This window comes from Candidatus Zixiibacteriota bacterium (assembly GCA_019038695.1).
In the GTDB taxonomy this organism is placed as follows: domain Bacteria; phylum Zixibacteria; class MSB-5A5; order GN15; family FEB-12; genus B120-G9.
The window spans coordinates 1-57,671 of the sequence record JAHOYZ010000008.1 but is presented as its reverse complement, the minus strand read 5'-3'; the positions used below and the strand labels follow the sequence as shown (position 1 = coordinate 57,671).

General features: G+C 50.4%; 55 protein-coding genes and 1 tRNA gene. 38 read left to right on the top strand and 18 right to left on the bottom strand.

The features are described from left to right. Positions 1-53 precede the first annotated feature (53 nt). The 19 genes from rpsE to KOO62_03610 all read left to right on the top strand — a co-directional run bounded on the left by rpsE (position 54) and on the right by KOO62_03610 (position 11,089). On the top strand, positions 54-521 hold the full coding sequence (gene rpsE, locus KOO62_03700) for a 30S ribosomal protein S5 (GenBank protein MBU8933091.1): 468 nt from the start codon (positions 54-56) through the stop codon (positions 519-521). Between the two features lie 26 nt (positions 522-547). Then, positions 548-733: a 50S ribosomal protein L30 gene (gene rpmD, locus KOO62_03695; GenBank protein MBU8933090.1), complete on the top strand. Its 186-nt coding sequence runs from the start codon at positions 548-550 to the stop codon at positions 731-733. A gap of 18 nt (positions 734-751) precedes the next feature. Next, positions 752-1,192, top strand: a complete 441-nt coding sequence (gene rplO / locus KOO62_03690; protein ID MBU8933089.1) for a 50S ribosomal protein L15 — start codon at positions 752-754, stop codon at positions 1,190-1,192. Then, positions 1,192-2,502 (top strand): preprotein translocase subunit SecY, encoded by a 1,311-nt coding sequence (gene secY, locus KOO62_03685; protein ID MBU8933088.1) that lies wholly within the window; start codon positions 1,192-1,194, stop codon positions 2,500-2,502. Before rplO ends, secY begins: the two co-directional genes overlap by 1 nt. Then, complete coding sequence (locus KOO62_03680; protein ID MBU8933087.1) at positions 2,499-3,149, top strand: adenylate kinase; 651 nt, start codon at positions 2,499-2,501, stop codon at positions 3,147-3,149. The genes secY and KOO62_03680 overlap by 4 nt, the downstream gene beginning before the upstream one ends. Positions 3,150-3,172: 23 nt before the next feature. Continuing rightward, positions 3,173-3,922 (top strand): type I methionyl aminopeptidase, encoded by a 750-nt coding sequence (gene map, locus KOO62_03675; protein MBU8933086.1) that lies wholly within the window; start codon positions 3,173-3,175, stop codon positions 3,920-3,922. Positions 3,923-3,930: 8 nt separating this feature from the next. Then, positions 3,931-4,149 carry a translation initiation factor IF-1 gene (gene infA, locus KOO62_03670; GenBank protein MBU8933085.1) on the top strand — a complete coding sequence of 73 codons (219 nt, stop codon included), beginning with the start codon at positions 3,931-3,933 and terminating at the stop codon, positions 4,147-4,149. Between the two features lie 31 nt (positions 4,150-4,180). Further along, positions 4,181-4,297, top strand: coding sequence for a 50S ribosomal protein L36 (gene rpmJ / locus KOO62_03665; protein MBU8933084.1), 117 nt, complete (start codon positions 4,181-4,183; stop codon positions 4,295-4,297). Between the two features lie 37 nt (positions 4,298-4,334). Beyond that, positions 4,335-4,721 (top strand): 30S ribosomal protein S13, encoded by a 387-nt coding sequence (gene rpsM, locus KOO62_03660; protein MBU8933083.1) that lies wholly within the window; start codon positions 4,335-4,337, stop codon positions 4,719-4,721. A 25-nt stretch (positions 4,722-4,746) separates the two neighbouring features. Beyond that, on the top strand, positions 4,747-5,142 hold the full coding sequence (rpsK, locus tag KOO62_03655; GenBank protein MBU8933082.1) for a 30S ribosomal protein S11: 396 nt from the start codon (positions 4,747-4,749) through the stop codon (positions 5,140-5,142). A gap of 41 nt (positions 5,143-5,183) precedes the next feature. Then, a complete protein-coding gene (gene rpsD, locus KOO62_03650; protein ID MBU8933081.1) occupies positions 5,184-5,813 on the top strand; it encodes a 30S ribosomal protein S4 in 630 nt (209 codons plus the stop codon). Positions 5,814-5,845: 32 nt separating this feature from the next. Beyond that, positions 5,846-6,826: a DNA-directed RNA polymerase subunit alpha gene (locus KOO62_03645; protein ID MBU8933080.1), complete on the top strand. Its 981-nt coding sequence runs from the start codon at positions 5,846-5,848 to the stop codon at positions 6,824-6,826. Positions 6,827-6,842: 16 nt separating this feature from the next. Beyond that, complete coding sequence (gene rplQ / locus KOO62_03640) at positions 6,843-7,262, top strand: 50S ribosomal protein L17 (protein ID MBU8933079.1); 420 nt, start codon at positions 6,843-6,845, stop codon at positions 7,260-7,262. Between the two features lie 379 nt (positions 7,263-7,641). Then, positions 7,642-8,106, top strand: coding sequence for a hypothetical protein (locus KOO62_03635; GenBank protein ID MBU8933078.1), 465 nt, complete (start codon positions 7,642-7,644; stop codon positions 8,104-8,106). 100 nt (positions 8,107-8,206) lie between these two features. Beyond that, positions 8,207-8,866, top strand: a complete 660-nt coding sequence (gene plsY / locus KOO62_03630; GenBank protein MBU8933077.1) for a glycerol-3-phosphate 1-O-acyltransferase PlsY — start codon at positions 8,207-8,209, stop codon at positions 8,864-8,866. Beyond that, positions 8,859-9,866, top strand: a complete 1,008-nt coding sequence (locus KOO62_03625; protein ID MBU8933076.1) for an NAD(P)-dependent glycerol-3-phosphate dehydrogenase — start codon at positions 8,859-8,861, stop codon at positions 9,864-9,866. The genes plsY and KOO62_03625 overlap by 8 nt, the downstream gene beginning before the upstream one ends. A gap of 24 nt (positions 9,867-9,890) precedes the next feature. Next, complete coding sequence (locus tag KOO62_03620; GenBank protein MBU8933075.1) at positions 9,891-10,244, top strand: MerR family transcriptional regulator; 354 nt, start codon at positions 9,891-9,893, stop codon at positions 10,242-10,244. A gap of 40 nt (positions 10,245-10,284) precedes the next feature. Further along, positions 10,285-10,362 (top strand) — tRNA-Pro (locus KOO62_03615). Between the two features lie 46 nt (positions 10,363-10,408). Beyond that, positions 10,409-11,089 (top strand): glycosyltransferase family 2 protein, encoded by a 681-nt coding sequence (locus KOO62_03610; protein MBU8933074.1) that lies wholly within the window; start codon positions 10,409-10,411, stop codon positions 11,087-11,089. Positions 11,090-11,141: 52 nt separating this feature from the next. Here the strand turns inward: KOO62_03610 and glgP (KOO62_03605) are convergent, their stop codons facing one another. Both glgP (KOO62_03605) and KOO62_03600 read right to left on the bottom strand, forming a co-directional pair. Beyond that, entirely contained in the window at positions 11,142-13,763 is a 2,622-nt protein-coding gene (gene glgP / locus KOO62_03605; GenBank protein MBU8933073.1) for an alpha-glucan family phosphorylase, read from the bottom strand. Positions 13,764-13,812: 49 nt separating this feature from the next. Further along, on the bottom strand, positions 13,813-14,097 hold the full coding sequence (locus KOO62_03600) for a phosphoenolpyruvate carboxykinase (ATP) (protein ID MBU8933072.1): 285 nt from the start codon (positions 14,095-14,097) through the stop codon (positions 13,813-13,815). A 274-nt stretch (positions 14,098-14,371) separates the two neighbouring features. Between KOO62_03600 and fba the strand changes: the two genes are divergently transcribed. Next, positions 14,372-15,346: a class II fructose-1,6-bisphosphate aldolase gene (fba, locus tag KOO62_03595; protein MBU8933071.1), complete on the top strand. Its 975-nt coding sequence runs from the start codon at positions 14,372-14,374 to the stop codon at positions 15,344-15,346. Positions 15,347-15,363: 17 nt separating this feature from the next. Here fba and KOO62_03590 read toward each other — a convergent pair whose 3' ends face one another. The 6 genes from KOO62_03590 to KOO62_03565 form a co-directional block, all read right to left on the bottom strand. Further along, positions 15,364-15,864 carry a PTS sugar transporter subunit IIA gene (locus KOO62_03590; GenBank protein MBU8933070.1) on the bottom strand — a complete coding sequence of 167 codons (501 nt, stop codon included), beginning with the start codon at positions 15,862-15,864 and terminating at the stop codon, positions 15,364-15,366. A gap of 216 nt (positions 15,865-16,080) precedes the next feature. Next, positions 16,081-16,992 (bottom strand): tetratricopeptide repeat protein, encoded by a 912-nt coding sequence (locus tag KOO62_03585; protein ID MBU8933069.1) that lies wholly within the window; start codon positions 16,990-16,992, stop codon positions 16,081-16,083. A gap of 61 nt (positions 16,993-17,053) precedes the next feature. Continuing rightward, on the bottom strand, positions 17,054-17,500 hold the full coding sequence (gene purE, locus KOO62_03580) for a 5-(carboxyamino)imidazole ribonucleotide mutase (GenBank protein MBU8933068.1): 447 nt from the start codon (positions 17,498-17,500) through the stop codon (positions 17,054-17,056). A 3-nt stretch (positions 17,501-17,503) separates the two neighbouring features. Further along, on the bottom strand, positions 17,504-18,790 hold the full coding sequence (purD, locus tag KOO62_03575; GenBank protein ID MBU8933067.1) for a phosphoribosylamine--glycine ligase: 1,287 nt from the start codon (positions 18,788-18,790) through the stop codon (positions 17,504-17,506). Positions 18,791-18,976: 186 nt separating this feature from the next. Continuing rightward, positions 18,977-21,112 carry an insulinase family protein gene (locus KOO62_03570; protein MBU8933066.1) on the bottom strand — a complete coding sequence of 712 codons (2,136 nt, stop codon included), beginning with the start codon at positions 21,110-21,112 and terminating at the stop codon, positions 18,977-18,979. Positions 21,113-21,128: 16 nt separating this feature from the next. Then, positions 21,129-22,634, bottom strand: a complete 1,506-nt coding sequence (locus KOO62_03565; protein MBU8933065.1) for an insulinase family protein — start codon at positions 22,632-22,634, stop codon at positions 21,129-21,131. 100 nt (positions 22,635-22,734) lie between these two features. Here KOO62_03565 and KOO62_03560 point away from each other — a divergent pair, with 100 nt between their 5' ends. Further along, complete coding sequence (locus KOO62_03560) at positions 22,735-22,899, top strand: hypothetical protein (GenBank protein MBU8933064.1); 165 nt, start codon at positions 22,735-22,737, stop codon at positions 22,897-22,899. Between the two features lie 4 nt (positions 22,900-22,903). Here KOO62_03560 and glgP (KOO62_03555) read toward each other — a convergent pair whose 3' ends face one another. Further along, positions 22,904-25,534: an alpha-glucan family phosphorylase gene (gene glgP / locus KOO62_03555; protein MBU8933063.1), complete on the bottom strand. Its 2,631-nt coding sequence runs from the start codon at positions 25,532-25,534 to the stop codon at positions 22,904-22,906. Between the two features lie 171 nt (positions 25,535-25,705). Here glgP (KOO62_03555) and KOO62_03550 point away from each other — a divergent pair, with 171 nt between their 5' ends. The 3 genes from KOO62_03550 (at position 25,706) to KOO62_03540 (ending at position 29,177) form a co-directional block, all read left to right on the top strand. Next, positions 25,706-26,848 carry a 6-phosphofructokinase gene (locus KOO62_03550; protein MBU8933062.1) on the top strand — a complete coding sequence of 381 codons (1,143 nt, stop codon included), beginning with the start codon at positions 25,706-25,708 and terminating at the stop codon, positions 26,846-26,848. Between the two features lie 76 nt (positions 26,849-26,924). Further along, positions 26,925-28,310 (top strand): MBL fold metallo-hydrolase, encoded by a 1,386-nt coding sequence (locus KOO62_03545; GenBank protein ID MBU8933061.1) that lies wholly within the window; start codon positions 26,925-26,927, stop codon positions 28,308-28,310. Positions 28,311-28,331: 21 nt separating this feature from the next. Beyond that, positions 28,332-29,177, top strand: coding sequence for an LOG family protein (locus KOO62_03540; protein MBU8933060.1), 846 nt, complete (start codon positions 28,332-28,334; stop codon positions 29,175-29,177). A gap of 244 nt (positions 29,178-29,421) precedes the next feature. Here the strand turns inward: KOO62_03540 and KOO62_03535 are convergent, their stop codons facing one another. Together KOO62_03535 and KOO62_03530 are read right to left on the bottom strand one after the other, a co-directional pair. Next, on the bottom strand, positions 29,422-32,076 hold the full coding sequence (locus tag KOO62_03535) for a zinc-dependent metalloprotease (protein ID MBU8933059.1): 2,655 nt from the start codon (positions 32,074-32,076) through the stop codon (positions 29,422-29,424). A gap of 459 nt (positions 32,077-32,535) precedes the next feature. Next, positions 32,536-33,042: a DUF2250 domain-containing protein gene (locus KOO62_03530; protein MBU8933058.1), complete on the bottom strand. Its 507-nt coding sequence runs from the start codon at positions 33,040-33,042 to the stop codon at positions 32,536-32,538. Between the two features lie 100 nt (positions 33,043-33,142). Here KOO62_03530 and KOO62_03525 point away from each other — a divergent pair, with 100 nt between their 5' ends. Continuing rightward, entirely contained in the window at positions 33,143-34,318 is a 1,176-nt protein-coding gene (locus KOO62_03525) for a DUF819 family protein (protein ID MBU8933057.1), read from the top strand. A gap of 96 nt (positions 34,319-34,414) precedes the next feature. Here the strand turns inward: KOO62_03525 and KOO62_03520 are convergent, their stop codons facing one another. Next, the gene (locus KOO62_03520; GenBank protein ID MBU8933056.1) at positions 34,415-35,110 is read right to left on the bottom strand and encodes a DUF1573 domain-containing protein; all 696 of its coding nucleotides are present in this window, start codon (positions 35,108-35,110) and stop codon (positions 34,415-34,417) included. Beyond that, positions 35,107-36,102, bottom strand: a complete 996-nt coding sequence (locus KOO62_03515) for a cysteine synthase family protein (GenBank protein ID MBU8933055.1) — start codon at positions 36,100-36,102, stop codon at positions 35,107-35,109. The genes KOO62_03520 and KOO62_03515 overlap by 4 nt, the downstream gene beginning before the upstream one ends. Before the next feature lie 185 nt (positions 36,103-36,287). Here KOO62_03515 and KOO62_03510 point away from each other — a divergent pair, with 185 nt between their 5' ends. The 3 genes from KOO62_03510 (at position 36,288) to KOO62_03500 (ending at position 38,150) form a co-directional block, all read left to right on the top strand. Next, positions 36,288-36,770, top strand: a complete 483-nt coding sequence (locus KOO62_03510) for an SPOR domain-containing protein (protein MBU8933054.1) — start codon at positions 36,288-36,290, stop codon at positions 36,768-36,770. Between the two features lie 85 nt (positions 36,771-36,855). Beyond that, positions 36,856-37,269, top strand: coding sequence for a secondary thiamine-phosphate synthase enzyme YjbQ (locus KOO62_03505; GenBank protein MBU8933053.1), 414 nt, complete (start codon positions 36,856-36,858; stop codon positions 37,267-37,269). A gap of 236 nt (positions 37,270-37,505) precedes the next feature. After that, a complete protein-coding gene (locus tag KOO62_03500) occupies positions 37,506-38,150 on the top strand; it encodes a hypothetical protein (protein MBU8933052.1) in 645 nt (214 codons plus the stop codon). A 176-nt stretch (positions 38,151-38,326) separates the two neighbouring features. Here KOO62_03500 and KOO62_03495 read toward each other — a convergent pair whose 3' ends face one another. From KOO62_03495 to KOO62_03475, 5 genes are all read right to left on the bottom strand, one after another. After that, positions 38,327-38,830, bottom strand: coding sequence for an IPTL-CTERM sorting domain-containing protein (locus KOO62_03495; protein MBU8933051.1), 504 nt, complete (start codon positions 38,828-38,830; stop codon positions 38,327-38,329). Between the two features lie 64 nt (positions 38,831-38,894). After that, positions 38,895-39,578: a hypothetical protein gene (locus KOO62_03490; protein MBU8933050.1), complete on the bottom strand. Its 684-nt coding sequence runs from the start codon at positions 39,576-39,578 to the stop codon at positions 38,895-38,897. A 443-nt stretch (positions 39,579-40,021) separates the two neighbouring features. After that, positions 40,022-41,971 carry a S9 family peptidase gene (locus KOO62_03485; GenBank protein MBU8933049.1) on the bottom strand — a complete coding sequence of 650 codons (1,950 nt, stop codon included), beginning with the start codon at positions 41,969-41,971 and terminating at the stop codon, positions 40,022-40,024. 204 nt (positions 41,972-42,175) lie between these two features. Further along, the gene (locus KOO62_03480; protein ID MBU8933048.1) at positions 42,176-42,475 is read right to left on the bottom strand and encodes a hypothetical protein; all 300 of its coding nucleotides are present in this window, start codon (positions 42,473-42,475) and stop codon (positions 42,176-42,178) included. 11 nt (positions 42,476-42,486) lie between these two features. Next, a complete protein-coding gene (locus KOO62_03475; protein ID MBU8933047.1) occupies positions 42,487-44,598 on the bottom strand; it encodes a tetratricopeptide repeat protein in 2,112 nt (703 codons plus the stop codon). A gap of 302 nt (positions 44,599-44,900) precedes the next feature. Here KOO62_03475 and KOO62_03470 point away from each other — a divergent pair, with 302 nt between their 5' ends. From KOO62_03470 to deoC, 10 genes are all read left to right on the top strand, one after another. Further along, positions 44,901-46,316: a hypothetical protein gene (locus KOO62_03470; GenBank protein MBU8933046.1), complete on the top strand. Its 1,416-nt coding sequence runs from the start codon at positions 44,901-44,903 to the stop codon at positions 46,314-46,316. 205 nt (positions 46,317-46,521) lie between these two features. Next, positions 46,522-48,537: a sodium-translocating pyrophosphatase gene (locus tag KOO62_03465; GenBank protein MBU8933045.1), complete on the top strand. Its 2,016-nt coding sequence runs from the start codon at positions 46,522-46,524 to the stop codon at positions 48,535-48,537. Between the two features lie 204 nt (positions 48,538-48,741). Next, on the top strand, positions 48,742-49,461 hold the full coding sequence (locus KOO62_03460; GenBank protein ID MBU8933044.1) for a YIP1 family protein: 720 nt from the start codon (positions 48,742-48,744) through the stop codon (positions 49,459-49,461). A gap of 12 nt (positions 49,462-49,473) precedes the next feature. Next, positions 49,474-50,859, top strand: a complete 1,386-nt coding sequence (locus KOO62_03455; GenBank protein ID MBU8933043.1) for a TolC family protein — start codon at positions 49,474-49,476, stop codon at positions 50,857-50,859. A 35-nt stretch (positions 50,860-50,894) separates the two neighbouring features. Beyond that, positions 50,895-52,223, top strand: a complete 1,329-nt coding sequence (locus KOO62_03450) for an efflux RND transporter periplasmic adaptor subunit (GenBank protein MBU8933042.1) — start codon at positions 50,895-50,897, stop codon at positions 52,221-52,223. Positions 52,224-52,231: 8 nt separating this feature from the next. Next, positions 52,232-52,936 (top strand): ABC transporter ATP-binding protein, encoded by a 705-nt coding sequence (locus KOO62_03445; protein MBU8933041.1) that lies wholly within the window; start codon positions 52,232-52,234, stop codon positions 52,934-52,936. Beyond that, positions 52,933-54,153 (top strand): ABC transporter permease, encoded by a 1,221-nt coding sequence (locus KOO62_03440; GenBank protein MBU8933040.1) that lies wholly within the window; start codon positions 52,933-52,935, stop codon positions 54,151-54,153. Before KOO62_03445 ends, KOO62_03440 begins: the two co-directional genes overlap by 4 nt. A gap of 9 nt (positions 54,154-54,162) precedes the next feature. Beyond that, on the top strand, positions 54,163-55,413 hold the full coding sequence (locus KOO62_03435) for an ABC transporter permease (GenBank protein ID MBU8933039.1): 1,251 nt from the start codon (positions 54,163-54,165) through the stop codon (positions 55,411-55,413). Positions 55,414-55,529: 116 nt separating this feature from the next. After that, positions 55,530-56,720: a phosphopentomutase gene (locus tag KOO62_03430; GenBank protein MBU8933038.1), complete on the top strand. Its 1,191-nt coding sequence runs from the start codon at positions 55,530-55,532 to the stop codon at positions 56,718-56,720. Continuing rightward, the gene (deoC, locus tag KOO62_03425; protein MBU8933037.1) at positions 56,717-57,391 is read left to right on the top strand and encodes a deoxyribose-phosphate aldolase; all 675 of its coding nucleotides are present in this window, start codon (positions 56,717-56,719) and stop codon (positions 57,389-57,391) included. Before KOO62_03430 ends, deoC begins: the two co-directional genes overlap by 4 nt. The last annotated feature ends 280 nt before the right edge of the window (positions 57,392-57,671 follow it).

Here is a 57,671-nt window from a genome sequence, read left to right as displayed (position 1 = left end):
AAGTAAGTGGTCTGTTAGACATATTAATGAGGTAAAGATTGGCACGTTTTGACATGGACAACCTCGAGTTCGAGGAAAAGGTCATAACTATTAAGCGCGTGGCTAAAGTAGTCAAAGGTGGACGAAGGTTCAGCTTCACTGCTCTGGTTGCTGTCGGCGACAAAAAAGGTAAAGTCGGAGTCGGTCATGGCAAGGCTCCGGAAGTAGCTGATGCGATCCGTAAGGGTTCCGAGACAGCTCGCCGAAGTATGACCAATATCAGCCTTATCAAGGGTACGATCCCACATCGGATCGATGGCGTTTTTGGCGCCACAACGGTGGTTATGCGACCTGCTTCACCAGGTACCGGTGTTATTGCTGGTGGTCCGGTGCGTGCGGTCCTTGAATCACTGGGGGTTCAGGATATCCTTGCCAAGGTGCTGGGCAGTCGTAACCCACACAATGTAGTCAAGGCTGTATTGAATGGCTTGGGACGACTGAGAACACGAGAACAGGAACTCAAAGAGCGAACTGAAGCCTAAGGGCGACGCTCGTTAGAGGATAGTTACTGATGGCCAAATTGAAGATAACACAAATTCGAAGCACCATCGATCGCATCGAACCTCAAAAGCGCACTATCAAGGCGCTGGGATTGGGCAAGTTGCATCGTACTGTAGTACACAACGACACACCGCAGATTCGCGGTATGGTTCAGGCTGTGCTGCATTTGGTGACAGTAGAAGAGATAGACTAAGCTGGGTGAGAGGCTAATATGGATCTTCACACGCTAAAACCACCCGAGGGTTCCAAGAAAAACCGTCGACGTCTGGGACGCGGTACCGGCAGTGGCCGGGGAAAAACCTCGGGACGTGGTCATGGGGGAGCCGGCTCTCGGAGCGGTTTCAAAAAGTATGCTGGACACGAAGGCGGACAGATGCCGCTGCATCGTCGGCTGCCAAAGTTTGGGTTTACTAATATCTTCCGCAAGGAATACCAGATTGTGAACCTCGACGAACTCAACAAACGATGTGAGCCGGGCGAAGTAACGATCGAGACACTCAAGGCGGCCGGGCTGATTAGAAAGCCTAATATCCCCGTCAAGATTCTTGGCAATGGGAATGTCGATAAGGCATTTACAGTCAAGGCGGCCCGTTTCAGTAAGTCGGCGAAGGCCAAACTGGAAGAGGCTGGCGGAAAGGCCGAGGTGGTCTAGTGCTTGAAACCTTCAGGTCGATATTCAGGGTCGAAGAACTAAGGAAAAGGATTTTCTACACCCTTGCCCTGCTGGTTGTCTATCGGATTGGCGGTCATATTCCAACTCCCGGTGTTGACGGGAATATCCTGGCCTCTGTCCTGGCAAACAACACCATCTTTGGACTTTTTGATCTGTTCGTGGGCGGAGCATTCGCCAAGGCGGCTATTTTTGCCCTTGGTATTATGCCCTATATCAGTGCTTCCATTATGTTGCAGCTGATGGGTGCGGTAGTTCCGTATCTGCAGCGCTTGCAACGTGAGGGTGAAGAAGGTCGTCGTAAGATCACGCAGTATACGCGTTATCTTACGGTTCTGATCGCTGCGCTTCAAGCGTGGGGAACAGCCAGCTACCTGTCTACGGTCAAAGCCAGCTCCGGTATCTCCGCTGTCCATATGGATACGGCGGCCTTTATCCCGCTGACTATTCTGACCTTTACCTGTGGCACGATTTTTATCATGTGGCTGGGTGAACAGATCACTGAGCGAGGCATCGGCAACGGTATTTCGCTCATCATCTTTATTGGTATCATTGCTCGTTTCCCAGACGCTGTTGTTCAAGAGACGATGCTGGTCTGGCACGGCAGCCGCGACTTCATCGTTGCCATAGCTATGTTGGCTATGATGCTTCTGGTGATCTCTGCGGTTATTCTGGTAACCCGTGCGCAACGTCGAATACCGGTCCAGTATCCTCGCAAAGTCGTGGGCCGCAAAGTGTTCGGAGGTGCTGCAACTCACCTGCCGCTGTCTGTTAACTCAGCTGGTGTTATCCCGATCATCTTTGCCCAGTCGATTATGTTTCTGCCATCCACGGTAGCTCAGTTGTTTCCTACTACTGATTGGGTACAGAACCTGGTGGCAGTCTGGTTGGCACCCGGAGGTCTGTGGTATTCGATTATCTATGGTTTGATTATCGTTTTCTTTGCTTACTTCTATACGGCGATTGTATTCAACCCGATGGAAATCGCCAATAATATGCGCAAGAACGGTGGGTATATCCCGGGTATTCGTCCGGGTAAGAACACCTCTGTGTATATCGAAAGAATCCTGACCCGAATCACTCTTCCCGGGGCAATCTTCTTTGCTTCGATTGCTGTACTGCCATGGGTGTTAATCGGGAGATTCAATGTGAACTTCTTCTTTGGTGGCACTGGTCTTCTAATCGTTGTCGGTGTGGCGCTTGATACTCTGCAACAGATCGAGTCGCATCTAATGATGCGTCACTACGATGGGTTTATGAAGAAGGGCAAGATCAGAGGAAGGTCGATGTGATGAAGAATATGATTTTTCTTGGCCCTCCAGGGTCGGGCAAAGGTACTCAGGCGGTGAAACTAGCTGCCGAGTTAGGAATCCTGCATCTATCTACCGGTGACCTGTTGCGCAATGCAGTAAAGGCAGGTACCGATCTGGGCAAACAAGCCAAGGAGTTTATGGAACGTGGCGAGTTGGTGCCGGATCACCTCCTGATTGGTCTGATTGAATCGAAGGTCGCAGATGGAACGCTGAGCAACGGGTTTATCCTTGATGGTTTCCCGCGCACCGTTCCCCAGGCTGAGAGCCTCAAGGAGATGTTCGCTAAGAACAGTATGACAATGGAAGGTGCTGTTTTACTGCAGGTTTCGGACGAAGAAGTTGTCCGTAGACTTTCCGGCCGATGGTTCTGCCCAACCTGTCAGCGTACATACAACCATCCGTCGAATATGCCAAAGGCTGAAGGTGTTTGTGATGACGATGGTGCCAAGTTGCAGCGTCGCCCTGATGACGAGGAATCGGTAGTGCGAAACCGCCTCGAGGTTTACAAGAAGCAGACTCAGCCCATTGAAGATTTTTACCGCCAGGAATCAATCCTTATCGAAGTGACTGGCGAACAAGCGCCGGTGAGTGTCTTCGAGGATTTGCTCAAGGTGGTGAAGGGTTAGCGAGATAGTTGGTGGCAACAGCCGTGATCAATTTGAAGAGTAAGGAAGAGATTGAAATAATGCGCCGAGCAGGCAAAGTGGTCGCCCGGGTTCTTGATTTAGTCGGTGAGACTGATCTTGAGGGAATGACTACATCTGAACTGGATCGTCTCATTGAGGAGTGCATCCGCTCTCAAGGCTCTGTACCAGGTTTCAAGGGTTATCAGGGTTTTCCTGCCGCCTCTTGTATTTCAATTAACGAAGAGGTTGTTCACGGCATCCCCGGCAAGCGAGTAATGAAGTCTGGCGATATTGTGTCGGTTGATGTTGGTTCTATCGTAGATGGCTACTATGGCGATTCCGCGCGCACCTTTGCTGTGGGCGAGATTTCTGATGAGAAAGCCAAATTGATGGAATGGACCAAAAAATCTCTGATGGCGGGAGTTGACAAAGCTCGAAAAGATGATAAATTAGGCGCCATATCATCGGCCGTCCAGCAGGTTGCTGAAGGCCAGGGGTATGGTGTTGTCCGTCGTCTGGTTGGTCACGGTATCGGCCGCCAATTGCACGAGGATCCCCAGGTACCCAATTTTGGGTTACCCAATGACGGTCCAGTATTGCAGGCGGGTATGGTACTGGCCATTGAGCCGATGATCAACATGGGTACCGCCGACGTTAAGACGATGCCCGACGGATGGACGGAAGTAACTGCTGATGGACAGCCGTCAGCACATTTTGAACATACGGTTGTCATCACTGCTGGTGGTGACGCAGACATTTTGACAATAGCATAACGGAGCTTATGGCCAAAGAAGAGACCATCCAAGTTGAAGGTAAGGTGATCGAAACACTGCCCAACGCCATGTTCAAAGTGGAGTTGGACAATGGCCATGTAGTTCTGGCGCACATCTCTGGCAAGATGAGGATGCACTTCATCAAAATCCTGCCGGGTGACAAAGTCACTATGGAGTTGTCGCCGTATGATTTGAGTCGAGGACGTATAACATACCGTTACAAGTAGGCCTTCCTGCTGCGGTTGATTGGTGGAAGTTATGAAAGTTCGTTCGGCGATTAAGAAGCGTTGCTTGTACTGCAAGATTGTCAAGCGCAAAGGTGTTCTGCGAGTAATTTGCTCCAGGAACCCCAGCCACAAGCAGCGACAAGGTTGAGAAAAGAAGTGTTAGTGAATAGAGCAAGGAGAGTGGTTTGGCCAGAATAGCTGGTGTTGACCTACCCAAAGACAAGCGTATTCAGATTGGGCTGCGGTACATTTTCGGTATCGGACCTTTTGCGGCCGATGCGATTCTGGAGAAAACCGGAATCTCCCCCGATCTGCGGGTTAACAAGCTTACGGACGAAGACGTTACCAAGCTGCGTAAAGTCATCGAGAATGACTACAACGTGGAAGGTGAGCTTCGCAGTGAGATACAGATGAACATTAAGCGCCTGGTGGATATCGGTAGTTATCGTGGACTCCGTCACAGGCGTGGTCTGCCGGTTCGCGGTCAGCGAACAAAGACCAATGCCCGTACCCGTAAGGGACCAAGTCGAGCTATTGGTGGTTTGAAGAGAAAGCCGGTGGGCAAGAAGTAGTTCCTTTATTCGTTTGAGGTGATAAGTGGCTGACGCTAAGAAAAAAGGTAAATCACGTAAGAAATCACGCAAGGTTGATGCCAATGGCGTGGTGCATGTGAAGGCTACCTTTAACAATACGATTATTACATTAGCCGACAACACCGGCAAAACTATTGCCTGGGGCAGTGCCGGTCGAGTAGGATTCAAGGGGTCAAAAAAATCGACTCCATTTGCCGCCCAGCAGGCCTCGACCGCGGCCGCGAAAGAGGCTATGGACATGGGACTACGACGGGTTGAAGTGTGGGTTAAAGGACCCGGATCTGGCCGTGAGGCAGCGATCCGTTCTTTGTCCGCCGCGGGCCTGGACATCTCGATTATCAAAGATGTCACGCCCATCCCGCACAATGGTTGTCGCCCGCCCAAGCGCCGGCGTGTATGATTGATTTGGAATAACGGATTTGATTTTGTATAGGAGACTTAATGGCTCGTTATCGTGAAGCCAACTGCAAGCTCTGTCGTCGTGAGGGAGAGAAGCTCTTTTTGAAGGGCACTCGCTGTCTCAGCGATAAGTGTGCTGTTGAGCGGCGTCAGTATGCACCCGGCCAGCACGGCCGGAATCTTCGCCGGAAGATATCACCTTACGGTGTGCAGTTGAGAGAAAAACAGAAGATTCGCCGTATCTATGGCGTTCTGGAAAAGCAGTTCAGGAATTACTTCAAGAAGGCTGACCGCAGGAGTGGTGTCACCGGTGAAATCCTGCTACAGTTGCTCGAGGCACGGCTGGATAACGTTGTTTATCGGCTTGGTTTTGCACCTTCCCGCAAGTCTGCTCGCCAGTTGGTGCGCCATCGTCATGTGACTGTTGGCGGTCGTATCGTAGATATTCCGGCGTACAGCATCAAACCGGGTGAGGTTATCAAGATCAAGGATAAGTCCAAGAATCTTGACCTGATCCATGCTGCCCTCAAGGATGTGGGACGGGGAGATCAATATCCCTGGTTACGGCTCAACAAAGCCGGACTTGAAGGCGAGCTGATTGAAGTTCCTAAGAGAATGGACATCCCGCTAACAGTTAACGAACAGTTGGTTGTGGAGTTGTACTCCAAGTAAGGAAGCATCCCTTTGGGAGGATTTGTCGCAGTATGAAGTGGAAACCGCTTACAATGCCGAAAGAAGTCGTCAACGATCAATCGTCGTCGACAGAAAACTATTCCAGGTTCATAATTGAACCCCTCGAGAGAGGTTATGGTACGACCCTGGGTAATGGGTTACGCCGTGTTCTCCTGTCTTCTATTCAGGGAGCGGCCGTTGTTTCGATGCGCATCAAGGGATGTTTGCATGAGTTCTCATCAGTACCGGGCATCTATGAGGATGTTACTGAGATCGTACTCAATGTGAAGAAGCTTCGGATTCGGATGCACTGTGATGACATGCGCACTCTGACGCTGAAGACGAATTCCAAGGGTAAGCTCACCGCTGGAGACATTGAAGTTAACCCCGAAATCGACATTCTCAATCCTGAGCAGCACATTTGCGAATTGACTGAAGATGTTGAGTTCGAGTTGGAACTTGATATCGATGCCGGGCGCAGCTATTTCGTGGCCGAACAGAATAAACGCCCCGACGCCCCGGCCGGGACGATCTTTGTTGATTCGCTATTCTCACCGGTTACCAAGATTGCTTATCACGTCGAGAGCACCAGGGTAGGGCAGAAGACCGACTACGATAGCTTGGTCATGGAGGTCACTACCGATAGCTCAGTAACTCCAGAGGATGCTCTGAGTTACGGTGCCAAGCTGCTCAAGGACCATCTGCAATTGTTCATCCATATGGATGAGGAAGTGTTGGTCGAGGAAGAAGTTGAAGAGGATGAGGAGACCTTACGAGTTCGCAATCTTCTCAATACGCGCGTTGACGAATTGGAATTGTCGGTGCGTTCGTCGAACTGCCTGCGAGCGGCCAATATTCAGACTATTCAGGATTTGGTCATCAGGACCGAATCAGAGATGCTTAAGTACCGAAACTTTGGACGGAAATCCCTTAACGAGATTAGCACTATCCTTGATGAGATGGGGCTTTCGTTCGGTATTGATGTGTCCAAGTACGTTGAACCACAAACCTGAGATTGCGTGACTAGAAATGGGACATCGAGATAAAATAAAGAAACTCGGACGTACCAAGTCGCATCGGGAAGCAATGCTGTCTAATATGGCCATGTCATTGTTCCTACACCGTGTTATCAAGACTACGGATGCGAAAGCCAAGGCGCTGCGACCGATCGTGGATAGGATTATTTCCACCGCGAAGAAGGATACGCTTACATCCAAGCGGATGGTTGCACGGACTATTCGCCAGAAGGCTGTTTTCAAAAAGCTGTTTGCCGAAATCGTACCCCATTTCAAGGATCGTGATTCCGGTTTCACGCGCGTGGTGAAACTGGGGGTCCGGCGTGGTGATGGCGCATCGATGTCGGTCGTTGAGCTGTTGACTCCTCCGCCCAAGGTAGAGGTCGATAAGAAGGACAAAAAAGCCAAGAAAGCTGCAGCGGCTAAGAAATAGACCTCTGAGGTTACACGAATATCCAGAAGGCTCGCCCTACCGGCGGGCCTTTTGTTGTGAAATCACCGCTCACACCGGCGAGCGGGTTTGTTGATAAGGTCATTGCTGTGAGGCGTGAAGACCGAGAGGTCGGAATGACGTGGCAATCTCGATTGCTAGGAATAGGGGGTGCATGAGATCGCCACGTCCACCAAGGGCGGGCTCGCGATGACGTGTATTCTCGCTTGGCTTCGGACTTTCTTTCCCTTGCGAAGCTCACCGGAGCTTGTTATACTTAATTAAACTCGGATGTTAGCCATTTGCGAGAAGTAGTTGCATTGGTATGAATTAGCATAACAGGATAAGAGATCTTAACTCACAAAACGGAAAGTGAGGGGATATGACGGAACAGGTTGAGAGGAAAGGGATGTCCAAGGGTTGCCTGGTGGCTCTTATCATCGCAGGCGTACTGGTCGTGTTGGTTGCAATCGCCGGAGTGACTTGCTACATGAATCGTGATGCCTTGGCTCGCTATGGGGCTGTGACCATGATCAGCGGTGTCAGGACAATGATTGCTGAAAATCCTGCCGATGGTGTCGATACTATCGCAGTGTTCGCTGTTACGGATGCGTTCATTGAGAAGTTGCAAGCGGACGAGGAGATTGCAACTGAGGAAGTAGGATTGTTCATGCAGTCTCTGCAGCCTCTAGTCTCAGACGAAAACATCGATGCGGACGAAGTGGACGAGTATATCGAGATGTTGGTTGGTCTGTATCCTGAATTGGGCGACATGGTACTCGAAACGCAGGAAGTTGTACAGCCGGATTCCGGCCTGGTGCCGGACGACTCTATCGCTACTGAGTGAAGGCTGTTACCAAAGACTACCAGGTTCTTGTGACCCCAGCGAAAGCTGGGGTCCAGTCCCGCTGTCAGGTTGCAAGCAACCTGACCTACGAAAGAACCAAATGTTAACACTATTACCCATAACCGCCTCCTACCTGCTGGGAGCCATTCCATTCGGTCTATTGGTTCCTCGGCTTTTTGGTGTCGCGGATATTCGTGCTCATGGCTCGGGTAACATAGGTGCTACCAATGTTGGGCGCATTGTCGGCTACAAGGCAGCAGTATGGGTTTATATCGGTGATGTTTCCAAGGGACTGGCTGCGGTATTCCTGGCTCGCCAGTTTCTCGGGCACTACGAAGTGGAGTTGGTATCGGGAGATGCCTTTCTTTTGATATGTGTGTTGGCCGCTGTGTTGGGGCATGTATTCCCGGTCTATCTGGGCTTCAAGGGCGGCAAAGGGGTCAACACGGCCCTGGGCGGGATGCTTGCACTCCTACCGTTTGAGACGCTTCTTAGTCTGGCTGTTTTTGGAATCGTAGTGGTGATAACAAAGTATGTTTCTCTGAGTTCAATGGCTGCGGCCCTGTCGTTTTTCCTGATAGTGACCGCAGAGAAGTACCTTTTGGGTCGCGATATTGTTGCCGTTTATGTTTGGATGGCTGGTATTGTGGTGTTGCTGATTTTCATCACTCATCGTCAGAACATAGTGCGACTGATAGCCGGGACCGAGAGCAAAATCACTCGTTCGGTACGATCGAGGGAGGCTCATTCAGATGGCTGAGAAAGTAGCGATACTGGGAGCCGGGTCTTGGGGATTGGCTATCGCCGGATTGCTTCATGGCAATGATCATAGTGTTACTTTATGGGAATTCAACCGTACCGATTACGATCTATTGTTGCAGCATCGTACTCATCCTGACAAGCTCCCCGGGTGTCATCTCTCCGATGATATCGGGATCACCAACGACATCGACGAGGCAGTCAAAGGATGTAGCCTTCTCGTACTGGCTGTGCCGTCACAATATCTTCGATCAGCTCTTGAGCGACTTGGATCTCCCCATCCGGACATTATGGGAGTAGTGAATCTGGCCAAGGGGATAGAAACAGGATCCCTCAAGAGGATGTCACAGGTAGTGTCTGATGTTCTTGATTTCCCGGCTGACAAGATCGCCACTATTTCCGGCCCGTCTCATGCCGAGGAAGTGACCCTCGACCTGCCGACTGCGGTGGTGGCGGCTGGAACCGGTGCCGAACTGGTAAGACGACTGCAGTCTGTATTCTCCAATTCCAGTTTCAGAGTCTACGAAAGTAGTGACCTGATCGGAGTTGAGTTGGGAGGATCGCTCAAGAATATAATAGCCATTGCTGTCGGCATAGCTGCTGGACTCGGTATGGGCGACAATACTCTTGGGGCTTTGATTACCCGAGGTCTGGCAGAGATAGGTCGCCTTGGTGCGACCATGAGTGCCGAGCCGTTGACTTTCTCCGGTCTTTCAGGTGTTGGTGATCTGGTAACGACCTGTGCCTCGAAACACAGTCGTAATCGGTATGTGGGGGATCAGATTGGTCGTGGCAAGACGCTTGATGATATTCTGGCTGGGATGTCTATGGTGGCCGAAGGTGTGCAGACAACTCGTTCGGGTCGAGAGTTAGCCCGACTGCACCAGGTTGAGATGCCTATAACAGAGGCAGTGTATCAGGTTCTATTTGAAAACAAACCACCGTCTGATGCGGTGGGGGAACTCATGGGGCGACAACTGAAGTCGGAAATTTGGCGATGAAGTCGTGAGTGAAGGGAGAACAGCATGAGCCCAAAAAAGAATGCCAATGAAAAACTGTACTACTCCATCAGCGAGGTGGCACGGATGACCGCGCTGGAGCCGTATGTGCTTCGCTATTGGGAGAAAGAGTTCCCGACTCTGAAACCGAAGAAGGGGAGGGGTGGAAATCGAACATACACCCGCAAGGATATTGAGATCATCAATCGGATCAAGTATTTACGTACCAAGGAAAAACTGACGATTGCCGGTACTCGAAACAAACTGACTATGAGACGCAACAGTGAGCAGAAAAAATCGGTCTTTCAATCGGCGCGGGCCAAAACTCTTATTGGCCAGATACGACGGGAAGTTGAGGGGATCCTCAAAGATTTCTCTTGAATTTCGAGCATAATTGGCTAACTTACGCCCGCTAATGTGTCGGAGCGTGGCGCAGTTTGGTTAGCGCACTCGCTTGGGGTGCGAGAGGTCGGCCGTTCAAATCGGCTCGCTCCGACCATTTTTTCAATCTTGTCTCGATCGGCAATAACCACATATTTTGATCTATGTCCAGCTTCAATCGACACAGTATTCTGGTTCTGATTCCCGCTTACAACGCCGAGAAATATCTTGATGAACTCGTCCCCCGATGTTTGAAATACGTTTGTGATTCCAATCTGCTGCTGGTTAATGACGGTTCCACTGATGACACTCTCGAAGTTCTTCGCCGTCTCGGAGTGAAGTACATTTCGTTTTCTGAGAATCGAGGGAAAGGGGCCGCTCTAATGGCCGGGTTTGAATATGCGATAAAGGAAGGTTATCGGTCGGTTCTTACGATCGATGCTGATCTGCAGCATCTGCCCGAAGAAATTCCAAGATTCTTCGCGCTTGATAACGGGCGGAGATTGATCGTTGGTACGCGCCATATGACACTCAAAATCATGCCCCTTGCCCGTTGGTTGACCAACAACCTTACGTCTATGATTATCTCGATTTTCTCAACGCAGCGAGTGCGGGACAGTCAATCAGGATTTCGACTAATTCCGACGGATGTACTTCGGTCAATACCGCTAGGCTCGGTGCGCTATGACTTCGAGTCGGAGATGCTCTTCAGTGCGGGGGCGGCCGGGGTGACAATGGCCGAAGTACCGATCTCTACCGTGTACGAAGGCTCCCATTCGTACATCAATCCGTTCGTAGATACGGGGCGATTCGTACGTCAAATCTGGAAACGTATCTGGGCGTGATATTGATGGAGCCGTATTATGGGTCTCTTTCGTTTCAGTGATCAATCGTCTCCTAGATAGAACCCACTTCTTCAGTCACCTTCTCAGTTTCTATCGTTGGTTGTTTGATGACATCATCTACCCAGCGCATCATCTGAAGACCAAAATTGTCCACTAGATCCGGATGGTTTGGTATCACTCTTATTGAGTATCCGAACAGGCCACTCTCATCGCAGGCCAGGTAGCTTTCATAAGTGTGGCAACCGGCCGTTGAGGACTTGATATGCTTGAGATTTTCAATCGTCGGGTCTACAATATCGCCATCCACTCCCGTAGGACCGCTGTAAATCTGCACCTGTACGTCCTCCGGAGACAAATTTCCCAGGCAGACTTCGGTTTCGATTTTGAGAGCCACTCCAACTACGGCGTCATCGCTGTGCATTTGGGTGCGTTCAATGCTGACCCCATTCCAGTTGCTGGTGATATGCTCTTTCCACTTTACCAATTCTCTGGTCCGGGCATATTCATCGTCCGACAATCGGTCCCAGTTGTGGTGGGCCTGCATGTAAAACCTCTCGGCATACTCACGGACCATTCGGTTAGAGCTGAATGTGGGGCCGAGCTTCATCATGGAGCTCTTCATCATGGCAATCCATTTGCGAGGAGCAGTGTCGCTCCCGTTGCGGTCGTAGAAAAGAGGTACTACTTCGTTCTCCAGCACATCATATAGTCCCTTACTTTCGACCTCGTCCTGGAACTGCGGATCGTCATAATCTTCGCCGGCGCCAATAGCCCAGCCGGTGTCGGTGTCGAAACCCTCGACCCACCAACCGTCAAGCACGCTAAGGTTAAGTCCACCATTGGGTATTACTTTCATACCGCTGGTGCCGCTGGCTTCCATAGGACGCCGAGGAGTATTCATCCATACATCGACACCTTCCACAAGGTAGCGGGCGACATTAATATCGTAGTTCTCAAGGAAAACGATATGGTTGCGTACTCCGGCATCGCGTGAGAAGTGAACCAATTGTTTGATTAGTTCCTTGCCTTCGTTATCGCGTGGGTGAGCTTTGCCGGCAAAAATAAATTGCACCGGCCGGTCTGGATTGCTCAGAAGTCGTTTCAATCTTTCCGGATCGCGAAGCAGGAGAGAAGCACGTTTGTAAGTAGCGAAGCGTCGAGCAAATCCGATGGTTAAGGCCTCCGGGTTCAGCACCTCATGGGCGCGATCGATATCTGCAGCGTTTGCTCCACGTCGCTTGAATTGCTCCCCAAGTCGTTGACGTGTGAAAGCAACCAGTCGCTCCCGGCGACGTTCGTGGACTCGCCACAGTTCTACCTCGGGAATCCTTTCCACTCTTTTCCATATCGATTCATCAGCCGGTTTCTTGAGCCAGTTTGGACCAAGATATCGGTGAAGAAGCTCGGTCATCTCAGGTGATGTCCACGAACGGGTGTGAATACCGTTCGTAACATGGCCGATGGGGATTTCATCCTCGGGAACGCCAGGCCAGATATCATGCCACATTTGTCGTGACACTTGTCCGTGAAGACGACTGACGCCGTTGGCCGAGGCCGTTGTTCTCAGAGCGAGCAACGCCATATTCAACGGCTCCTGGCGGTCTCGCGGATTCCTTCGACCCAAAGCCATGAATTCAGAATGATTCATACCGGTACTGTCAAGGATTGGTCCCATATACTTCTCGACCAGTGCCGGTTGGAATTCATCAATGCCTGCCGGAACCGGCGTGTGCGTGGTGAAGAATGTACCCCCGCGGATAACCTCCAGTGCTTCTATCGTTGATAAACCATCTTTTTCCTTGCGGTGCCTGAGTCTCTCCAGAGCCATAAAGGCCGCATGCCCTTCATTCATATGGCAAACATGAACGTGAATTCCCATTTGCCTCAGAGCTCTCATGCCCCCAATACCCAGCACCATTTCCTGTTGGATACGAATTTCCTGATCACCACCATATAGTTGGCAAGTAATACTGCGATCCTTGGGTTGGTTCTGCGAGATATTGGTGTCCAGCAGGTAGAGTGGTATGCGTCCAACCTGTGCCCGCCAGACTCGGGCGTATACCAGTCGATCAGGGAATGGAACATCGATCACAATCGGTGCGCCGCTGGTATCGGTCTCCATTTGGATAGGGAGATTGTAGAAATCATTGTCAGGATATGTTTCTTGTTGCCACCCATCGGCATTGAGGTACTGTTGAAAATACCCCTGCTGATAGAGCAATCCCACTCCAGCCAATGGCAGTCCAAGCTCACTCGCTGATTTTAGATGATCGCCAGCCAAGATGCCCAAACCCCCGGAATAGATGGGGAGACATTCAGTCAGGCCGAACTCCATCGAGAAATAGGCGATACTGGTAGAATCACTACGGCCGTATTTTTCTTCAAACCAGGTCTTACCCGTGATGTGCTCCTGAAGAACACGATGCACACGGTGCAGTTGGTCCATAAAACCATCATCGGTGACTGCCTGTGCCAGGCGATCTTGTTTGATGGTTCCCAGCATCTTGACCGGATTGTGACCAGACGAGTTCCAAAGGTCTCGATCCAGACGACGAAAGAGATCGACTGCCTGATGGTTCCACGTCCAGTGGAGGTTGTAGGCTATGTCATTTATCTCCGGCAGTTCGTCCGGCAGAGAAGGCTTGACTCGAAAAGTGTCGTGTGCTTTGGGCATTAATTACTCCTGGTTGTATAGTAATTTGGATTTCAGTAGGAGATACAAGCTATACCATTTCCGGGGTTTTCGGCCCAGCTGCGATAACTTCTTTTGGTGTTTGCTCCTCAAACTGGCGGAAGTTCTCGCGAAATAGTCCAGCCAGATAATTGGCTTTTTTGTCATAAGCTTCTTTGTTCGCCCAGGTGTTTCTCGGATTGAGAATCTCCTCGGGAACGCCGGGACATGAGGTCGGAACCTGGACGCCAAAGAAGGGATCCTCTTTGTATTCTACTTTGTCCAGCGATCCGTCGAGAGCGGCGTTGAGAAGTGCTCGCGTGTACTCGATTTTCATGCGTGATCCTTCGCCGCTTGGTAGTCATATCCTGTCTCCTTTGGTTTTTCCCCGAGACGGATTATTCTTGCTTATATTGCTACTTGTCGGCACTTCGTGGGAGTTATTCAGTTCTGGCGGCAGGCAAGTATATCTGAATCTGAGCAAACCAAGGAGCTGTGCCGCCGCATCTTATGAAATCAGCGCTCCCTGCCGATAACTAATAATAATAATACAAGACACGGACTGACGCCAGTGGGTAAAGTCCACCTCACCTGTGACCACGGGGGGTAGTATGCCTTTAGTTTCTCTGAGCGATTTGTACGCTGATGCCAACAAGAACCGTTATGCCATCGGCCAGTTCAATGTAAGTAACCTTGAGTTCACGCAGGCCGTACTGGAAGCAGCCGAAGAGATGAACTCGCCGGTAATTATTGGTGCTTCCAAAGACGGAGTCGCCTATGCCGGCGCACACAACCTTGTAGCTATGGTTAGAGCCGAGGCGGAGCGAATTTCGGTGCCGGTAGTGTTACATCTTGATCACGGCCCCTCGATGGAACTGGTGACTGAGTGTGTCGAAGCTGGATTCACATCGGTGATGATTGACGGTTCTCACTGTTCGCTTGAAGAGAACATAGAGATGACGCGCGAAGCTGTTGACTATGCTCACCAGCGCGGAGTTACGGTCGAGGCCGAACTCGGACGACTGGGGGGTATCGAGGACAATATCAAAGTCGATGCCAAGGATGCTTGTCTAACTGATCCCGATGAAGCCATGCGTTTCGTCGAAGAAACCGGCGTCGATGCTCTGGCGGTGGCAGTGGGAACCAGCCATGGTGCGTACAAGTTCAAAGAGGAAGCCAAACTGGATTTCAATCGCATTGCGATCATTAAGAAGCTTCTGGATATACCCTTAGTGTTGCACGGAGCCAGTGGTGTTCCTGCGGAACTTACTGAGAAGCTGACTCGCTACGGGGGGGAGATATCCGATGCCAAGGGTGTTCCTGACGAGGCCTATCGGAAGGCTATCGAAAACGGTATCAACAAGATCAATATCGATACGGACCTCCGGCTTGCCTTCACATCTACCGTTAGACAGATGCTCGCAGAGAATCCGGGATTGTTTGATCCGCGAAAGATTCTTGCCCCGACACGGCAGGCTGTCAAAGCTGTTGTGATGGATAAGATGCGTGTGTTTGGCAGTGCGTCCCGCGCAGGTTGGCAACCACGTCCCCATGAGAACCAAAGTTATACGGGAGTATTCTGCTGAGGGGATGGTTAGGCTGTTTATTCCATTGACCTGATGGCGCGGATGATTTCGCCGGGGGACTCGACCGACATCAGTTCCTCGCGGAAAGACTCGTACTGGAGCATCTCCGCCAGCGATTTGAAGACTTTCAGGTAGAGCGAGTCATCGTAGGGTGGGGCTGCCATGACAAAAAAGAGGTGAACCAACTCACCGTCGGGGGCGTCAAAATCGTACCCTTTAGCTGATCGGGCGAAACCGATCATGAATTCTTTGGCGTGTTTGGATCGAATGTGCGGCAAGGCTACTCCGCAGCCAATCGCAGTGCTGGCTTGTTTTTCGCGATTGGTGAAATCAAGTAGCAACTTGTTTCGATTCCCTATGCGGGAGTTTTCATCGAGGATGTCAACCAGTTCAAACAGCACCAGCGCTTTGCACTGTTCGCGCCATTTGTCTTTCGACTGATCCTCTTCGAGTGGTAACACTTCCGTAACCATCTTCAATCGTACGGTAGCTTCACTCATGTAACGCGAAATATTCATTATCAATCCTATCGACCGCAATCGCTTACGACTTGACATGATATGTCGGATAGTGGCGGCTGTCAATAGATAGGGGAGGACCTTTTCGCATCACATTCGGAATTTGGAACAGTTCAGCGACGAGTGCGGGTCCGTCCTCGAACCCGCCTTCTGTTGAACAAAGATGTCAGCTGTGTGGAGCAAGGCGGTAGGTTTGAAGACAAGCCTACCCTTGTATTACTGCAGGTCGACAGCCTCCTTGGCTTCTTTGAGACCGTTGATTGTCTCATTGGCTGTCGAGATCATTGTCTTCTTAACCCGGGGGTTGTTCTTGGCAATTTTCAGGAAGTTGTTCCAGTTGGTGATATTGGTATTGTATTCATCAGGACTCTCTGACTGAATAGCAATAGCATAGTTGTAGGCAGCGCGGTAATCCTTAGGCTTGATCTTCAGGGCTTTCTTAAATTCGCCAGCGGCACTTATGTATTTCTCCTGGCCCAGATATATCCCACCTAGCAGCGAATGGGGATAGACATAGTCGTTCTTGAGCTCAATTGATTTCTTGCAGGCTGCCACAGCCTCAGTCAGCTTGCTGACTTTTTTGTAGTCCTTGCCCAGCAGATACCAGGAAGCATAGTCCCCTCCTGCCAGTTCGTGGTATTTCTCAAACGTGGCAATCGCGTCGGCATATTTCTTCTGCTTATCGTAGACTTTGCCCAATGCTTTATAGAGGTCAGACTGAGTCGAATCCAATTTCAAGGAGGTCAAGAACGAAGAACCTGCTTCGGTATATTGTTTAAGCTGGTATTCGACTCGTCCGAGATTGGCAAACGCTTCGGCGTGAGACTTGTCGCGTTGGGTGGCTTCCTTGAACATCTCAAGGGCTTGGTCGTACTTCTTCTGTTCAAAATAGATTGCACCCAGATTGACGCATGGGTCAGCGTAGGTTTTGTCCAATGCCAGAGCACCCTTGTATGCAAGAATCGCATCCTCAAGATTTCCGGCTTGTTTGGCCTTAATGCCAGAGTTGTACATTTCTTTGGCTTCGTCAGAGACTGCGCTGGCCGTTGGAGTCAGCATAGTGTTCAGGGCGAAAGCAACTGCCAGGGTCAGGATAACGAACGCTTTTGATTGATTCATCTTACTCATAAAATTTCCTTTCAATAATCTGAATATTCTACACATTTGTCTATCTGATGGTTCGCGCTGATTACAACGTTTGTCGATGTCTCTCCACTGCTGTTTTAACTTCGGGGTATTTCAGGGCGAGGATGCGTGCTGCAAGAGCCGCGGCGTTTTTGGCTCCGGGACCACCAATAGCCACTGTTGCCACAGGAATACCCGGTGGCATCTGAACGATAGCCAGCAGGGAATCCATTCCTCCCAGGGCAGCCGGCAATGGTACTCCAATAACGGGCAGAAGCGAATGGGCAGCTGCTACGCCCGGAAGGGCGGCAGCCAGACCTGCCATCGCAATGATAGCATCGAAGCCATTTGCTTCGGCTTCACTGGCCAGCTGGGCAGTTTTCTCGGGATGACGATGCGCCGAAGAAATCTCTGTTTGGGCATCAATGCCAAATATCTTTAGTTGTTCCCGGCATTTTTGTGCGTACTCACTATCTGATTTCGAACCTATGATTATCAATGCTTTTGGCATATGTTATACCTGTTCTCTGGTTTTATTAAGTGCTCTGAAACCGATATCACGTCGATATATAGCTCCCTCAAACCGAATCTTGTTTATCGCCCGATAGGCGCGATTAAGAGCCTGTTGCAGGTTTTTGTCAATTCCAACAACACCCAGCACCCGACCACCATTAGTCATCAGATGATTCCCCTTAGGGACGGTTCCAGCGTGGAATATGTGACAATTATTGTCGCCGATGTTATGCAGGCCGGTGATTTTCAGACCGGTACGATACTTGCCGGGGTAGCCTTTAGAGGCCATTACGACACAGGCTGCCTCTTTCTGGCTCCATTCTATCTTGCGGCCCGAACCGAGTTTCTGATTAACTGAGGCCAGCATCAGGTCAAGCAAGTCAGTCTTCAGAAGTGGCAGTACGGCCTGGGTCTCAGGATCGCCGAATCGGCAATTGAATTCGAGTACCTTGGGACCGCTTTCTGTTATCATCAAACCAACGTATAGGACACCTTTGTATGTGATGCTCTCTTTGTGCAATCCAGTCATCGTTGGCTGAAGAATATAGTCGCGAATCTGGTCCACCAGGTAGTCATCGAGAATTCTTGTGGGGCAGTAGGCTCCCATGCCACCAGTATTTGGACCGCGGTCACCATCATAGGCTTGCTTGTGATCTTGGCTGGATAGAAACGGTATGATAGCCTTGCCGTCAGTAATAGCCATAACCGAAACTTCTTCACCCTTTAGGAACGATTCGATCACGATCTTGTTGCCTGCGCGACCGAATCGGTGCCTGATCATCATTTCTTCGATTGTGGTGGTGGCTTGTTTAAGATTTTTTGCTACCACTACACCTTTGCCAGCCGCTAAACCGTCAGCCTTGATTATGACCGGAAAATCCACAGAGTGGCAGAAGCCAATTGCCTCGGCCGCAACTGTAAAGACCTTGAATGCGGCGGTCGGAATGTGATATTTGCGCATGAACTCCTTGGCGAAGACCTTACTGCCTTCAAGCTGCGATGCCTGCTTGTTAGGGCCGAATATTTTCAATCGCCGTCGCTGGAATTCGTCAACGATCCCTTTGGTAAGAGGAACCTCCGGACCAACCACAGTCAGACCGATTTTGTTGCGATTGGCGAAATCTCCCAGGGCCTTGATATTATCCGCCTGGATGTTAACACACTTAGCAATCTGTCCGATTCCGGCGTTTCCGGGAGCACAGAAAATCTTATCGACCTTCTTCGATCTCTTCAATTTCCAGACAAGGGCGTGTTCGCGTCCACCGGAGCCTATCACAAATACTTTCATAGTCTTCCCAAGAGTTTTGCAGACCTCCAATAAAGCTTATAATTAACCAGTTTTTGCGCTGATTTCAAGCGGTTTTTTGGTCCCATCATGGAGATCCGTGGGTTTGATGTGGAGGTAAATATGGAAAAGGAAGCCGATCCAAACGGATCGGCTTCCAGTAAAAGCTCTAGTAACAGTGCCTTCTGGCTATTCCGGCTTCGAAAAAGCATCGGCTGGAATGTCGCCATTGATGGTGTACGTAGAGATATCAAATGTCATTGCCTTCTGGCCGTTAACGTTGCGTACCGACTTGAAGGGTACCTTGATACCTTCAACAACGGTGAGATTGGAATAAATCTCCTCCACCGATCCATCTTCATCAGCATAGCTCTTGCACACCAGCTCGTTACTAGTGGTAGTGAAAGCGAATCGACAGATCACGTCCCCATCGTTACCGACCACGGCGACCCAGTTTATGTCTGTACCTTCCACTGTACCAGCTCCGTCAAATACGGCCTGATAGTACGGTTCGTCCAGACTTGAGAAAATACGCAGTGTGTTTCGGTTACGCTGCTTGTCATGATCCAGGATGTCCTCCTCGGTCATTGGCGCCAACTGCATGGTGGCTTGGTCAGTCTTCCAGCCGGTGTTGCCGTCACGAATGGAAGAATAGATCTTCTGCCCCATGACATTAATAAGTCCCATACTCTGGTCTGGGAAAACGTCGATCCCTTCAGATTGTACAGGAAATTCACCGTTGGGAGTTACCAGCGTCAATGTAGCCTTGCGCCAAACAGATTTGACGTTCTTGTAGGCTGCCAGACCACCGTGAGCTTCGATAGCCGCACTGAGAATCTCAGTTCCTTTGGCGATGGTTTCGTCGTTGATTACCAACTCTTTTTCTTCAACTCCACTGGGGATAGTGATGTCGATCTCAACAACATTGCCAAGGCCAAGCTGATCAAGGGGCATCTCAAAATCTTCGCCCTTGCCAACGACAACGATGCGAAGCGCATCCGGTCGTAGATTGGCTTTGGCGGCGGTCATGACATCTTCAGGGGAAACCTTCTCTACCTTTTCCTTCTCCAGGAATAGGAAGTCATCGGGAAGGTTATAGAAGTCGTAGGTCATCAGACGACGGACAACTTCACCCTTGGAATCGAAGTTGAATACGAATGAATTTAGATAGCCGTCCTTGCCGGCTCGCATCTCGTTCTCTGTAGGTGGGTCGGTATGCATCTGCTCAATGACTTTGATCATCTCGCGCACGCACTTCGCAGTGGTTTCGGATTTGGTCGAAGCAAAGGCATAGAACATGCCGGGATACGAGATGTTGGCAGTATACACGCCGAAAGCAGCATAGGCCAGACCTTCACGGGAACGGACGGCATTGAACATCCGCGAACCAAACGAGCCACCGAAGATATTGTTCATGACGATCCGGGACGGGTAGTCCTCGTCGGTCGTAAGGCCGCCGATATGGCCCAGGATGATATTGGTCTGGTTAACGTCAGCTTTGTTGACGTAGTACACTTCATTCTCAAACTTGTAGTCCACTTCGGGGAGTGGAGGAACCGGGTCACCCTCGCGAACCCAGTCGTCGAAATGAGCCTTGATCTTCTCAACCAGTTCCTTGGAATCGAAGTCACCCCAGAAAGCCAACTGCACGTTCTGTGGTTTGAAATAGGCGGCATGAAAGTCGACCAGATCCTGTCGCTCGATAGCGTTGATGGTGGTGTATTCAACGTGACGAGCAAATGGAGATTCCGATCCGTAGAGGACTTTTCTATACTCGCGGATTGCAATTTGCATCGGGTCGTCATTCCGGCGCGAGATGCCTGAACGCATCTGCACCTTGGCCAGATCGATCTTGTCTTGATCAAATACTGGGCTACGAAGAACTTCGGTCAGCACTTCCAGACCCAGATCAGTGTACTCACTAAGAACATTGATATTAGCCCCACCAGAGGTATTGCCAATGAATGTCTCGACATAACCACCGATGGCTTCCAGTTGCTCGTCTATTTCGTCACCGGTCCACTTGGCTGTACCTCCGGTACGAAGGACAGTACCGCAAACGGACGCCAGACCGATCTTCTCGGCCGGGTCGAGGTGACCGCCACAATTGATGCGGGCGGAGCTTCTGAAGATAGGCATACTGCGATCAGGAAGCAGATAAAGTCGGAGGCCATTCTCGAGAGTGACCTTCTCAACTTCAGGGATTTCCAGCTTGTTCAGCTTGGGGTACTCGATTTTGTCGATATCCTGTGCCATGCCGGGGCCAGCCACAAGAGCCAGCAGGAAGGCCAGGGCGACAAATGAAAATATTTGTTTGCGAATCATGATAAGCCTCTCCTACTTAGCTTTCCTGGTGAATGATCATACCGACGGTACGGTTTTTCTTTGTCAAGTACTCTATGGCTACTCGCTGAATGTCCTCGGCTGTAACAGCATTGATGCGATCTAATTCGCGGAATAACTCGCGCCAGTTACCCCAACGGGTTTGATAGGCGGCCAGTTGCATTGCAATACCATTGTTGTCGTCCATGCCATTGATGAACTGTGCCTTGGCTCGAGCCTTGATTTTCTCAATTTCTTCGGCCGGGATCAACTCCGTCTTGAGCTTCTCGACCTCAGCGAAGATCTCTGCTTCAAGTTCAGGGTTGTCATGCTCGGCCGCAGCCATGGCATATACAGCGACCAGACCGGGATATTTGTCACCGGGGAAACCACCAAAGGCGCCTATATTAAGCGCGGCTTTTTTCTCTTTCACGAGGTTTTTGTACAGAAGAGACGTCCGACCCTGCCCCAGGTAATCGGTAAGGGCATCAAGGGCTGGGCGATCGGGGTGAGTTGCTTCAGGAATATGCCAACCTACAATGTAGAAAGGCTGTGCCGGATCTTCGATTGCTACACGACGTTCGCCCTTCTGTTCCGGTTCTACTGTAGCCAGTAGTTCCGGGGCCGGACGATAGGGGATGCGCTCCCAATATTTCTTGGCCAGCTTGAGGACATCTTTGGTTTTGACGTCTCCAACGATGGCAATAGTAAGATTGGATGGTCCGTAGTATTTCTCAAAATACTCGATGGCCGCATCGCGGGAGTAGTTTTGAATGTCTGACATGTGACCAACTATGGGTCGGCCATACGGGTGAGCCTTAAAGGAAGTAGAGATGAAGTCCTCGATCAGTTTGCCAATAGGGTTGGACTCTGTGCGCATACGGCGTTCTTCGGCCACGACGTCACGTTCCTTGTACATCTCTCTCAAGACGGGATTGAGAAAGCGTTCCGATTCCAAAGCCATCCAGAGTTCCACTTTGTTCGACGGCAGACTGAAGAAATAGACTGTCTCGTCATAGCTGGTGAAAGCGTTGAGGCCGACGCCTCCTTCACGCTCAATTATGTTGCCAAACTCATTTGGCTCGATCAACTCATACGAAGCCTCGCGAGCTGAATCGTAGGCTGCTTCGAGGGCAGCAATGCGGGTTGAATCGGCGAAGCGTCCCTTTTTACGCTCGGTGCGCAATTCGAGGAAAACGCTGTCCTCAATGGCGATCAATTCCAGTTCTTTGTCAATGTCTTTGGAGCCAACACTCTTGGTGCCTTTGAAGGCCATGTGCTCAAACATGTGGGCCATGCCCGAGTATTCCTTGGGGTCATCCGATCCACCCACATTTGCATAAGTAAGACAGGACACGACCGGAGCGTCGTGACGCTCCATGATAAGTACCTTAAGCCCATTTTTCAGCGTGTACTCGCCGACAGAATTCTCAAGTTCCGAGAAATCAAAGGCTGAGGCCGTCGCCGCCACAAGCAGCATCAGGCAGACCAGTACAGCCAATGGTCCGGCTTTAACGTGTGTCATAAGATCCTCCGTGAATGTGTTGTATCTTAACATATTGGTGCGAATAAACCACTAACGCTGGAGAGTGTCAAGTCCCTACTGGACTTGGATTGTGTGTAAAATGGGTGAAATACTACGCTGGCTATCTTCGATCAACGAGGCAAGGGTGGCAATTCAGACACCGACTGACCCGAAAATGGCTGTTGTGCTGGAGCTTACGGTGGAGACAGCATGGTCGTGTCGGGTCTGTAATCCTCAAATATGGGCGAAATGGTCTTCGGGGTAGAGCCCTACCACCATGAAATCAGTTTGGGTTTCAGGGTGTGGGGGAGATGCTTGTTGTTTGGAATCACGCGGGCACGAACACCGAAGCGTCCCGAGTCGATGCATCTGACCCACCCCGTGAAAGTACACACACCGTCATCGTTGCTCTCGACCAGAGTCGCCGGCACCGGAGTATATTGTTCTATTTCGCTCTGCGAATTGAGGTGGCCTGAGATCATCTCTACTCGCACATCATCAGGAGAGATATCCCCCATACTAATTTTGATAGTTACCGGGAATTTTTGACCTACGTAAACGGTAGCATCAAGTCCTGGTATATCAACATTTTCAATGACGATGTTGTGCCATTCCTGGGTCATATGTTCCAGCCACGAAGTTACGGAACGCGTAACAGCGAACCCGTCGGCAGACAATTCTCGGGCGTGCCTGATCGCCGGGGCATAGCACCGGTTGGCGTAATTAGTAAGCATGTTGTGAGCCGAGAACATCTGTCCGGCCATCTTGATGGAAGCTTTCATTTTATTTATCCAGCGTAGCGGATTCCCACGGTCATTACGATCATAGAAGAGGGGGATGACTTCCGTTTCGAGCGTGTTGTAGAGCATCTCCGACTCCAGCCGGTTCTGAACTTCGATGTTGTCGTACTCTTCACCGTTGCCAATCTTGAACCCAGTATCATCACAGTACCCCTCGTCCCACCAGCCATCGAGGATAGACAGATGCAGCGAGCCATTCAAGGCTGCTTTCATGCCGGATGTACCGGAAGCTTCCTGGGGACGCCGCGGAGTATTCAGCCAGACATCGGAACCCTGAACCATATATCGGGCAACATTTATGTCGTAGTCCTCAAGGAAGATGATACGATTGCGGAACCGTTCCTGTGATATGAGACCGATAATCTCCTTGATGATCTCTTTTCCCGGACTGTCAAGGGGGTGAGCTTTGCCAGCCAGGATAATCTGCACCGGGTGGTCATCATCGTTGACTATCCTTTCCAGTCGATCGGGATCGGAGAAAATTAAATCGCCGCGTTTATATGTCGAGAAGCGGCGGGCGAAGCCAATAGTCAGGATACGCGGATCGAGTATTTGGTCTGCCTGGTTGATCACCAGTTCTGAAGAACCCCGCCGGATCAATTGCTGCTTGAGACGTTTGCGAGCGAAAAACACCAGTCGCTCGCGGCGTCGGTTATGAGTCCGCCACAACTCTGCATCCGGTATTTTCTTCACTCGTTCCCAGTGCTCAGGTGCGCCGGGATGTTCGGTATAGGCCGAACCGAAATATGACTCGTATAATTCCTGGAGGTCGTGCGAAATCCAGGATCCCAGATGAACCCCGTTGGTGATGGCACGAATGGGTACTTCCGAGATGGGTAGTTCGGGCCATATGTTGTGCCACATCTCTCGCGACACCCGGCCATGCAGAACGGATACGCCGTTAGCGAAAGCGGCTGTTTTCAGGGCGGCTACCGTCATGCCGAATGATTCTGATTCGTCATCGGGCATCACCCGTCCCATGGCAATGAAATCCTTCCACGAAATACCAAGTTCGGATACCAGGTTCGACAGATACCGGTGGACCAACACGGTCTCGAATTTCTCATTCCCGGCCGGGACCGGCGTATGGGTGGTGAACACGGTCGTGCTCCACACATTTTGCTCAGCCTCCTGGTAACTCAGTTTTTGTTCCTGCATCAGGTTACGAATCCGCTCCAATGTGAGGAACCATGAATGGCCTTCGTTTAGATGAAAAATCGTAGGGTCGATGCCCAGCGCACGCAAGGCACGCACACCGCCCACCCCAAGGATAATCTCCTGCCGGATGCGCATGTCCTTGTCGCCGCCGTAGAGAACGGATGTAACCTCACGACATTTGGTAGAGTTCTCAGGAATGTTCGCGTCGAGCAAGTACAGCGGTATAAGCCCCACGCTCACTTTCCATATCTGTAATTGGACCGGTGTATCTCCCAGCATCACAGTCACACGCACCGGTTCATCATTATCATCTCTGACAAGTTGCACCGGCATGTGATACCAGTCGTTCTCTTCATAGCGTTCCTGCTGCCAGCCGTCCGAGGAGAGGAACTGCCGAAAATAACCGTAACGGTATAACAATCCGACAGCGACCATAGGTAAGCCCAGGTCGGATGCGGCCTTCAAGGTATCTCCGGAAAGTACGCCAAGTCCTCCGGAATAAACTGGCAGTCCGGTATCAAGACCGTACTCCAGAGAGAAATAGGCGATTGTGCTTCCCTGGAGGTCTTCATGCTCGTACTGGAACCATCGCTTCAGGCCAAGATAATTACGATACTTCTGGTGGGTTCGGTCCAGACTGGCCACGAAACCGTCATCCTCGGCAGCCCTTTGGAGAGTTTCCTGGGGTAGTTTGGAAAGCATCTCGACTGGATTCTGATAACACTGCTCCCACATTTCGGGGTCGAGCCTGATGAAAAGCTTCACCAGATTCCAATTCCACGAGTACCAGAGGTTCTGGGCCAACTCCTGGAGAACCAGAATCCGCTCGGGCAATCTTGGCAATACAAGGAACTGTTTCAGACGCATAGCTTTCCCGATAGTAGGACGTTTGTTTTTCGTAACCAATAAGTCTACAATCACAGTATCGCCCCAAACAACCACAATTTTACTCCTGCTGACGTAGTCAATGCAACAAAAATAGGTGATTACCAATTTATCCGGAAAAAGGTCGAATGTGTAATTAGGTACACCATTTGTGTCGAAACAGATATTATCGGCCTTTGCAGGCAAGAAATTGGTTGCATAAGAGTAGTTTTATCAAATCCTTATGGCATGGGAAAGAAGATGAAAAGAATTGGTGTACTAACGGGCGGCGGCGATTGTCCGGGCTTGAACGCTGTGCTGCGCGCAGTCGTGAAAACGGCAGATAACGATTATGACGTTAAAGTCCTTGGCTTCATTGACGGATATGAGGGCCTGATTTTAAATCGCTATCGCGAACTTACCAACAGGGATGTCTCCGGCATCCTGACTCGCGGTGGTACGATCCTGGGTACTTCGAATCGAGCCGATCCATTTCATTATCCTGTGCTGGAGGGCGAGGATTACGTATACCTTGATCGCTCCAACCAAGCCGTCAGGAATTTTGAAGCACTCGGACTGGATGTTCTTGTTGCCATTGGTGGGGATGGGACTATGGCGGCTTCCGAGGGAATGATAAAGCTAGGGCTACCCATTGTGGGTGTACCCAAGACGATTGATAACGATTTGTTCGGTACTGATATAACTTTTGGATTTGACTCCGCATTGGCTACCGCCACAGATGCCGTGGACAAGATTCACACTACTGCCCAGTCGCACCATCGGGTAATGATAATCGAAGTTATGGGGCGTTATGCGGGGTGGCTGGCGCTCAGTTCAGGTCTGGCCGGTGGCGGCGACATTATTCTCATCCCGGAGTTTCCTTACGATATAGAGGCTGTCTGTAGTGCTATCAAGGATCGCAACGCGGCCGGTAAACGTTTCTCCATTGTGGTGGTGGGCGAAGGAGCCCATCCTGCAGGCGGTAGCATGGTTGTGGATCGCCGGATAGAGACGTCTCCCGATGCCATCCGTCTGGGTGGAATATCTCGGCAGGTGGCCGCTCAGATTGAGGGCCTGACCAATCTTGAATGTCGGGTAACAATCCTGGGCCATCTTCTCAGGGGTGGTTCACCCACAGCCTTCGACCGTATTCTTGCCACCCGTTACGGTACCGAGGCGGTCCACATGGTGATGAGAGGGGAGATGGGGCAGATGGTGGCTATGAAAGACGGCCAGATTGGCTCGACCCCGATGTCTGAAGTAGCAGGTAAACTTCGCCTCGTAACGCCTGACCATCCCTTGGTCAAAGCGTCCTTGTCACTTGGAATATGTGTTGGACTGCCGAAGGGTGTGCCAATCGAAGAATCATTGATTGAAGAAGCAACGACATAGGAATTGCTCTGAGGTCGGAACAATAGCCGAGTTGTTGCTCGGCTGAACCTCATATGGAAATCGAGGTCATTTGTAATTGATTACGCTAGCCTTTCACGGTGCCGCCGGAACAGTCACCGGGTCAAAGTATCTTGTCCGCGTCAATGATCGACAGGTCATGGTCGATTGTGGTATGTTTCAGGGCCGACGATCCCTGCGCCAGAAAAACTGGGAGCCGCTCCCGTTTGATGCCTCCGATGTGGATGCCATAATTCTCACCCACGCTCATATCGACCATATTGGATACTCGCCCAAGATGGCCAGGGAGGGATTTAACGGGCCACTCTATGCCACACCTCCGACTGTGGATATCGCTCGCATGTCATTGATCGATGCCGCTCATATACAAGAGGAGGATGCCGAGTATCGTAACAAGAAGGGAATCACCCGGCATGAGAAGGCGCTGCCGCTATTCGATCGCAAGGATGTAGAAAAGCTCCATGGTCAGTTTGAGGCGGTCAGGTTTGACGAATGGACCACTATTGGGACTGAGATTAAATTTCGTTTCGGTGTTATCGGCCATATTCTGGGGGCGGCCTTCGTTGAGATGATTCTCAACGACGGAGACCATGAAGTGTCAATTCTTTTCTCAGGTGATGTTGGCCGCTATGGCAATCCGTTGGTTCACAATCCCAGTCCGCCCCCGCAGACCGATTATGTGGTGTGTGAATCCACCTATGGTGGGCGTATCCACGAACCTGAAGACCCCTATTTCATATTTTCTGAAATCATCAACGATGTGATAGCGCGCAAGAGTATTTTACTCATCCCTGCCTTTGCCATCGGGCGTACGCAGCAGATTGCCTACTTGATCCATGACCTGATCGAGAAGAAACGCATCCCCCCGATCGGTATCCACATTGACTCGCCAATGGCTATCAGATCGACTGACATCTATGTCAAGTATCCTGACTATCACAAGGTTGACATCGAGTGCCTGAGCGGCAAGAAGTGTATTCTTAACGGTCAGCATGTGTCTTTACATCGCAAGCGTAAATCATCTAAACTTCTCAATCGACTGACTGGCCCCGCCATTATTATGTCGGCCAGCGGTATGTTGACCGGGGGACGCATTATGCATCACCTGATGATGCGACTTCCCAAGGCGGAAAATACGATTATGCTGGCCGGTTTCATGGCCGAGGGAACTCTTGGTCGGAAACTGGCTGATGGCGCTGACAAGATTTACATCCACAAACAACCGGTGGAAGTCAGGGCGAAACTGGTCAAGCTGCATGGACTTTCCGGACATGGAGATTATCAGGAAATTTTGCACTGGCTGGAGCCTTTCACCGAGTCACCGAAAAAAGTGTTTGTAACGCACGGTGAAGAGTCACAGAATATCGCTATGGCTGGGCACCTTAAGAAAGAAAAAGGCTGGGACTGTCACATTCCGAGTCTTCACGAAACGGTAGAATTGTAAGCCTCAACAGGATTTGATTTGATGAAGAAGAAACTTACCCCCGCTCAAATGTCAAAGCGTCTAGGTCAATCATCGGCCTATCGGATCGCATATAAGGATCATGATTTTCTGGATTCTGGCTATGCTCGTCCAGCCCGGCTTCAATTAGAGTTGCTTAAACCCGAGACCATTCTTCGTCGAGAGGGGATTGCTTCGACTATTGTCTGTTTCGGCGGGACACGCATAGTCGAGCCGAAAGAGGCCAGGGCAGAACTGCGAAAGATCGAGAATAAGCTCAAGCATCGCCCTTCAGACAAAGAACTACGTCGACAAATGCGAGTAGCTAAATCAGTTTTGGCTAAATCACGTTTCTACGATGAAGCTCGTGAGTTTGCGCGGTTGGTTTCTATTGAAAGTCAGGGCAACGACAACCACGAGTACGTCATAGTTACCGGCGGCGGTCCGGGGATCATGGAGGCAGCTAATCGTGGTGCGTATGATATTGGCGCTAAATCAATCGGTCTGAATATCACGCTGCCGATGGAACAGGAACCAAACGCCTACATCACTCCTGAGCTGTGTATGCAGTTCCACTACTTTGCAATTCGTAAAATGCACTTCATGCTTAGGGCGAAAGCATTGGTGGCATTCCCGGGTGGATACGGTACGCTCGATGAACTGTTCGAGGGACTCACTCTGGTACAGACTAAGAAGATCAAACCACTGCCGGTCATTCTCTTTGGTGAGAAATTCTGGAAGGGTTTCATCGATTTTGAATACCTGGCCAAACAAGGCACGATTGATCCCGAGGATCTCAAGCTGTTTGTCTATGCGGATCACGCCGCAGACGCCTGGGATTACATCAAGTATTTCTATCAGGGGGAGTAGCAGGCACAGGCATTGCCTGTCTTTGTCTAGTGCCCCACAGCTTGCTGTGGGTTCCATGAGCATGTGATCTTAAGGGGTGCCATGCTCAAACTCGTTTGGGCATGATTTCCTACTAAGACTGGATGCCGGATCAAGTCCGGCATGACAAATTTGTGAATGGCACTCGGGGTGGGGTTTGTGTCCGCCACCCTTCGACTACTCTCACAGGCATTGCCTGGTTGGGTGACGGACACATCAATGTCTTTTACTTGTACGACCGTCGCGCGCCCTGGGCAGCGTCAATCTGGCGCACAACTTCTTTGAAATGTGCCTTGGTCATATCGTCTAAACCGATGTTGTTTGTTCCGTTCATAACAGCAGTCTCAATAACATCAAGGTCATTTGCGGCCAGCGTACGAGCATCGGAGGGATAAACCCACGAGTCGTTGAGGTAGATACCGATGATCCGCTTGAGATGCGATAACTGTAGCTGACGACGGAAGCTGTTGACGTTCTCCGGTCCTATAATTTCGGTCCAGATAGAGCGCCGTACTTCGGTGAACATATCATGGATCGAGTAGGCTTCTTCACCTGGTGCAAACCGTTCAATGTTGTCTACCAGTCGTCCCAGCGTATGGGGAGCGTAAAGATTCGATATGGCGCGGTTCTGCATTGCCAATGCCTGGCGGTGGATCGGGTAGTCGATCTGATAGATTGAATAAACCGACCAGTTAAAGTCCGGCAAACGCTCCGGCTGGAGTTTGTTGAGCAAGTCGGCCGGAAGATCGAAAGCGTCTGGCGCAAACAGGTTGTCTTTAAGGAATTTCACCGCTTGCCGCTGTTCGTCGGCCGGGACCGGGCAGAAGGGCAGCACGTCGGTCGTGTCGCCGACATGGAAACGATTGTGATAGATGCCGCCAACATAACGCGAGGCAAACCGTGCGGATGAGAAGAATGAACGCCAGCCGGTGTTAAAAGCCCGCAGGACGTTCTGATAACTCTCGCCTTCCTTCTCAAATTGACCCATCGTATTGTTCCACAGTTCGCGGGTCAGGCCAATCTTATGTTCGCAGAAGGCGATGGGATCATCACCCAGATCAAACAAAAGACTCATGGGATCGATCCCTTTTGTGCCCGATCCAAAAGCATCTTCGTCGGTGCTGTAAGCCAGCAACGGATCGGCGGCACGACCGGCGATTTCCTGTAGCTTGGGCCATTCGTCCTCAGAGGTAGTATCCTCGAAATCGGAATAACCGTATTCGATACACCAATCGCCATAAGGACCCGGTACCGAAGCGTAGAATTCACCCTGGGTGCGGTCCGGCCCGGCGATATTAGGAGCGGCATAGTCCATGATTGATCCGACTGTACCATGCTTGCGGGTGAACTCAGGATCGTTAATCTGGTCAAGACTATAGATAGTCGAGCCTTTGTAGTTGTGACGAAAACCGAGCGTATGACCAACTTCATGCGCCACTAGTTCAACAAGATAGGCATGGATATATTCCTTAGTAAGCGAATCTTTGTCAACCAGATCACCTGCAGTACTGATGGCATAGGTCAGCCCGAACGCTGCCTCGCGGGCAGATTCCATACCGTAGTTACAGAAATGTTCGTTGTGAGAGTACTCATCTACAGGCAGTTCCGGGATGTCGGCATCGGGTGTCACCGGATCAATGAAGAACTCCATGTTGGAGAACATGTATCTGATAAAGTCTACTGAAACCCGAATATCGGCATCGTATATCTGCCCCGTGAACGGATTGGCGCGAGATGGTCCCACGGCGTAGCCACCGCCGGGGATGATGACCCACTGGACGGTGCTGTAGCGAACATCGGCCGGGTCCCATTCGGCGGTGTCTGGCATTTGTTTGGCCACGATTGCATTGCGAAATCCAATTTTCTCAAAGGCAACATTCCAGAACTCAATCCCTTCGGCAACGGCATCACGGTATTCCTCGGGAACGGTGTTCTCGACCCAGTATACGATGGGCTCCACCGGTTCGGACATGCGGGCGTCGGGGTTTTTCTTTTTGAGATTCCAACGCTCAATGTAACGAACATACGAGGATGGATTATCGAGGGTGGAATAGTCACGGTACATTGTCATGAAGTAGCCGACACGATCATCAGCCAGACGGGGGACATAGTCCGTTTCCGGCAATGATGACAATGAATAGTGGAAAGTGTGAAAGAAGCTGTAACCGTTTTGCATATTGGAAGCGCCGAACGATTTGGAACCCTTGTAGTGTAAACGGACGTCTATTTCGCTGTTCTCCGGGAACGATTTCACCATTCCGAAGTAGCTGTTTTTCTTGTCAAAACTGAAACTCATTTTCGCCCGGCTGAAAACATTGCCCAGGTGTTGCGCATCACGTATAAATAGCTCAGCGGGATTGATCAGAATCGCGCCGGTGGAATCATTCGGTTTGGATTTGACTGCCGTTGAGGCAAAGAGGTGATCAGAAAGACCGTCGGGGATGGCCTTATGCAGAGCAGAGGAAGTGTCGGCGCGGATGCGCAGGTTTTTCTCCAGCATCATAATGTTCTTGCCGACGCGTTGGAAATAGAATGGAAACGATCGGCCCATAGCGCCGTTGTCAAAGAAACCACCCTCGGCGGCAGTGCGAGTTTCACCACAAAGGAATATCTCGTCAAATTGCTCCGGCTCGATTGCCATCAGCATACTATTGTCGATGGTGTCACGATAGAAATCGAACAGTCCCTCGATGAGAACGCGATCCTTTACCAGGTCGGCGAACGGTTTTTCTTTGCCTTTGTCGGCTGGTTTGTCCGTCGATGATTTGCTCTTATCCTGGTCGCCAAACGTTCTGACACGGCGACCGGCTTGCACGTCTGATGTTGCCCAGCTGACGAGTGATACGGTCAGGAGCGAGAATACAAAAGTTTTGAGGCGCATGGGGACTCCTTTAGAAAACAACGAAGTAGTATGTACGATTCATTAGTAAACGACAATATCACCCAAAATGTTCCATATCACAAGGGGATTATCGCGACGTGTAGCCTATTGACAAGAGAAGTGTGTATTATCTTAGACAGGTGTAATTTGATCAGGAGTCAAGTATTTGTAGGTTAGGATTCCTTGAGGTCCTGACGATTCCAAATGGCGGAACCACTAAGAAGGGTTTCGCCCTACTAATCTATACAACTTTGTCCTATAACTGGGTAGCAAAGTCATGCTTCGACTCCGCTCACTGGCATTGCCAGGTTGGGTGACTTGATAGACAACATGTTACAGTTTGTCATGTAGGCGGAGTCGAAGCATGTTTCAATTATCTGGGTTTTTCAACATCCCTTCAGGATGGGATATCACCACCATAAAATAGTAGTTCACATGACCGTCAAACGCTTACCTGAGTCAAGTGTGTTTGGCGTGCCAGTCAAGATAGGCGTTACCTTTTTCGGTCAGGTCGTAGTAGGTGTGGTTGCGGTGTTTGATCCATTTGTTGTCAACGATCCCCTTACGATACTGAATAATCCGAGGTTCGACTCGCTCAATCAAGTCCATTTCACGCAGCTTCTTGTGGCTATCAAAGGCAGCCTGTTTGGTGATGTTTGTTTTCCGGGCTACGAGGAGGGAGTAATCAACACCGTACTTTCGATGGTGCCGCATCACCACCCAATCGGTCTTGTCTAAATCGTCGTAGTTCTTGTCAGGAGAAAAAGGAGCTTGCTCCTCAAGAATATCGTCCCACTCCAGTTTGACCAGCCGTTGCTGCTCGGCCTTGGCCAGGTTGGGGCAGTCTCGCCGGTGGACTTTGAGTACATTGTCGTAGCTGTAATAACCTACGATATCATCACCGACAGTGGGTGTGCAGCATTTCGCCAGGATGTAGTCTTCTTTCAATCGGATCGGATTAACCATAATGCAATATAGGCAATTATAATGCCCAATGACAATGTCTCTTGTTTTGACAGCAATGACAGACTACATTCCCTCAAGATAAAAAAACGAAAGCGAGCTTATGCCCGACATTTTGATCTCATCCCCCTCAGGAATAATAGCCGCTCTGGCAGCAGTAACATCGTTCTTTTTCTTTCTGGAAAAGAAAACCGAGTGGAAGTTATTCAACTATCTCCCGCCGTTGATTTTCATCTACCTGATACCGGTAGCGTTATCCAACAGTGGCGTAATTCCCAGCAAATCACCCGTATATGATTTTATGGGCACCAATTTGCTCCCCATGTTCCTGGCCATTATGCTGCTGGAAGTGGATATCATGGCCACGATCCGTGTGATGGGGAAGGGCATATTTGTCATGTTGTTGGGTACGTTAGGCGTGGTTGTTGGAGCGCCGATTGGGCTGATGCTGGTGAAACATGGACTGGGACCGGAGGCATGGAAAGGGTTTGGGGCGTTGGCCGGGAGTTGGATCGGTGGCACGGGTAATATGCTGGCAGTCGGCAATGCTATCGGGCTTGACGAAAGTTCGCTCGATTTCGGTTACGCTGTTATTGCCGATAACGCCGTCTATTTGATCTGGCTACCGATTATGCTGGGCTCGAAGAATTTCGCTGGCTGGTTTAACAAATTTACGAAAATGCCCAAGGAACGGGTGGAGACGCTCAAGAAAGCAGCCGCTGAACTCACTACTGACAAGGGTACTCCGGCTATGCGACACTTCCTGTACCTGATTTTCATCGGCTTTGCCGTGACTGCTTTGGCGACATGGATCGCAGGTCATATCCAGCCATTACCCCCTGTCTTCTCAACCAATACTTACAAGATTCTGTTGGTGACATTTTTTGGTGTCGCCTTGTCATTTACAAAGGCCAGCAAGATACCGTGTTCTCATGCGTTAGCAATGGCGCTCGTGTATCTGTTCGTGGCACGAATGGGGGCGAAAGCGGATTTGTCCAATCTCGACTCTTCGGTTTTCTGGTTCCTGCTGGGGGCTTACATCTGGATCTTCATACATGGCGGTTTTCTGGTCGCGGCAGCACGGATATTTCGGGTCGATGTCCACACGGCTGCAATTGCATCGGCGGCCAACATTGGTGGAGCGGCTTCGGCTCCAATTGTGGCGGCCTATCATAATCCTGTGCTGGTGCCGGTATCGATTCTGATGGCGTTGCTAGGCTATGCTATTGGCAACCCGGCGGCGATTCTGGCGGCGCAATTGTGCGAGTGGGTTATGTAGCAGGCAGGCATTGCCTGTTATTGAGTATTGCCTGCTAATAGGCATCGCCTGTTCTCTGTCAAGAGCGCACGGCTCTTGACCTATGAAGAAAGCTATTTAATACCGAACGATCTTTATCGGAATTGTGAGAATGGTCGGGTCGGAATCCTCGTCCGTCCCAATGAGCAGGGTAGCATTGGTCATGTATGTTCCCTTGGTGATGTCAGGGCGCGGTGTGATTTCCAACACCAGGTCCGAACCTTTCCCTGCTTTATCAACGGTCGCTGTTATGGTGAATGAGCTATCATACTGAATGATGTCCAATAGCGAGATAGAATCGAAGCTCCGGTTGGGAATACGTACGGTCTCCGTTGTTTTTTTCGGTAAGAACATGATAGCGGCCGGTTCAGGACGCAATCCGTTGAACCACTGTCCGACAATCGAGAGGTAATGGAATTCCAGTGTGTCCAGATCGGGATGGTCAGTGATGACAGTAAAGGACCTGTTGGTTGGGCCAAATAGGTCCTTGGTTTTGAACCGCAACTGAAAATGGGCAGTGTCGTCGGGTGATATAATCGAATCCAATGAGCTAACATTGCCACAATCGCAGTTGGCGATGGCACGTTGGATACGAATTGTGTCGTCCGTCCGGTTTTCAAAAGCGAACTGGCAATAAACAGTGTAGTCAATGCCCATGTGTCCAAAATCAAACATCTGTTCCTCAAGGGTCGGAAGAACGTTCGAGGAAGTCTCTTTCGATATGCCTGCGCCGCTGAGGATAGCAGTTATTGTGAGCACGAGAACAAAGTTCATTTTTTCTCCATCACTTCGGTATCGGAGTGGTAGCCATGTCGTCGCATCCAGTCATCATTATAGCATTTGCTGAGGTAACGAATGCCTGCATCACCGAATATCCCAACCACGAAAGAATCCTCACCAAGGTCAGCGGCCACTTGCTCCATAGCGCAGGCAACCGAACCGGATGAGCCTCCGGCTGAGATACCTTCTGCTCGTGCAATGAGTCGAGCCCGGTTGAAGGAATCCTCATCCGAAACCGTTATTACTTCGTCCACCAAATCAGGGTGGAGAGCGAGGGTCACGACATCAGAGCCAATACCCTCAACCTTGTAGGGATGCCCGACGATCTTGTGTCGGTCACGGATGTAATCGGCAAACACAGAACCCTCGGGATCGACAGCTACCGCAACCAGGTCAGGATTCTGCTCCTTGAGATACTTGGCCACGCCCGAGAAAGTACCTCCGGTGCCAATGCCCGCCACAACGTGAGTGATGCGTCCCTCAGTGTCCTCCCATATTTCCGGGCCGGTCGTGAGGTAATGAGCTTCGACGTTATCCTGACTATCGTATTGATCAAGATCGAAGTAACCGTGTTCGCGGGCCATGTTACGAGCCACTGCCCAGAATCCGAGAGGGTCATCATGCTCGACTGTTTCCGGTGTGACAATGACTTCAGCGCCATAGGATTTCATCAGATCGACTTTTTCCCGGCTGGTTTTTTCCGGCGTAGTGACGATGGCCTTTAATCCGAAATGTTGAGCTACCATAGCCATAGCCGAGCCAGTGTTTCCGGAAGTGTTGTCAATGACTGTATCGCCAGGTTTAAGGTGACCACAGTCCATAGCCTTCTTAATGGTATGGTAGGCCATGCGGTCTTTGAGGGAGCCGGTTGGATTGTGGAACTCCAGCTTCACATATGCCCTGGGGCCATTGGCTGGAATACCTGTACGCAAACGCACCAATGGTGTGTGTCCGATAAGCTGTGTGATGTCTTCGTACAGTCGCATATTTCCCAATCCAGTAAGGTTATTATCCTACCCAATAGTTATACAAAACTCAACCCTTTAGTTCAGAAAAATCAAGGGCTTTTAGTTGACACTTCACTGGTAGGCCGGTTACAATCGGATAAAGAAGATGATGATCAGGAGCGGTGACATTAGTCACATCGCTTCGGCTTTGACATGGAGGTTCTATGAGACGTTTAGGTATATTGGCAGGTTTGCTCGTGATAGTCGGTTTGCTGGCGCTGGGTTGCTCAAAGAAGAAGGATGAGGTCGCCCAGCTTGAGAAGGAACTACTCGGGGATTCCGCAATCGCCGACTCTCTTGGAGATAGCGTTACGCAGTCAGACTTTGTGGGCGATGATACAGGCATGGCAATGGATGCCGGGGCGGTGCCCGAAGAAACACAGCCGAAAGAACTCCCGAGCGCTCCAACAGGTAGTGGTTACACAGTACAGGTGGCGGGATGCGAAGATCGTGCCTACGCTCAGCATCTGGTTAAAGTATACACTGATCGCGGTTTCGAACCGTTTGTGACAAACTATACGGTTGATGATCAATTATTCTATCGGGTTCGTATCGGTCAGTTTGAGGGTTATCGAGAAGCCACAATACTCAAGGCAGAGCTGATCGACAAGTACTCTGCGGATGTGTGGATTGATCAGCTCCAGTAGCGAGTAACTACAGCCAGGTGGATATGGGCGGTAGACGCCCAACCAGGTGATACCTGTCGTCTGCCGCATTTAATATGGAGCGATGATGAAAAGCCACACAGACTATCTCACTTTCCATGTGCCGAAGCGACGAGATTATATAAATATTACAGCTGAGGTGGAAGATGTGCTGGCTGGGAGTGGCATCACCGAGGGGATGATGCTCGTCTCGGCCATGCACATAACCGCTGCCGTATATATCAATGATGCCGAATCGGGGCTAATTGAAGACATCGACGAATGGCTCGAAACTCTCGCCCCGTTTGGCAAGGATTATCGGCATCATCGCACCGGCGAAGACAATGGTGATGCCCATCTCAAGAACCTTCTTATTCACAATCAAGTGATGCTACCGATAACTGCCGGGCGGATCGATCTGGGTCCCTGGCAGCAGGTCTACTACGCCGAGTTCGACGGCCGCCGTAACAAACGGGTTATAATCAAGATAATCGGGGAGTAGGTCGGGTGGCCCACCATTTTATGGTGGGTAGTGAGCCTTTGTAGATCAGGAGGCTTGTCCTCCTGACGAATGATGTCAGGACCGCAAGGGTCCTGACCTACTACCGCCCACGGAAATCCCACATGAACGATGAGCCACCCAAACTAATCCTAAGCGCTCATAGCACCGATAATTCTATTAGAGGACGTGCCAGAATATCGTAACACGTCCAATGAAATTATTTTAGGAGGGTTATCGTGCTCAAAGCCAGCTCAATCATTCTGACCGCCTTGTGCCTCACTATCACCGCAAATTCTAACACATTTGCAGGAGTCGAAGTGGGTCTGTCAATTGACAGCGACGGTATCAAGAGTTTCCATTTGGCCATTGGTGAACATTACCAGATCCCCGAAAAAGAAGTTGTTGCGGTACGGAAGAAATCCTTATCGGACGAAGAACTCGTGGTTGTCTTTTTCCTGGCCGAACATGCGAACGTCAAAGCCGGTGTAATACTCAACCTTCGCTCCAAAGGAAAGTCCTGGTGGGAAATCACACATTATTTCGGGTTGAATCCTGACATCTTTTTCCTTGCTCTGAAGACAAACCCCGGTCCGCCTTATGGCAAGGCCTACGGCCACTTCAAAAAAGCAAAAAAACACCGGTGGAAGAACATCTCTCTGGCAGATGTCGATATTGTCAATTGTGTCAACCTGAGGTTTGTCACGCAGCGTCACGGTTACTCACCTGATGAAGTCATCCGTCTGAGACACCAGGGTCACAAATTCGCCAGGATCAACGCCCACGCGAAGCACCAGATGAAAGAGAAACGCAAGCACAAGCAGATGTCAAAGGCGTCCGGGCATCAGAAGCCGCACAAGGGTAAGGGCAAGAAAAAGAAATAACCGATCGGGAACAATAGAGCCTAAGAATCTCCTAAAAAAAACAAAAAGGGCGGAGTCGTTGTGACTCCGCCCTTCAAGATATATCGATTACCAGCTGGCAGGTCGGGGTCCGTGTTCCTGAAGGAGATAAAAAACCCAACACAATTTGCCTGGCTCATTTCAATTCGATATCAGTCTCAAATGCCTACGGTCATGGTTCTTCTCCGACGCACAATTACCCAGCCCATCCAGCCGACCAGCAGAACGCTGAAGATGATAAAACCCCATTCGGTGAGGGTGGGAATCTTAGCTGTTCTTACAAACGTAGTCTCGTAAACTGCCTCGGGGCTACAACTCGCCACGACATACACAGTATATGTTCCGACCTCATTCACATTTGCACTCGGGAAGTGTGATGTCCAAAAATCTGGGTACACCCAAGCCACCGATTTTGTAGGCAGAATGTCCGCCATCACGTCTCGAATATCAGTGGCGCCACTGGGACGGCGTACAGAAACCTGTGTAACCGTACACGTCGTTGTTCCAGTGTTAGTTATTGTTATTGTAGCTGGTGTTCCTACTACAGCAGTTGCAGGAGTTGCTGTTACAGAAACCTGTCCCAGAGCGTTCCCAGTGCCGATTACCAGCAGTGCTAACGTCACAAATATAACTAATTGTCCGAATTGGTAACAGTGTCTCATTACTTCCTCCTTAAGGTTTCACATACAGAAATGGACAGGTAGGCGTTGCCCACTATCCTTGAATTCAAAACAAGAGAGTATGTATCGGCGGGGCGCGACGGTCTGGAAAACAAAAACAGCGTCGTTCAAGTAGTACTTCATGTAAGTTGTTAAAACACCTGTTATACCACGTTGATAGGAATATCCTGCGGGGATAACGCCTTCGCCATGCATATCTGAGGAATATCAGAGTCAGGGAGTTAACAAGGACTATCACGAATGAACCAAGCAGAAAACCAAAAAGAGAACAAAAGCCGACTACGAGGTGGGAGTCGGTATTTGATAGCACAAAGATACTGTCTACACCGGTCGATTTGATCAGGGCATATTCCAGGCCGATCCACAGCATGGCTACGAAAGCAGGATCGAAGCCGATACGCCTTTTGGTCAAGTTCACTGTTAGTCCAAAGACAGCAAGGATAACGTTCAGAATAAACAATTTGGTAAAAAACGCTGCTGGAGAAGATAGTATCTGAGCGATGTCAATAGCTATGGTGTAGGTTGTTGCCAGCAGCATACCCGCCAGAACTGAGCCAGCAAGGCGGGTGCGGTCGAGCACCCACAAGTATGGGACAAGGGCGAATAGAGAGATGAACTGTAGTTCTGCGATGACATGCGGGATACATAGCAGCAATGCCGAACAAAGCGGTAGGAAACAATTCAAGGAATAGAGAGAGCCTTGACCGCCATGTTTTACAGACCTTGGCATGCGGATGTCCTCCTGCCTGCCGTTTAGTATCGTAACATCATTACTGGGCGATATGGGGAAGACAAATTCGCTTTACTGCATTTGTGTCATCAGACACACGTACTACACCATTAACGCTATACAAATGTATCCGTAATGGTACCGACAGCTTATTGAAACCCTAATATCGCCAAGCAGTACTTGTATTCAAATTGTCCGATGCTAATCTGGAAGTATTCCCTGCCAATAACGTACAAATTTACGGGTTGGCTGTCAAGGGAATAATGCACTCCTGTCCTGCCAACTGACGGCACGGGGCTGAAAGCGCACCAATGACTTGGCTTATATCTACCCGACTATGTAGCTCCTGAAAAACAAAGAAGGGCGGAGTCGTTGTGACTCCGCCCTTCGATATATCTACTAACTAATAATGGGGCAGACGAGGGCGTCTGCCGCCCACGCAACTATTCGATCTTGTCGGCCGCAATCGGTTTTAACTGCTTGCCGAAGAACTCAACCTGTTTGCGATATTCAGTAATAGTGTTCACCCGTTTGCTGGTTCCGTGTCCTTCATCGGGGAAAATCAGCGAGTCAACCACGCCGCCGCTTGCTTTGATTGCGGCAATGATCTGGCGTGCCTCGCCAACCGGAACGCGCGGGTCATTTTCGCCGTGTACGACGAGTAACGGTGTTTTAATCAAATGCGCTTTGTGGATCGGAGAAATCTCCCGCAGGAAATCGGGATCACTCAGGGGACCGTATTCCGATTCGCGCAAGGCGCGTCGGTAGGCCTTGGTGTTCTCAAGGAACGATTTGAAATTGGCGATGCCGACCACATCGACCGCCGCCGAGAACATGTCCGGATACTCTGTAATCATTCCGAGCACAACATAGCCGCCGTAAGAACCGCCACGAATGCCGATCATTCCCTGCTCGGTGTAACCCTTGCCGATCAACCATTCGACGCCAGCTTTGTAATCCATCAGGGAATGTTTGCGATTCTTGTAGTTGTCGAGGTTCATATAGTCGCGACCGTAGCCGGAGGAACCGCGCGGGTTCGGAGCCAGAACGCCATACCCGTTGAGAATCAGGTACTGGATATTACGGAGGAAATAGGGGCGGTACTGGCTCTCGGGACCGCCATGAGCGTGAACGATAAACGGAATCGGCTCACCCTCGACGTAGTTCGGTGGCAAGTACAAGAAGGCAGGGATTTCAAGATCATCAAAAGATTTGAAGTGGACCAGCTGCGGATCACTGAAAAGCTCACGATCAATGCCAGCGTAGATTGAGAAGGTCAGTTGTTCTGTATTACCCGAGCTTGGGCTGTATTTCCATACGTCCGGCGCTCGAGTGGGGGATGTGAAGGAAAAGACGCAATCACCGTTGCGATCAAAAGTCGGGAATCCGAGAATGCCGTCCAGCGGTGGAGCGGCTAACTCTCGGCCCGATTCGACTTCGCGCATTTTCATCCGTCCATAACCATCTTCGTTGGTCACAGCCGCCATATATTTGTAGTCACGAGAGAATATTAGGCCGTCAACTTCCCACTTTGTATCCAGCCAGCCATCATCGATGTATTCAACTTCTGTCGAACCAACGGTCATCTTGGCTATCCGAGAAAGGCCGTCATCATTGTTATTGCAGGTGAGCCAGATAGTTTTGCCATCAGGCATCAGGGTAGGAGAGTCGTAGATGACGTCGCCATCATCCTCGGTCAGTTTCTCAAATTCACCTGTAGTCAGGTCGAGCAGGTAGAGGTCATCATTGATATTCGAGGTGAGGTGACCAATGATCATCTTGGTGCCATCCTTGGAGATGTCACCAATGAAGTTATAGCCAGCTACAGTAGCTGTGTCGCCAAAGATTTTGTGATACTCGGCAGTAGCAATGTCCATCTCATAGATGAAGAAGTCGCGGCCGTTTTCCTCATTGGATCGGAAGTAGATGTGCTTGTCATCTTTGCCCCACGTGACAGAACCGAACTGGATATCTTCAGCGTGAGTGAGTTGCAGTACACGTCCGGTCTGGGTGTCCATCAAGAATAGTTGTGACTGCTCGGATCCTCCCGTAGAGGCTCCGATGATAGCCATCGTATTGCTGTAACCGAGAACAAAAAAGTCAATGCCGTCTTCAAACGTTGTCAATTGATAAGGCCATCCGTCGTCGGTGATGCGGTATACCTGGGAAGCTCCTGACATTGAAGCTCTGAAGTAAACATCGCGGCCATCCCAACTTAACCCGGCTGGGCTGCATCCACCAATCTGGAGAAAAGTGGCTATGTCGGGAATGTACTGTCCCTCGTTCAGTAGAGACTGAACCGGTGCCGGGGTCTCCTCGGGTGTCCGGGCTGTGCATGAGATCAGGATCGCCACCAGCATGATCGTGGTGAGAATTGTGAATAAACGACTCATCTTCATCTCCTGTCGGTACGTTAGTTTGTTTCTTATCAGGTAGACGAAGATAGGGAGAAATTGTTCGATGAGCAACACCAAAAGCCTGCATGGCCAGTCTGTCTTCAAATCTGCTATTTTCTTCCTCTAAGGCGGGCTAGAAGATGGACCTATCCTGTAGGCTGGCGATTTACGGATATGGGCTAATTTGGCAGGAAGGGATGATCAGACTGAGGGGGTCTTTTTCCCGGAGAAGCGGAAGCGTACTTGCTTATCCTCTTCATATACGACCCGCTGGTAGAATTCACAGCTATGGCATTGACAGGGTCGACCTCCGGCAGTTTGGTTGAGCCGGCAGATAGAGTCGGGAACCATCCAGCAAGCTCGACCGGCCCCGATGCCACCGTTGAGGCCATCGTATTTCATGGCTGTGGAAACCGGACACTCTCCTTTGAGGTCAACCAGGAGGCCATCCTTTTCACAGCCGCAGTTCATGAACTGCCAGCAGTTGAGTTTCGCTGACACGAAGTCTCCTTTTACTTATCCATCTCCACAATTCGCACCACCGCAGCAAAACGTGAATCCGAATGCAGATCATCAATCTCTCTATCGTTGGCTACCGATATGAATTTCTTGTAGCTCTTTCGAAGATTCTTGGTATCGTCGACAGCCAGGTAGCTCAGCATAAGATACTGGTGTGTAAGAGGGTTAATGGCATCTAGGGACCGCGCATTCTTAAAGTGCTTGATGGCTTTCTTGAATGATCCCTGTCGAAAGCGTGCCTGACCCAGTCCACTGTAGGCCTGCGCATTGCGCTTGTCCATTCGGTTAACAGTTTCGAAGTCAATAATGGCCGCACGATCTTCTCCATTGGCCAGGGATGCTAAGCCACGACCCAGCCAGGCCGGAATAGCTTTCTTATTCATATCAATGGCACGGGTGTACGCTGCTACCGAGGACGCATATGCCTTGTTGAAGCGACTGATTTCTGCAGAACGCAGAAAGTCATTATAAGCCTTGTCTTTGTTGTTCAACGAGGCATATGCCTCGCCACGGGCAAGGTAGGCTCGTGCATAACTGGGGTCGGCGTCGACTGCCTGGGTGTGATCGGAAACGGCTCGGTAGTAATCTCCGTTATGATAAGCTGTCATTCCCGAACGATAGTAATCTTCAGACGAGAAGGTCTGAACCTTGTCTTCCGAGTTCAGGGGAGTGAGTTCCACCGTGAGTTGAGCGGTCTTTCCGGGTGTAAGTTCGATATTACCCGTGACAGGTTTGTAGCCGTCCAGAGCCACTTCGTAATTGTGTCGTCCGGGTTTGAGTCTTTCAAAAGTCAGGTTGCCGGCTCCGATAACTTTTTCGCTCAAGGTTAATCGCGCCCCCTCCACATTGGCTTCCAGGGCTAGCTTGGAGTATTTAGCGGACGAGGATCGTGAACTTTTATTCTTTGACGATGTCGAACTAGTTGTTTTGGCTTTGGCAATTGTATTCCCATCGGCCGCCAGAGTCGGTGCTTCGGCTGCGATCGGTTCGGATTGTGTTGGTAACTCGTTACCAGCCAGATCGGCCATCGGTGGATGGAGAGAAATCATGGTAATCTTACCGTCGGCAACCGTGGCGTAATCGGTACCCTGCACGACACCGCCCCACACAAACTCTATAAGGTGAGTGCCGTTGGGGAGACCGTCACTGGAAAACAGACCTTCGGTATCGCTCTGAACAGACTTATTGAGTTCCGGGAAGCGAACAGTCACTTTCTGTGTTACTGGTCGTCCATCCTCATGCAATACTACGCCCACAATTCGGCCGTTTCCGCCGAGACCAATATCTGAGACGAACAGAGTGCCAATCATCACCAGTATGACCGCAAAAGCTGCCGCCATACCGCCGTACTTGAAGCGTGGGTCAATCCGCTTGGCTTTCAATTCGTAGGCTCTCGAATCAATAGTCATTTCATCACCAGCGTGGAGTTCCTGGGAACCGAGAAGCTCAATATAATTGCGGTAAAAGTAAGCGGCACCGCGTCCACGTTCCGCCATCTTTGGGGCTGGGAGTCCATCTTTGTCAGATGAGTCAGCCGAGGGAGAAGCTTCATTGTCTCGAACCGGTGGCGTGATAGGCGTATTGCCGAAAGGTTCAGAGGTTTCATTTAGTTTATCGATGATCTCGGCCTTCTCGCGGTCGCCAACATATGGATCCCCGGCATACAGGTTAGCCTCAATATTCTTGACTTCCTCGTCGCTCAGTTTCTGCAACTTGTCTGAGGGTGCTCCGGAAAGTGCCTCATCATCGGTCTGGCTGCCTGACACACTGTCTTCGGTATTGGGATTATCCGAATCAAGCGGGAGGAATGGCGATGATTGACCAATAGGGGATATCTCATCCGGTGCCTCGGTTTCCTGAGAAGGGTCCATGTCGTTTTTTGGTACGATATCTTCGTTGCTATCTTTATCTGCAGGGGCGTCGTCAGTATAGCCGACGAACTCGCGATCATCCTCGGCTGCCTCTGTTATGACAAAATCCATTGTGTCTTTGTCGTCATTGTTCGCTATGGATTCTGACATGGAGTCCAGAGTCGAGCCGCACTTGGGACATTCGGCAGCGCTATCTTTTATCTCGGTAGTACTGCACTTGGTGCATTTTTTCACGGGAATTCCTCATCAGTTGGAGCAATCGTATATTACTATTTATCGACTTTCGATTCTGATTTCTTTAGATAAAGGCTACTTACGATTCGTCAATGGAGGGAAGCAGGCGACAGATTCCTGTAGCAATTAGATCTGCATGGAATCTGCCGTTCCTGGTTCAGGACAGCGAGTCAACAGTGTGTACGGAAATCGGCAAGCCGGTCGCAAATAATGGCTTGACAGTCCCGACCAGGTATGTGTATACTTTGCAGTCATTATGGGAATGAGAAATGTCTGGTAACGTTCTTAGGAGGACACGATAGATGACAAGGCGCGCTAACTGGCTGTTACTTACTACCTTAACTATTATTGGGGCAGGTCTTTATGTTGGCTGTTCCCAGCCGGACGACCTTCTGAGTCCAATCAGCAGGACGAGCCTGACGCTTTCAGCGCAGATGTTGCCGGATTGCCCCGAATCTATGAACTATGAACTTTGGGTTGTCGATGATGGTAATTATCTGTCATTGGGCAAATTTGGCTACAGTTTTGCAGCCAATAAATTCCTTGATGAAGTCGGGATACCTCGTGGGACCGGGGCGGAGTTTATCATGGAAGGAGATCTGCTTGATTACGATTCCATCTGTATTTCGGTCGAAGCCATTCCTGATGATGATGAACTGACTCCGGGTTCTCTGATGTTGGTCGATGCGGTTACCATCCCGAGCGATGATCTGATTGAATTGGTTTTCCCGTATTCTGATGATTCGCTATGGTATGCTACCTGTCGTTATAATATGCAGACCATGTCGGACACTGCCCGGGGTGCTAATACCGGAGCCGGTCTGTGGCTGGCCAGTTACCAGACGAGGACGCGCCTACTGCAGGACACGGTCACTTTCGATAGTTTCGTTATTGACTCATCCTACATCGACATCACTGACCCGGACACTACTATCGTCGTAGGTTTCGTTAGCATAGGTATTGTTACTGATACGATTATGTTCGGTCTCGACTGGTATGAGCACACTGGTCTTCAGTACGAAATTGTGACGGAGACACATCTCCGTGATCCAGCAGGGAGTACCCTTGTTACCGAAGTTCTCTTCTACCTTGATACTCTGCCGTCGATCGCGATTACCTTTGACGCTTTCACACAGGATGATTTCGATCTTCCCGATTATAGTGCCTTTGGCTGGCACTATAAGATTTGGGCAGTTGCCCCGACGGTGTTAGGTCAAGGTTTCAGTGTTGGTCAATTCACGCTTCCCGCCTGGGCTAATAGAGAAGGTGGCCTTGATCGCATCCTTGGCTACGATGGAGGTATGATTTCAGCTGGTACATTTACTGATGTTACTACCGCTGATGATGATTCAGCCCATTGGGCAATATTTAGTAACGACTATCCCCCTTCAGATCCGGCGCTGTTGCCATATGTAAGCTATGCTCGTGTTCCGAGTTTCCCTGGTGATGAGTTCTTCAATGTCCCAGCACAGGGAGGTGGTACCGGCATGTTGGATCTACTTCAGGATGGCGGCGAAGGGACAGTGTTTATTTCGTTGGAACCGGACAACTTCGTGACAGATACCACGAACTTCCCGCTGATTCCATTTATACGGAGATTTCCGCAGACACCGCCCTCACTGGACGATGTTCAGCAGGAGACAATGGACAATCTCACTCACACCAATGATCCTTACTGGGGTTTCCCGAAGGTATCAGTTGAGGTTCAACGCTACTAATCTTTTGAAGTTTGCTAACTAATGGGCCGGCATAGTGTTATGCCGGCCTTTTCTAATTGGTGTAAGTGCCGTTCACAGGCAAAATTCGCTTGCGCTTTATTTCACAAGCACTATATTCTGGGCTGAATTTTTAGTGGAAACAGTATGCTGATATATATGCGTAACTCAAACTCAATTATACATCTGTAACGGGGAGAAGTTGTCGATGGACACTGGTCTATTATCTGTTGTCATCGGTATCGTCGGGATGATTTTTGCCATCGGGTTGTTCTTCTGGATCAGAAGCAAACCCGCCGGCAATGACCTCATGCAAGAGATTTCCGAGGTCATCCACGATGGTTCCATGGTATTCCTGAAACGCGAGTATTCAATACTCGTGATTTTCATTCTCGTAGTATTTGGCCTCCTGTACTGGAAGGTCGATCCGAGCACTACGGCGTTTGCCTTCCTGGGCGGTGCTGGTTGTTCCATGCTGGCTGGTTTCATTGGTATGAAGGCAGCCACGCGTGCTAACGTTCGTACCTGTGCGGCGGCCAAAGATTTTGGTGAGTCGGCGGCTTTGTCGATTGCCTTCTCCGGAGGCGCGGTGATGGGTATGACGGTTGCCTCGCTGGGTCTCATTGGCGTGGGTGTTATGTTCTATCTGTTCGGTAATCCCGCCGATGCCAAGATCATCAATGGATTCGCTATGGGTGCTTCGTCCATTGCTCTGTTTGCCAGGGTGGGTGGAGGTATCTACACCAAGGCGGCCGATGTCGGTGCTGATCTGGTTGGTAAAGTAGAAGCCGGTATCCCTGAAGACGATCCGCGCAACCCGGCTGTTATTGCCGACAACGTTGGCGACAACGTGGGTGACACGGCTGGTATGGGTGCCGATCTTTTCGAGTCCTACGTGGGTTCCATCATCGCCACGATCGCTATTGCGGCTACAATCACCGGCCTTCCCGGAACGATCGCTGCTGAGATAGCCAATCATCGCGAGGCCTATATGCAGTTGCCTTTGATGATTGTTGCTTTCGGTGCTCTGGCTTCAATACTGGGTGTGCTTTCCGTTCGACTTTTTTCGAGTATGAATCCGGCTGCAACGCTGCGGTTGGTGACGTATGTAGGGGCAGCCGCTATGCTGGTGGCGGCCTGGTTTATTATTGATTACCTGAGTATTGATCGCAATGTGTTCTGGGCCATCATCGGTGGTAATGTCGCCGGTATTATTCTTGGTTTATTGACCGAATACTATACTGCTGCAGCTCCAGTACGCAAGATCGCTAATGCATCCAATACCGGCGCGGCTACCAATATTATCAACGGTCTGGCCGTTGGTATGGAATCCTGCCTGCTGCCGGTCATCGTCATTTGCGCTGCCATCTATACTGGTTACAGCTTTGCAGGTCTGTACGGCATCGGCATTGCCGGCGTCGGCATGTTGGGTACAATCGGTGTCACGATGTCGGTCGACGCTTATGGTCCGATCGCTGATAACGCCGGTGGTATTTCTGAAATGTCAGGTCTGGGACCTGATGTTCGTAAGATCACCGATCATCTGGATGCGTTGGGTAATACCACAGCCGCTATCGGCAAGGGTTTCGCCATTGGTTCTGCGGCCCTGACCGCGTTGGCGCTGTTCTCTGCCTACTCGGCGGCGGTGGGTCTGAAATCCATCAATATACTCGAAGTGCATGTGGTACTGGGCTTCTTCATTGGCGGTGTTCTGCCGTTCTTTGTGGCTTCTTTGACTATGACGGCAGTTGGTAAGGCTGCAGCAAGAATGGTCGAGGAAGTACGCCGTCAGTTCCGCGAGATCAAGGGGCTGATGGAAGGCACTGCCAAGCCGGATACCAAGACCTGTGTAGATATCGCAACTACCGGTGCTTTGCAGCAAATGGTTTTACCTGGTCTCACAGCTATTCTGAGTCCGATCATCGTAGGATTGGTCTTCGGTGAAAATGGTGCTGAGGCTCTGGGCGGTTTCCTGGCCGGAGCGACAATGTCCGGTGTGATGATGGCCCTAATGATGGCCAATGCCGGTGGTGCCTGGGACAATGCCAAGAAGATGATCGAAGCCGGTGCGCACGGTGGCAAGGGTTCTGATGCCCACAAAGCGGCCGTGGTTGGCGATACCGTTGGTGATCCTTTTAAGGACACCTCTGGACCTTCGATGAATATTCTCATTAAGTTGATGGCCATTGTTTCACTGGTCGTGGGACCGGCCCTGTTTAACTAGACCATTATAGCACTTGCTGCTATAGATCAGGGAAGCTATCTTATTTAAGATAGCTTCCTTTTTTTTGTACTATGTGAATACTTATGGAACAACTGGAGTAGTCTGTATATCGAATCCGCAGTATCGTTGTGACGTGAATATGTTCGTTCCAGAGTGAAACATTTGTCTTGAGAACTCGTTAATGCAAACCATAAGGAGTAGTCGATGGATCAAGTAGACATAACTCAGACGCCATCCCCGAACGAGAAGGGTGGGCTCTCTTTTCGGGGACTTATCGAGGTTTTTTATCAACCGACATCGTTTTTCGAGGAACTTAAGGACAGCCCTAAAGTACTCGTTCCATATTTGGCTCTGGCAGTAGTTTGTGGTCTCTTCTTCTATCTTGCAACTGACTTCATTGTAGCAATGCAGATGGAGCTGCCAGAGGTACAGGAAGCGATGGAAGCCCAGCGCATCCCGCTTGAACAGATGAAAACGATAATGTGGTACCAAACGGGTATAGGAGGAATAATCGCACTCCTCCTGGCACCTCTCCTGATAGCCGGGTTGGGACTATTTTGGAATAATTTTGTATTTGGACTCAAATCTTCGTTTAAACAGGTTCTTTCACTCGTTCTCTACGGAGAGTTCCTGTATATGATTGGGGCAATGGTCCATGTACCAATCATGTTCGCCAAGGATACAATTATGGTGACATTTTCTCCTGCGGTTCTTGTAGCAGACCAGGGAATGACATCGATATGGTTTGTTTTGTTAGATAAGTTCAGCGTCTTTCACATTTGGGAAATAGTTGTGGTTGGAATCGGATTATCGGTTTTATGTGAGGTTCCGCGCAACAAAGGATACCTGTTAGCGGTCTTATCTGTCGGGGGGTTGAGTGTATTGCATGTGATTACTACGGGAATAGGAATGTTGTTCAGATAGAGGAGTTCTTTGATGAAATCAGTTGCCTGTGTCCTCACGTTGTTGTTTTGTCTGTCGATCGTTGGCTCGGTCGCGGCCACTGAAGTCCTGACGCTTGATGATTGCATAGAAGTGGCTTTGCAGAAAAGGTCTTCGATTATCGTTGCCAGAGGGAATGAAAGTCTGGCTGGTGCCAACAAGCGCGCCGCTCTGGGAGCTTTCCTGCCGCGATTGGAAGCCAGTTACAACTATTCTGAAGGCAAGACTACGGACATCAAGCCTGATGCCACTGTTCTTGACTCCATGGTTCCGTATGTAGACACCATTGAGATTAATGGTGTGGTGTACGAAGGTGTCGGCGTTCGACCGTACTATCACACAGAAGCAGCAGCTGACCAGAATCGCTCCAACAAAAGTCTCAGCTTCTCGGCCAACATGACGTTGTTTAATCTCTCGAACTGGTTTAATCTTGCGGGATCCAAGGCTGACTATGCCAGGGCAAGGCTGGATGTCCTTGGTTCCGAGCAAGACCTGATCAAGGCTGTGAAGGTATCATATTACTATTACCTGGCGGCTGTAGAAAACATTGCTGTTCAGAAAGAGGCGGTGGCCAGGAGCGAGGAACAGTTGAAACTGATCAACTCCAAGTATGAACTCGGATCGGCGTCACTCTCAGATGTGCTCAAGCAAAAAGTCCAGTTCGGCAACGATCGTCTGGCGTTATTGGCGGCATTGAACGCGGTCACTAGTGGTAGAGCGAGTCTGGCTTACACGGTTGGACTTGATCCCAATGGGGAATACGAGTTCTCGACCGAGTTTGCTCGACGTGAATACACCGGAACTCTCGAAGAGGCGATGGCCTTTGGTCTGGACCACAAACCAAGCCTTTTGGCTGCACGGAAGAGTGTTGACGCATCTCGGTACGCGGTCCGTTCCCGCTATTCTGAGTATCTGCCAACTCTAGGTGGCTGGGCCAGCATCAGCTTTGCCGACGGTACTCAGGGTGACACCGCCACATATAATTTCTCGAGCCGAAGTTCGACGATTGGATTCCAGGTAAGATGGAACATCTTTGATGGATTCAATCGTGAGAGAAACCTAACTTCGGCCAGGATAGGTCTTAATAATTCCCGTGCCCGCTTGGCTGACACTCGAAACTTGACTGCCGAGAGAATCAAGACCGCTTATCTTGATATTGAACGCCTTAAAGAGAAGAAAAAGGTTTCACAGGAGACTGTCGATGCGGCTACCGAAGATCACAAGATCACTCAGGAAAAATACAATCTCGGGGCGGCAACGATTCTCGATTTACTCGATTCGCAAGTCTCTCTCAGGCAGGCACAAGTATCGCTTATACAAGCGGATTTCAATTTGAATCTGGCCATAGCGGAACTTGAAAACGCTATGGGAAAAATGTAGATCAATTACACGTGTGAATTCAAGGGATCGATAGAATGCAGAAAAAGAAGAAAAAACTATTATTGATTATCGGTGGAGTTGTTGCTGTCGCGGCAATAGTGATTGCTAATCTTATGATGGATACCAGCAAATCCACTAAGGTGAATGCTGAAGAAGCGAAACTTCGCGAACTTACGGAGACGGTGTCGGCTTCCGGCCGTATCCAGCCGCAGACGAAGGTTGATATTACTTCGGAGATCAATGGCGAAATCGTCGGGCTGTTCGTGCGGGAAGGTGATCACGTCGAGGCTGGTGATTTGCTGGTAGTTCTTGATACGGTCCAATTGCGTTCCGATGCCGATCAGGCTCGTTACGCGGTCAACGAGGTTGCTGCTCGTTTGGGCGGTGCCGGTTCTACTCTGGAGCAAGCCCAGGAGGAGTATGACCGTCAGCAAAAGCTGTTTGATAAGAATCATGCAACTGAGATAGAATACAAGAATGCCAAGTATTCTTTTCTGAATGCGAAGGCGGCCCATCAGGCGACAAAGGCTCAATCACAGCAATCGCAGGCACGCTACGAGAAGTCACTTGATAATTTGAGCAAGGCTAAAGTGGTGGCACCTATGCCGGGAATCATCACTTTCCTCGACTGCGAAGTAGGGGAGATTGCGGCCGCCCAGTCGGCATTCTCTCAAGGTCGTACGCTTATGACCATTTCCAACCTTGATGTATATGAGGTCGAGGTTGAAGTAGATGAAACCGAGGTTACCAAGGTTGAGTTGGGTCAGGCCAGCGAGATTGAAGTTGATGCTTTTCCAGATACGACTTTTGTAGGTGAAGTGGTCGAAATCGGGAATACCGCTATACTGGCATCGAGTGGGCAGAGTCAGTCGACTAATTTCCGTGTCAAAGTCATATTCATGGACCAGAATGAGAAAATCCGTCCCGGTATGTCGGCCACTGTGGATATTACCACCAACCTGGCTGCCGATGTCCTGAGCATTCCGTATAGCGCGGTTGTCATGCGCTCGCTCGATCTTGATTCTCTCGAACGGGCACACCTCGGGGAAACTGAGGAAGCCGAGGAGGTCGAGGAGAGCGAATCGGGCGGACTACAAGCCGCAGCGTCGGACGACACGGATACAGCGATTGTCGAGGAAGATGAAGATAAGAAGCGAGAAGATATTAAGGGGACGTTTGTTATTCGTGACGGCGAGGTTCAGTTCATTCGTATTGAAACCGGTATCGCGGATCAGAAATACATTGAGGTTATCTCCGGTCTTGAAGTTGAGGACTCGGTTGTGTCCGGACCCTATCGGGTACTGCGCTCGATAAAGGACGGCGACGTGGTGGAGATGATAGAACGCGAAAGCGAGAGTGAGTAGTTGTGACGCTGATAAAAACCAAAGACTTGTGGAAGACCTATGAGATGGGGGCTGAGAAGGTGCATGCCTTGCGGGGTGTAACAATAGACATTCAGAAGGGTGAGTACGTAGCTATTATGGGACCCTCGGGATCTGGCAAATCCACGCTTATGAATCTGATTGGTTGTCTGGATACACCATCTCAAGGGGGATACAGTCTCAATGATCGCGAAGTCAGTTCGATGAACGACGATGAACTGGCCAGTATTCGCAACCGCGAGATCGGCTTCGTGTTCCAGACCTTCAATCTGTTGCCACGAGCGACTTCCTTGCATAATGTGGAGCTACCCCTGATTTATAGTGGAGCAGCGGCTGATCATCGGCGAGAAATGGCTGAACTGGCACTGAGCAAAGTGGATCTGACTGATCGTATGCTGCACAAGCCAAGTGAGCTATCGGGTGGTCAGCGCCAGCGAGTAGCCATTGCCCGGGCGCTGGTCAACAACCCATCTCTGTTGCTGGCCGATGAGCCGACTGGCAACCTTGACAGCAAGACCTCAGTCGATATCATGAGGCTCTTTGATGATCTTCATAGTCAGGGTAATACCATCATCGTTGTGACCCATGAGCGGGATATTGCCCGTCATGCCCACCGGGTGTTGTCGATCCTTGACGGTGGAATTGACAGCGATGAAATCGTTCCCGAAGACGAACGCCAGGCCTATCAGGGATGATCGCCGCTACGTTGGTCAAACTCTCAGTAGCCTCCTTGTGGGCTAATAAGCTGCGATCTTCACTGACGTTACTGGGCGTGATCATTGGTGTCACGTCCGTTATGACGATTATCTCCGCTCTTGAAGGAATGATGGAGGGTATTAAGGCTCAGATCGACCGCATGGGACCAGCTACTTTTGTCGTGGCAAAGTTTGGAATTATTACATCCGAAGAAGCGTATTTTGAGGCTCTCAAAAGAAAATCAATTGGGCTGGATGCTGTTAAATATATTGAGGATGGATGCGACTTGTGCGAGAATGTCTGCCCGCGTGCATTCGGACGAGCCAACATCAAGTACGGATCACAGACATTGCGAAGGGTACGGGTTGGTGCTTCGACTTCCAGTTATATTGATATTGTAGACATCGAAGTCGGGCAGGGGAGATACCATTCGCAGGAAGATGATACCTACCGGCGCCAGGTGGCGTTCATTGGTCATACTCTGCGCGAAGAGCTGTTTCCGGGCCTCGATCCTCTGGGTCGAGATATCAGGATCGACGGAGCAAGGTACAGGGTCATCGGCGTAGCCAAGGAGCTGGGGTCGACTTTTGGAAACAATCGAGACAATTTTGTTATTGTTCCGTTTTCGACCTTTATCAAGCAGTTTGGTGAACCGGGGGACAACATGAATATCACGATCAAAGCCGCATCGGTTGCTCAGCTACCGGAGGCCATGGATCAAGTACGGCTGGTATTGCGATCAAAGCGTCACGTTCCCTACGACAAGCCAGACGATTTCTCCCTGGTTACGGCTGAGAACGTGTTGGATATGGTCAATTCGGTGACGGCGATATTCAGAACTGGTCTGGTTGGAATATCATCGATCTCGTTGGTTGTGGGCGGTATTGTTGTCATGAATATCATGATGGTCTCGGTTACTGAACGTACACGCGAAATAGGCATCCGGAAGTCAGTGGGAGCGAAACGGAAGCATATCCTTCTCCAGTTCTTGTACGAAGCCATGCTGGTCACTATGTCAGGAGGACTGGTTGGGATTGTGCTGGGCTACATAATTGCGAAGGTATTGGTGGGTATGATCGACATGGAGATATCACCATCGACGGTGGCTATTATTGCCGGCCTGTCCATCTCGACTGGTACCGGGTTAGTGTTTGGTATTTACCCGGCGATGAAGGCGGCTAAGCTCGATCCAATTAAGGCATTAAGTTATGAATAGGCAGACGAGATGATTCTGACCCCGATAGAAATCAGAGATGCAATAGCGATGGCGTTGTCGTCGGTTCGGGCCAATAAGATGCGAGCCGGTTTGACGATTCTGGGCGTTATGATTGGTGTGGCGTCGGTTATTTCACTGGCGTCGATTATTGACGGCTTGGATGGGGCGATGGATGAGGAGATCGATGCGCTGGGGTCAAATTCCATCTTTATCACTCGATATGCTTTTGATGTTGATCGGAGTAAACTCAGTGATGACGATCGCAACCGACCACCGATTTCTTCCGGCGAGGCCAGAATCATTCAGGAACAGTGCCCAAGTGTGGATGGGGTCTCACCACAGAACTATTACTTTGCACCCGGTGGCAATGAAGTTAAATACAAAAATCGCAAAGGGAATCGCCCGAATCTGATGGGAACCTGGCCAGCCTATCTCAAAGTCAACAACCTTGGGATGGAACAGGGGCGGTTCTTGACGGCTTTAGATGAACAGAGCCGCGCGATGGTCTGTGTGATCGGACACAATCTGGCCGAGATGCTCTTTGAATCGGAGTCGCCGATAGACAAAATCATCCGGGTCAATGGCAACCGGTTTCAGGTGGTGGGCGTATTTGAAGAAAAGGAATCGAACTTCGACAACGACAACGAGAACAACCAGGTGACAATGCCGTTGTCCACTTTTGAGAAGATCCATCCCTGGGAGGAAGAGTTGTTCCTCATGGCACGAGCCGAAAGCAATGAACTGATTGACCAGGCTGAAGAGGAGATTATCGGAGCGCTACGCGTCTACCGCCAGGTTCCGTTCAATAAGGGTAACAACTTCGCGCTCTCGACTCAGGAGAGTTTCAAGGACTACATCGCCAATATCACCCAATACATCTACCTGGCTATGATCACCATTACGTCGGTTGGGCTGATGGTCGGCGGTATCGGAGTAATGAACATCATGCTGGTATCAGTAACCGAACGCACGCGCGAGATAGGAGTGCGCAAGGCTATAGGTGCCAAGCGAGCTAATATCATTCTGCAATTCCTGACCGAGGCTGTGACCCTGACCGGCGCTGGGGGAACAATCGGCATTGTGTTCGGAGCCGGGGCAGGGCTGGCAGTCAATGCTTTGTTGGGTTTCCCTCTTGCATTGTCCGCTTTCTGGATACTGATCGGATTCACTGTATCGGTTTCGGTAGGCCTGATTTCTGGTATCTATCCCGCCTACAAGGCAGCCGCCCTCGATCCGATTGAGTCTCTCCGGTACGAGTAACCTTTCCCGGACGAGCATGTCTTCACGCTCGTCGTCCTGAGCGGATTCGAAGGGCGACCGTAATCCATCGATACTTTCTGTTTGCCTTTCTCATCGTCCGCGTCCTAACTTGAGGCATGTCAATTGGACGTATAATTCTGGTTGTAATTGATGGCTGTGGTGTGGGTGCGATGCCTGATGCTGCGGACTATGGTGATGCCGGAACCGCAACCATTCCCCACACAGCACAAGCTGCCAGCGGACTCAATATGCCGTATGCGCAGCGTCTCGGACTGGGCAACATCGTGGCAATAGAGGGTGTCCCACAGCATGATAAGCCAACCGGATGCTATGGCAAGATGGCTGCCAGGTCTCCCGGCAAGGATTCTACCAGTGGTCACTGGGAGATCACCGGGTTAATTCTGGACCAACCGTTTCCAACCTATCCCAATGGTTTCCCGAGGGAGCTCGTGGCGGAGTTTGAACGCCTGTCTGGTGTAGAGACAATCGGCAATATCACCGCGTCAGGTACTGAGATCATCGAGCGATTCGGCCCTGAACATTTGAAGACCGGCGCGATCATTTTGTACACCTCCGCCGATTCAGTGTGGCAACTGGCGGCGCACGAGGGCGTATATCCGCTCGAACGACAGTACGAGTTATGTCGTATTGCACGCGAGTTACTTTCCGGCGAGCATGCTGTGGGGCGGGTTATCGCGCGACCGTTTGTTGGGTCACCCGGTAGTTTTGAACGAACAACCGGAAGGCGCGATTTCTCATTGACGCCATTTGCGGATACGATTCTCGACCTCATGAATAAAAACGGACTTAAGGTTCAGGCTATTGGGAAAACATGGGACCTTCTGGCCAAGCGAGGGTTCCAATCCCATGTCAAGACAGTTTCCAACGACGAGGGGATGAAGGGCATAATCAAGTTTGCCAGAGATGACAGACAACACGATATGGCTTTTGCTAACCTCGTTGATTTTGATATGCTCTGGGGGCATCGCCGTGATGAAAATGGTTTCGCACGGGCGTTGGAGGATTTCGATCAGGGTCTTGGTTCGTTACTTGAAACGATGCGGGACGATGACCTCGTGATAATTACTGCCGATCATGGCTGTGATCCCACATTTGACAGACATACGGATCACACGCGAGAGTATGTGCCATTGCTTGTCTACGGACATGGCACGGCCGCTGGAGTGAATCTCGGGACGAGGGCATCCTTTGTTGATGTTGCCTGCACTATTGCGGAGATTTTCGGACTCAAACATAAGTTTGGCGGCGCGTCATTTCTTAAACAAATCACAGGGGAACAACAATGACGTCAGACGATATACTTAAGAATCTCAATCGTCGATTCGATCATGCGCTACTCAGGTCTGATGCCACCGAGAAGGATATAGTGGCTATGTGTGCTGAGGCGAGGGAACACGATTTCTATTCTGTCGCTGTCAATCCTTGTTGGGCAGGGTTAGCTCACGAAGCTCTTGCCGGGAGCGAGGTCAAAGTGCTTGGGGTAAGTGGATTTCCTCTTGGCGCGAGCCGTACGGATTTGAAAATTGAGGAAGCTATCCGAGGTGTCAGAGATGGTGCTGAGGATATTGATATGGTCGCCAATATCGGGTGGCTGGCTGATGACCGGTACAGCAGTGCGGAGCAGGAGATCAAGGCGGTCCGTGATGCACTGCCGTTTAGCATAGTACTGAAAGTCATCATTGAGGCCGGGATGCTTACGATCCAACAGCAGGTTGATGCCACTCGATCCGTGGTCAACGGTGGAGCGCAGTTCGTGAAAACTTGTACTGGTTTCTTCGGCGGAGCAACGGTGCCACAAGTACAGACTCTGGTCGGGGCGGCCGCTGGCGATATCGAAGTGAAGGCTTCGGGAGGAATAAAAACGCTCGATCAGTGTCGGTCGCTACTGGAGGTTGGAGCTACTCGTCTGGGGAGTTCAGCTTCGGTGGCCATAATGGCGGAACTAAGCCGGTCATGAATGACTTATATGGAGAATTGCATTAATCTATATCGTGGCTACGGCTGTCACAGGTACAGTGGAAAGTGTTGTGAACAACAATGGAACAGGAGATCGTTATTGATGCAGAAGATGCTCGTTGTGATAGTGGTTGCCTCTGCCTTATTAGCGATTGCCGGTTGTAAGTCGCCTGCGATGGTCGCTCACAGGGCAACATTGCCGATACATGTCGATGGACACATGGACGATTGGGCTGATATTCCGGTGATCTACAACAGTGAGGAGGGCTACACTATAGGGC

What these genes read in the sequence shown, in the direction of transcription:
- KOO62_03505 (MBU8933053.1), top strand. Translation starts at nt 36,856, where the DNA reads ATGAAAAGCCACACAGACTATCTCACTTTCCATGTGCCGAAGCGACGA.
- infA (MBU8933085.1), top strand. Translation starts at nt 3,931, where the DNA reads ATGGCCAAAGAAGAGACCATCCAAGTTGAAGGTAAGGTGATCGAAACA.
- rplO (MBU8933089.1), top strand. Translation starts at nt 752, where the DNA reads ATGGATCTTCACACGCTAAAACCACCCGAGGGTTCCAAGAAAAACCGT.
- KOO62_03520 (MBU8933056.1), bottom strand. Translation starts at nt 35,110, where the DNA reads ATGAACTTTGTTCTCGTGCTCACAATAACTGCTATCCTCAGCGGCGCA.
- KOO62_03560 (MBU8933064.1), top strand. Translation starts at nt 22,735, where the DNA reads ATGGGTGAAATACTACGCTGGCTATCTTCGATCAACGAGGCAAGGGTG.
- rpmJ (MBU8933084.1), top strand. Translation starts at nt 4,181, where the DNA reads ATGAAAGTTCGTTCGGCGATTAAGAAGCGTTGCTTGTACTGCAAGATT.
- KOO62_03495 (MBU8933051.1), bottom strand. Translation starts at nt 38,830, where the DNA reads ATGAGACACTGTTACCAATTCGGACAATTAGTTATATTTGTGACGTTA.
- KOO62_03585 (MBU8933069.1), bottom strand. Translation starts at nt 16,992, where the DNA reads ATGAGTAAGATGAATCAATCAAAAGCGTTCGTTATCCTGACCCTGGCA.
- KOO62_03570 (MBU8933066.1), bottom strand. Translation starts at nt 21,112, where the DNA reads ATGATTCGCAAACAAATATTTTCATTTGTCGCCCTGGCCTTCCTGCTG.
- KOO62_03485 (MBU8933049.1), bottom strand. Translation starts at nt 41,971, where the DNA reads ATGAGTCGTTTATTCACAATTCTCACCACGATCATGCTGGTGGCGATC.
- rpsE (MBU8933091.1), top strand. Translation starts at nt 54, where the DNA reads ATGGACAACCTCGAGTTCGAGGAAAAGGTCATAACTATTAAGCGCGTG.
- KOO62_03450 (MBU8933042.1), top strand. Translation starts at nt 50,895, where the DNA reads ATGCAGAAAAAGAAGAAAAAACTATTATTGATTATCGGTGGAGTTGTT.
- rplQ (MBU8933079.1), top strand. Translation starts at nt 6,843, where the DNA reads ATGGGACATCGAGATAAAATAAAGAAACTCGGACGTACCAAGTCGCAT.
- KOO62_03510 (MBU8933054.1), top strand. Translation starts at nt 36,288, where the DNA reads ATGAGACGTTTAGGTATATTGGCAGGTTTGCTCGTGATAGTCGGTTTG.
- KOO62_03490 (MBU8933050.1), bottom strand. Translation starts at nt 39,578, where the DNA reads ATGCCAAGGTCTGTAAAACATGGCGGTCAAGGCTCTCTCTATTCCTTG.
- KOO62_03470 (MBU8933046.1), top strand. Translation starts at nt 44,901, where the DNA reads ATGACAAGGCGCGCTAACTGGCTGTTACTTACTACCTTAACTATTATT.
- KOO62_03525 (MBU8933057.1), top strand. Translation starts at nt 33,143, where the DNA reads ATGCCCGACATTTTGATCTCATCCCCCTCAGGAATAATAGCCGCTCTG.
- KOO62_03550 (MBU8933062.1), top strand. Translation starts at nt 25,706, where the DNA reads ATGGGAAAGAAGATGAAAAGAATTGGTGTACTAACGGGCGGCGGCGAT.
- deoC (MBU8933037.1), top strand. Translation starts at nt 56,717, where the DNA reads ATGACGTCAGACGATATACTTAAGAATCTCAATCGTCGATTCGATCAT.
- KOO62_03635 (MBU8933078.1), top strand. Translation starts at nt 7,642, where the DNA reads ATGACGGAACAGGTTGAGAGGAAAGGGATGTCCAAGGGTTGCCTGGTG.
- KOO62_03465 (MBU8933045.1), top strand. Translation starts at nt 46,522, where the DNA reads ATGGACACTGGTCTATTATCTGTTGTCATCGGTATCGTCGGGATGATT.
- purE (MBU8933068.1), bottom strand. Translation starts at nt 17,500, where the DNA reads ATGCCAAAAGCATTGATAATCATAGGTTCGAAATCAGATAGTGAGTAC.
- KOO62_03645 (MBU8933080.1), top strand. Translation starts at nt 5,846, where the DNA reads ATGAAGTGGAAACCGCTTACAATGCCGAAAGAAGTCGTCAACGATCAA.
- KOO62_03600 (MBU8933072.1), bottom strand. Translation starts at nt 14,097, where the DNA reads ATGAAAATCGAGTACACGCGAGCACTTCTCAACGCCGCTCTCGACGGA.
- KOO62_03455 (MBU8933043.1), top strand. Translation starts at nt 49,474, where the DNA reads ATGAAATCAGTTGCCTGTGTCCTCACGTTGTTGTTTTGTCTGTCGATC.
- KOO62_03535 (MBU8933059.1), bottom strand. Translation starts at nt 32,076, where the DNA reads ATGCGCCTCAAAACTTTTGTATTCTCGCTCCTGACCGTATCACTCGTC.
- fba (MBU8933071.1), top strand. Translation starts at nt 14,372, where the DNA reads ATGCCTTTAGTTTCTCTGAGCGATTTGTACGCTGATGCCAACAAGAAC.
- KOO62_03565 (MBU8933065.1), bottom strand. Translation starts at nt 22,634, where the DNA reads ATGACACACGTTAAAGCCGGACCATTGGCTGTACTGGTCTGCCTGATG.
- KOO62_03620 (MBU8933075.1), top strand. Translation starts at nt 9,891, where the DNA reads ATGAGCCCAAAAAAGAATGCCAATGAAAAACTGTACTACTCCATCAGC.
- KOO62_03430 (MBU8933038.1), top strand. Translation starts at nt 55,530, where the DNA reads ATGTCAATTGGACGTATAATTCTGGTTGTAATTGATGGCTGTGGTGTG.
- KOO62_03435 (MBU8933039.1), top strand. Translation starts at nt 54,163, where the DNA reads ATGATTCTGACCCCGATAGAAATCAGAGATGCAATAGCGATGGCGTTG.
- KOO62_03515 (MBU8933055.1), bottom strand. Translation starts at nt 36,102, where the DNA reads ATGCGACTGTACGAAGACATCACACAGCTTATCGGACACACACCATTG.
- KOO62_03440 (MBU8933040.1), top strand. Translation starts at nt 52,933, where the DNA reads ATGATCGCCGCTACGTTGGTCAAACTCTCAGTAGCCTCCTTGTGGGCT.
- KOO62_03610 (MBU8933074.1), top strand. Translation starts at nt 10,409, where the DNA reads ATGTCCAGCTTCAATCGACACAGTATTCTGGTTCTGATTCCCGCTTAC.
- glgP (MBU8933073.1), bottom strand. Translation starts at nt 13,763, where the DNA reads ATGCCCAAAGCACACGACACTTTTCGAGTCAAGCCTTCTCTGCCGGAC.
- KOO62_03460 (MBU8933044.1), top strand. Translation starts at nt 48,742, where the DNA reads ATGGATCAAGTAGACATAACTCAGACGCCATCCCCGAACGAGAAGGGT.
- plsY (MBU8933077.1), top strand. Translation starts at nt 8,207, where the DNA reads ATGTTAACACTATTACCCATAACCGCCTCCTACCTGCTGGGAGCCATT.
- KOO62_03530 (MBU8933058.1), bottom strand. Translation starts at nt 33,042, where the DNA reads ATGGTTAATCCGATCCGATTGAAAGAAGACTACATCCTGGCGAAATGC.
- KOO62_03625 (MBU8933076.1), top strand. Translation starts at nt 8,859, where the DNA reads ATGGCTGAGAAAGTAGCGATACTGGGAGCCGGGTCTTGGGGATTGGCT.
- KOO62_03590 (MBU8933070.1), bottom strand. Translation starts at nt 15,864, where the DNA reads ATGAATATTTCGCGTTACATGAGTGAAGCTACCGTACGATTGAAGATG.
- purD (MBU8933067.1), bottom strand. Translation starts at nt 18,790, where the DNA reads ATGAAAGTATTTGTGATAGGCTCCGGTGGACGCGAACACGCCCTTGTC.
- rpsD (MBU8933081.1), top strand. Translation starts at nt 5,184, where the DNA reads ATGGCTCGTTATCGTGAAGCCAACTGCAAGCTCTGTCGTCGTGAGGGA.
- KOO62_03540 (MBU8933060.1), top strand. Translation starts at nt 28,332, where the DNA reads ATGAAGAAGAAACTTACCCCCGCTCAAATGTCAAAGCGTCTAGGTCAA.